Source organism: Acidovorax sp. Root219 (assembly GCF_001428665.1).
Lineage (GTDB): Bacteria > Pseudomonadota > Gammaproteobacteria > Burkholderiales > Burkholderiaceae_C > Acidovorax.
Window position 1 is genome coordinate 1 of record NZ_LMIJ01000001.1, and the last position, 57,554, is coordinate 57,554.

Genomic DNA, 57,554 nt, shown 5'->3' on the forward strand with positions numbered 1-57,554 from the left:
AGCAGGCCGGAGCCCATGATGGATTTGAGGTCTTGCGGGTTCATGGTGGTGGCGGGGCTGGTGGGTGTCAGGGCGTTTCAACAGGTCATACAAGTGCTTGCAGCGCCCTGTTTCACGGGATTCATGCAAGGCCAAACGAACTTGCAGACCGGCTTGGGCAGAGTGGAAGCCGAACAGAATCTCGCTTCAAATCACGCAAAAAGGCTGCAATGGATGAATGTTAACGTTAACATTTGCGCAGACCATAGGGAAAACCCTTTGTTATGCGATGACCTCCCTACTTTTTGCGGATTGGCATCCGAGCGATGCCTGCCTGCCCGCCAGGGAACACAAAGGCCAGACGCAGCGAAGCGCCCCCCCGCGCGGGTGCCCCCCGCCCTGCCCGCCTACGGCGCCGCAGGCGCAGCCGCAAACACCTCGATGGCTTCGAGCGCCGACACCGAGCGGCCGGCCTTGCCATCGCCGGCCACCACCAGCCGTGCCATGCCGCGCGCCATGGGCTGGTCGTCCAGGCGGTAGGCGATCAGCACGCGCTGGTTGCCCAGCTCGGGGCTCATCTCGGCCAGCGATACCAGGGCCTGGTAGCCATCGGCCCCGGTGGCCACCAGGTACATGCCCTGCACGTTGGCACCGCTGGCGCTGTCGGCCTCGATACCGGCCACGGCGCTCAGCAGCGCCCACAGGTCCACGCCGGTGTAGCGGCGCTCGCCCACCACCTGCGTGACCGCCGGCAGCGCGCGCAGGGCCGCTTCATCAAGGCGCAGCGTGTTCTTCACCGCGCCCAGCACCTGCACCGCCTGCGACTGCGCCGCACCGCTGCCCGCGCCCACCGAGCCGGACGAGCGCACCTCCAGCCGCGTGAGGCCGGCCACGTAGCGGCTGCCCCGCACATCGCCCGGCGCGGTGATGCGCAGCGATGGCGCTGCCCCCGCGGCATCGGCATCGCCTGCCCCAGCCTCTGCATAGGCCACGATGCTGGCCTTGTTGCCAAAATCCGGGTGCAGCTCGCCCACCGAGAACACGGCGCTGTAGCCCTCGGCCCCGCTGGCGAGGACATAACGGCGCAACGCCGCCGCGCGCTGCCCATGGAGGTCCGTGGCCGCATCCGACTGCAGCGCGCAGGCCTGCAGCAGCGGCCACAGCGCCGCGCCGGTATAGCTGCGCGCCTGCGGGCCGGTGTCGTCCCTGAAGCTCACCTGCTGCTGCACCACGCCCTGCAGGCGCAGGTCCACGACCGACTCGGCGGCCACCGCATCCACGGCGCACACGACCTGCACGCGGGGCGGGTCGCCGGCCTGGGTGGCGCAACCCTGGACCAGCCACAGCACCGCAGCGCAGAGCGCGGCCTTCAGGGTCGTCGGCTGGATGCGCAGGCTGGGCATGAGGGGCTCCCGTTCATATATTCTGGTGATAAGCCCATTCTGGCACCGCCTGCGCAGCAGAAGGTGCCAGTAGCACCTGTTTACGCAATACGGTACCCACCGGGTTGGTAGACTTCTTGCATGCAGACGGGGTTGTGGCCCCGAGCGGGGAACTGCACCCAGCGCGATGCAGTCGCAATGCAACCCTTGCCGCCCGGCCTGCACGCCGCCCCCGTTTTGCCAACGCCCCAGAGCCCTGCCGCTTCGCACACTGCCTGCCCCGCATGAACCATGAGCCCAATTTCTTCGACAACCTGCGCGAGGAGCTGAAGGACGGCCGGCGCTGGCTGGACCGCTCCATCGTGCTCGCCTACGCCTGTGCCGCAGGCCTGTGCGTGGTGGCCTTCACCCTGCTGGCCGACGCGGCGTTCGAGCTGTTCCAGCACATCTACCAATGGCAGGGTGGCTGGGCCGTGCTGCTGTGGATGCCGGCCGTCACGGCCGTGGTGGTGTGGGCCACGCGGCGCTGGGCGCCAGGGGCTGCAGGATCGGGCATACCGCAGGTCATCACCGCACTGGATCCGGCGCTGGAGACAGGCAAGCGCGGGCGCTTCGTCTCGCTGTGGCTTTCGTTCGCCAAGATCTTGCTGGCCAGCGCGGGCTTCCTCGCGGGGCTGTCCATCGGGCGCGAAGGCCCCTCGGTGCAGGTGGCGGCCGGTGTCATGCACCATGCGCGCCGCTGGTTCGACCCGCGCTCGGGCATCACCGCGCATGCGCTGCTGGTGGCGGGCGGAGCAGCGGGCATTGCGGCGGCGTTCAACGCACCGCTGGCCGGCGTGGTGTTCGCCATCGAAGAGCTGTCGCGCAAGATGGAATCGCGCAGCAGCGGCGTGATCATCACGGCCATCGTGCTGGCCGGGCTGATGGGGGTATCGGCGTTCGGCAACCTGAGCTACTTCGGCCGCATCCAGGTGCCCCGCCTGGACTGGGACGCCCTGCTGCCCGGCCTGTGCGTGGCGCTGGCCTGCGGCGTGCTGGGCGGCCTGTTCGCCAAGCTGCTGGCCGCCTCGCTCACCGGCACCTCCGAGCGCATGTGCCGGCTGCGCGCGCGCTTTCCGATCCGCTTCGCGGCGGTCGGCGCGCTGGTGGTGGCGGTGATCGGCCTGGCCACCGGCGGCGCGACCTTCGGCGCGGGCTCCGAAGCGGTCAAGCACATGCTGGCCGGCGAGGCCGACATGCCGGCGTTCTACGTCACGCTCAAGTTCGTCGCCACCTGGCTGTCGGCCTGGCTGGGCGTGCCGGGTGGCATCTTCGCCCCATCGCTGTCCATCGGCGCGGGCGTGGGCCACAACGTGTCGCTGCTGCTGGGCGGCGACATAGCGCCCGCCCTCATCGCCATGGGCATGGCGGCCTTCCTCGCCGCCGTCACACAGGCGCCGCTCACGGCCTTCATCATCGTCATGGAGATGGTCGACGGCCACGCCATGGTGCTCAGCCTGATGGCGGCGGCCATGCTCGCCAGCCTGGTTTCCCGCATGCTGGCGCGGCCGCTGTACGAAACGCTGTCCCTGGCCATGCTGCAGTCCATGGTGCCACCGCCTGCGCCTGCGCCTGCGCCTGCGCCATCGCCATCGCCATCGCCCGTGCCTGCACCTGCGCCCAGGGCCGTCTCACCTCCCGCACCGCCGCCGTGACCTCGGCCCGCAACTTCCCCTGAGAAGAATCGCCACTGCGCACCAGCATGCATGCGCGCATGGCCGCGACCATGGCAGATGTCGCACACAGGCTTTGCCCTATTGGAGCCGAGCAGGATCGCCGCCACAATCCAGGCGCCCTCCTTCGATGCCATGGACGCCATGACCGCAGACCCCCTCGACCTCTTCCTTGCCCAATCGCCCTGGGTGTCTAGCCTCACCGCCGAGGAGGCCGCGCGTGTGCGCAAGGCGATCACGGTGCGCAGCTACCCTGCGGGCGGTGCGGTGTTTGCGCGCGGCACGCCCACGGCGCACTGGGCCGGGGTGATGGAGGGCATGCTCAAGCTGGACAACATCACCGCCGAAGGCCGCACCAGCACCTTTGCGGGCGTGCCCTCGGGCGCCTGGTTCGGCGAGGGCTCGGTGCTCAAGGACGAGCCCCGGCCCTATGCGGTGACGGCGCTGACCGACAGCGTGGTGGCGCTGCTGCCGCGCAGCGAGTTCCTGCGGCTGCTGCACGAGAGCCATCCGTTTGCGCTGTGGCTGATCGGCCAGCTCAACGCGCGCCTCGCCCATTACGTAGCACAAGTACAGACTGATCGGTTGGGCGACACCACGGCGCAGGTGGCCTACAGCCTGTCGGGGCTGTTCAACGATGCGCTGTTCCCCAACACCGCGCGGCGCATCACGCTGTCGCAGGAGGAGCTGGGGCGTCTGTCGGGCGTGTCGCGCCAGGTGGCCAACCGGGCGCTGCAGGAGCTGCAGGACCGGGGCGCCATCCGCCTGGGCTATGGGTCCATCGAGGTGATCGACCTCAAGGTACTCCAGGCGATTGCCCGCGAAGGCTGAGCCCTCAGCCTGCGGGCTCGGTCTGAACCTGCGCCAGCCGCGTGATCGCCTCGCGGCTGCCCGCGATCTCGCGCAGGCGGAACTTCTGGATCTTGCCGGTGGCCGTCTTCGGCAGCGTCTCGAAGACGACCCGGCGCGGGCATTTGAAGCGCGCCAGATGGCTGCGGCAGAAGTCAATCAGCTCCTCGGCGCTCACGCTGCCCACGGCATCGGGCTTGAGCTCCACGAAGGCGCAAGGTACCTCGCCCCAGCGCTCGTCGGGCTTGGCCACCACGGCGGCCAGCAGCACGGCGGGGTGGCGGTGCAGCACGTCTTCCACCTCCACCGACGAGATGTTCTCGCCGCCCGAGATGATCACGTCCTTGGAGCGGTCGGTGATCTGCACATAGCCGTCGGGGTGCAGCACCGCGATGTCGCCGGTGTGGAACCAGCCGCCCGCAAAGGCCTTGGCCGTGGCACCGGGGTTCTTGAGGTAGCCCTTCATCACCGTGTTGCCACGCAGCATGATCTCGCCAGCGGTCACGCCATCGGCCGGTACCGGCTGCAGCGTGTCGGGGTCGAGCACGCGCAGATGCTCCAGCGCAGCGGCGCGCACGCCCTGGCGCGCCTGCAACTGCGCGCGCCCGGCCTCGGGCAGGGCTGCCCACCCGGGCTGGCGCACACAGCTCACGGGCGTGCCCGAGACCTCGGTGATGCCGTACACATGGTCCACGTCGAAGCCCATGGCGGCAATCGCCTGCAGGATGGCGGCGGGCGGCGGCGAGCCCGCCGTGAGCACGCGAACCGGGCGCGGCAGCGCGATGCGCTCGTGCGCCGGCGCATTCGCCAGCATGGCCAGCACCGTGGGTGCGGCGCAGAAATGGTCCACGCCGTGCTCGGCAATGGCTTCGAATATCGCCTTGGCCGTGACCTTGCGCAGGCACACATGCGTGCCCGCCGCCGCCGTGATGGCCCAGGTGAAGCACCAGCCGTTGGCGTGGAACATGGGCAGCGTCCACAGGTACACCGGGCGGCGCGGCATGGCCCAGTCGGTCAGCTGCAGCAGGCTCATGAGGTAGGCGCCCCGGTGGCTGGGCACCACGCCCTTGGGGTCGCCGGTGGTTCCCGAGGTGTAGTTCAGCGCAATGGGGTCCCACTCGTCCTCGGGCCACAGGCCTTCGAAGGCCGGGTCGCCATCGGCCAGCAGGGCTTCGTAGTCGATTGCACCGAAGGCCGGCTGCGCGGGCAGGCCCGCATCGTGGATGGCGACCACCAGGGGCGGCTGGCCCAGGCCAGCGACGGCCTTGGCGGCCAGCGCCGCGAACTCGCTGTCCACCAGCAGCACGCGCGCCTCGCCGTGCTGCAGGATGAAGGCGATGCCCTCGCCATCGAGCCGGCAGTTGATGGCGTTGATGACCGCGCCGCACAGGGGGATGCCCAGGTGCGCCTCCAGCATGGCCGGCGTGTTGGGCGCGAGGATGGCCACGGTGTCGCCGCGCTGCACGCCGCGACGTGCCAGGGCACTGGCCAGGCGGTAGGCGCGCTCGCGGGTCTGGGCCCAGGTCTGCGTGCTGCCGGCATGCACCACGGCAATACCTTCGGGATGCACCTGCGCGCTGCGGTCCAGAAAACCCAGTGGCGTGAGCGGCAGGTGGTTGGCGGGGGTGCGCTCAAGGCCCGTTTGGTAAGGGCTGCGGTGGGGGGCGTGGCTCATGCTTGTCTCCATTTTTTTGCTGCGGTCATGCGTGGTAGGTGGTGAACGAATCGACGCTCTCGCGCTCCGTCACCAGCGTGTTCTCGATGCCCGCCGGATCGGCGTGGCCCAGGCTCATGCCGCAGACCACCATCTCGGTATCGGGGATGCCGAGCTCGGCGGCAATGACCCGGTGGAACTTCGTGAACGCCACCTGCGGGCAGGTGTCGAGCCCGCGCGCGCGGGCCGCCACCATCACGCTCTGCAAGAACATGCCGTAGTCCATCAGGCTGCCGGCCTGCATCACCCGGTTCACCGTGAAGATCAGCCCCACGGGCGCATCGAAGAAGCGGTAGTTGCGGCCGTGCTGGGCGTGCATGCGCGCCTTGTCGCCTTTGGCAATGCCGAGCAGGCCATACAGGTCCCAGCCCACCTTGCGGCGCCGGTCCACGTAGGGCGAGACCCATTCGAGCGGGTAGTAGTGGTAGGGCTCGGCGAGGGCTGTCGAGGCCTCGCCGTCGTTGTCCACAGCGGCGATGGCGGCGCTCAGCCGCTCCTTGGTGGCGCCCATGAGCACGTGCACACGCCAGGGCTGGGTGTTCATACCCGATGCCGCATGGCGCGCCACGTCGAGGATGGCATGCACCTCGCCCTGCCCCACTGGTGTGGGCAGAAAGGCGCGGATGCTGCGCCGCGAGACGATGGCCCAGTCCACCGCCTGGCGCAGCGGCTGGGCCGCGATAGGGGCCGCGTGGGGCGACCGATCAGGGTGCGCAATGGAAGGGTCGGGTGCGGCCGTGGGCAGGGATGAACAGGTCATGCCGGCATGCTAGGCATGGCCGCCGTTCGTGACTGTCGATGCGATGACATTCCGGGAAATCCCGGCCCCCGGCTCAGGGAAGAAAAAGCACCAGCCCGAACACGGCAAACAGCGTGAGGTGCATCAGCCCCTGGATCGGCGAGCTGCGCTGCCCGTTGAAGCTGAGCATCGAGAGTACGACCGTCAGCACCAGCAGCACCACCTCCGAGCCCGACAGGCCCATGGCCATGCGCTGGCCCGTGGCCACGCCGATGAGCAGCACGGCCGGCACCGTGAGGCCCACGGTGGAGACAAAGGCGCCCAGGCACAGGTTGACGGCGCGCTGCATCTCGTTGCCCATGGCGGCGCGCACGGCGGTGATGGATTCGGGCGTGAAGACGATGATGGCGATGAGCACCCCGCCCACGGCGGCAGGCGCTCCGGCGGCGGCGATGCCGTAGTCCGTCACGATGGCCAGGTAGTGCGCCAGCAGCACGATAGGCAGGACCAGTGCCAGCAGCACCAACGAGCGCACAACCATGGCACGCCGGCCTGCAGGTCCAGTCGCTGCCTGGGTCTTGCGGCTCCCGAGCGGCTGCGCCAATGCCGGCACCGCCATGCTGCCGGCCGCCGGCTGGATGAAGTAGCGCCGGTGGCTGCGCATCTGCAGCCACAGAAACGCCGCGTACAGGCCCGCCGTGAGGGCCGCCATGCCCAGCGCCTGCGGCGTGGAAAACGCGCCCGCCCCGCCCAGGTGGTTGGGCAGCACCAGCGCCGTGCCGGTGAGCAGCGCGATCATGCCCAGGTAGGCCGTGGCGCCCTGGGCGTTGTACTCCTGGTCGCCATGGCGGGCCGACCCGGCCACCAGGCAGATGCCGATCACCAGGTTCATGATGATCATCATCACCGCGAAGATGGAGTCGCGGCCGATGGCCGACGAATCGCCCGGCCCGAGCAGCACCGACGCGATCAGGATCACCTCGACGGAGACGATGGACAGCGTGAGCACCAGCGTGCCATAGGGCTCCCCGAGTTGCTGCGCAAGGTGGTCCGCCTCGTGCACCACCCCGAAGGATGCCGCGAGGATGGTGGCGAACAGCAGCCCGAAGGCGCCGGCCGCGACGCCCGCGGTCAGCGGCGCCGCCAGCCAGGTGCTGCCAAAGGCGATGAAGAGACCGGCCACCAGCCATGCGCCGGCCAGCAGGGCCCAGGTGGCGGGCGCCACCAGGCGCGGTTGGCCAGGGCGCGCGGGATGCGCTGCCGCGTTGTGAGGAGTTTTGCTAAGGTTCGGCTTGGGCATGTCGTCCCACTGTAGGAAAACAAGGGCCGTCCCCCGCGTGTCGGTACACGGCCGAAGTCGTCCACGGCCCGGCTGGCGCAGAGCGCGCAAGCCCCACCATGCTACCACCGAGCAGCGCAGGATGCGGGCCGCAAGCCCTGGCGCATGCACCGCTGGCAGCCCGCGCCAAACACACCTTCGGGGGTTTATCCGGTATGGCGCAATCGCAACCCTGGGCGTAACATGTTGTCACAAGAACACGAGGGCAACCAAGACACGAGGGCGATGCAATGGCCCACATGGTGCGCGACCGGCATGCAACCACCTCTTTGGCACTGGGGGCGCTGGGAACCGCTTTTGCCTTCGGTCTGGTGCTGCGCTCGGCCTTCCCGCACCTGGCGCTGGGCAAGGGCCTCGCCGATGCGATGGAGCCCGGCATCCATGCCGCGCTGATCCTGCTGCTCCTGGGTGCCGCACTGTGCCTGCGCGCTTTTCCCGACACCCACCGGCCGGCCCAGGCGGCGGCGTCGCTGCTGGCGCTGGCGGCCGGCCTGTACAGCGTGCTGGCCCTGTGGCGCGCGCTGGCGGGTCACGATGCGGCGGCCGACCTGCCCGGCTTCATCACCGGCAGCAGCTTGCGGGCCCCGGGGGCCCACAGCCTCTCGCCCAATGGGGGCGCGGCCTTCATCGCGGGTGCAGCCGCCCTGTGGTTCGCGGCCCCCCTGCGCCGCACCCGGCAGCGGCGCGCCGGCCTGCTGGCGCTGGCAGTGCTGGCCGCCGTGGCCACGCTGGGCCTGGCTGGCCACCTGATGGGGCTGGAGCTGCTGTACCGCGTGGCCTCGCACAACCAGGTGCGGTTGACCACGGCGGTGGCGCTATTGGTGCTGGGGGCAGGCATCTGGCAGCTGCGCGACAGGGTTCTCATCGACAGGGCACGCGACCCGCAGTGGCTGGAGCGGCGCATCACCTACCGCGCCATCACCGCGCTCACGCTGGTCGCCGTGGGCGGGGGCATCGCCGGCTTTGTCGCCATGCGCGAGACCTTCGAGAAATCGGTGCTGCAGGCCATGGAGCAGTCGGCCCGCACCTATGCGCTGGCGCTGGACGATGCGCTGCGCAGCAGCCTTGCGCTGTCGGCCGCCGTGGGCGACCACCACGCCGTGGCCCAGGCCATGGAGCGCCTGAGCGGCTCGCCGCGCGACGTACAGGCCGGTGAGCAACTGGAGAAGCTGACGGCCGGCTTTCTCATGGGCGGTGTGGACGGCGTGCGCTTTCTCGATGCGCGTGGGCACCTGCTACACACGGCCGGCCTGTTTTTGGGCGACAGCGCGCGCTCCATCGAGTCGCTGGACCTGGACGGGCCGCAGCAGGCCGAGCTGCGCTGGAACGCCGGCTATGTGCTGCGCACGCTGGTGCCCATGCACCAGGGCGGCACGGTGGTGGGACAGGTGGTGATGGAGCAAAAGCTCAGGCTGTTCGACAGCCTGATGGACCAGATGCGCCGCTCTACCGAATCGGCCGACGCCTTGATCTGCCGCCGCCGCGCCGACGTGGCCGCCTGCGCCCCGAGCCGGCTGTACCCCACGCCCTTCACCGTGCCCCTGTGGGCGGCATCGGGCAAGCCCAACCTGCCCGTGAGCCTGGCGCTGCTGGGCCAGAGCGGTGTGAACTATGCCCGCGACCTGCGTGGCGTGCCGGTGGTGGCGGGCTACGGCCCCATTGGCGGCTACGGCCTGGGCCTGGTCCTCAAGACGGACGTCACCACGCTGTATGCCCCCCTGCGCGGGCAGTTGCACCTGATCGTGCTGTCGGTCCTGGCGCTGGTGGCCGCTGGCACCTGGGCGCTGCGCCGCCGCGTGCGGCCGCTGCTGGCCACACTGGTGCAGGAGCAGCAGCGCACCGCCGACATCCTGAACACGGCCGGCGACGCCTTCATCGCCGTGGGCGCCGATGGCCGCGTGACCGACTGGAACCCCGAGGCCGTGCGCATGTTCGGCTGGAGCACCGCTGAAGCCATCGGCCGGGACGTGGCGCAGCTGATGGTGCCGCGCATCCACCCGCATGCGCCGCTCACGGACTTCGCGCAGCTGGTGAACCTGGGCAGCAACCAGGCCGTGAGCCGCCACACCGAGCTGGTAGGCCACCACCGCGACGGCAGCGAGGTGCCGGTGGAGATGATGATGACGGTGCAGCCCACCGCCAACGGCCCGATTGCCAACGCCTTCCTGCGCGACATCCGCTCGCGCCGCGAAGCCGAGCAGCGCCTGGCCCGCAGCGAGCAGCGCCTGCGCGACGTGCTGTGCAGCCTGCCGGCCGTGGTCTGCCATTTCGACGCCCGCCAGCGCTGCCTGTTCGCCAACGACTACGCGCTGCAGTCGCGCGGGCTGATCGCCCACCCGCAGGTCGGCCTGTACGCCCAGGAGCTGCTGGGCGACGTGCAGTACGCCCTGCACCTGCCCTACCTGCTGGAGGCACTGGCCGGCCGGCGCGCCCAGTTCGAAGGCTGCGTGGACCACGAGGGCACGCCCCGGCACCTGCAGAGCCACCTGATCCCCGAGTTCGATGCCGGCGATGGCGAGGGCAGCACCGGGCCGGCGGTGGTGGGCTTTTACCTGATGTCGTTCGACGTCACCGCCGTGAAGGAGCTGCAGCTGCGCCACGAGCGCACCGAGCGGCGGCTGCGCGCCATTGCCGACAACCTGCCGGTGATGATCACCTACATTGACCGCGCGCACCGGCTGCAGTTTCTGAACCACACCTTCGAGGAGTGGACCGGCCTGCCCATTGCCAACGCCCTGGGCAAGCCCCTGCCCGAGGTGATCGGCCCGGCCCTGTACGCCCAGCGTGCAGACCCCCTGCGCCGGGCCCTGTCGGGCCAGCGCGTGCAGTTCGAGGTGGAATCCCAGGCGCTGGGCATACGGCGCATCCTGCAGACCGACTACATCCCCGACATGGTGGCAGTGGGCGAGGTGCTGGGCATCTACACGCTGACCACCGATGTGACCGCCATCCGCCAGTCCGAGCGCCGCATGAAGGAGCTGGCCATGACCGACACGCTGACTGGCCTGGCCAACCGGCGCCAGTTCGACATCCACCTGGCTGCGGCCCTGCAGGCCAGCCAGGTCTCGGGCACGGGCATGGCGCTGATGTTCCTGGACATCGACCACTTCAAGGCCATCAACGACACCTGGGGCCACGCCGCCGGGGATGCGGCCCTGATCGCCATGGCCGAGCGGCTGCAGGGCGCCGTGCGCAGCACGGACTTCCCGGCGCGCATCGCCGGCGACGAGTTCGCCGTGGTGCTGCCCCATCTGTCGTCGTGCGATGAAGCGCAGACCGTGGCCGACAAGGTGCTGCACGCCATCCGCGAACCCCTGCCACTGCAGCACCACATGCCCCGGCAGATGACCACCAGCGTGGGCGTGGCCTACCTCGCCCCGGGCGACCCGTCGGTGCGCCCCACCGACCTGCTGCTGGCCGCCGACCGCGCCCTCTACGCAGCCAAGCACGGCGGGCGCAATGCCTGCGCGGTGCATGTGGTGGATCTGCGGGAGGTGGGGTGAGGGGGATACATCGGAGCGCTCCGGCCTGGCCGAGGCAACCACCGCGCCGCGATAATCGGCGCAGCCTTGGTTTCACGCCCTGCCCCCTGTTGCCCCCCTTTTCAACGGAGACACCGCATGCCCCTGCCCCCCGACGTACTCACCGAGATCGACGCCTTCGTGCGCGGTGGTTTTGAAGACCGCGAGCGCACCATCGAGATCCTGACCGAGGAGATGTACGAGCCCGGCGAGCTCGATGCCGCCGAGGTGGAGCACGCCGTCGATGCGGCCATGCGGGCGCACGACCAGGCGAAAAAGGGCTGGCCGGCCACGACCGATTGCGACCGGCTGGATGCCGCCTTCGACGCGCTGGCCCGCCAGGGCTTGGTAGCCCTGCAGAACGCGGGCTACACGCAAAGCGATGGCTATGGGGACGTGACCGAGGCTTGGCACAACGCGCCGGACCGGGCCGACATCGTGGGCTACTGCTTCTACCATGGCCAGGACCTGGCGCGCGCGGTGCATGGCGGCGGCCTGTTCCTCGCTTTCGGCCCCATGGATGCCGACACCGAGGAGACCGAGGGCCCGCGCATCGGCGCCCTCATCGCCAGCGAACTGCAGCGCGCGGGGCTTGAGGTACGCTGGAACGGCACGTTCAACCAGCGCATCTGCATTCCGGGCATCGACTGGAAGCGGCGCTGACCCCTGCATACCGACAGACCATGCTCCAGCTCGACCACCTGTCCATCATCGCGCCCTCGCTCAAACAGGGAGTGGCCCATGTGCGCGACTGCCTGGGCATCGACATGCCATTTGGCCGCCAGCACCCCGACATGGGCACCCACAACCACCTGCTCAGGCTGGGCGACGATGTGTACCTGGAGGTCATCGCCATCGATCCCGCTGCCCCTGCCCCGGCGCAAGCGCGCTGGTTCGGGCTCGATGACAGGGATGCGGTGCGGGCGGCCTGGGACAGCGGCCGCCGCCTGCGCGGCTGGGTGGCACGCACGCAGCAGATGGACGCGGTGCTGGCGCAGCACGGCCACCTGCTGGGCCGCAAGACCCAGCTGTCCGCCGGGGCCGCACCGCCCTACTTCTTTGCGATCCCTGCGGGCGGCGCGCTGCCGCTCGCAGGCGTGGCGCCTTCGGTGATCGACCGGGGTCAGCGCCCACCGCCGATAGCGTCGATGCCGGACCTGGGGGCGCGGCTTGTCCGCTTCACCATCGAGCACCCCGAGCCTGACATGGTGCTGGCCCTGTATGCCAGCCTGGGTATAGAGAACGCACCCCATGTGGAAAAAAGCGACCGCTTGCACTACCGCGCCGAGATACGCACGCCCGCAGGCATCAAGGCGCTGTACTGATCCGTGCCCTGGGTACTGCGCAGGCCGCCTTGCCGTGGCGGTGCGCTACGATGCCACGCCAGTGCGGGCAGGTTGCCTACCCCGCAATACCCTTCCATCACCTCCCCTGGTCCCTGCGCCGGGCACAACGGAGCTGTTCTTCTGACACGACGCCTGGATTCCTACAGCCTCCGGCTTTTTATCGCTGTTGCCCGCACAGGCTCCATTGCACGGGCGGCAGAGCAGGAGCACATAGCGCCGTCCGCGCTGAGCCGCCGGCTGGCCGATCTGGAGCATGCCTTCGGGACGGCGCTGGTGGTGCGCTCGCCGCGCGGCGTGGCGCTGACCGATGCCGGTCGCATCGTTTTCGAGCGGGGTGTCCGTCTCGACGACGAACTGCAGGGACTGCTGCGCGAAGTGCAGCTGCACAGCGACGAAGTCCGGGGCACGGTGCGCCTGTACGCCAACATGTCGGCCGTGGTCGGCTTCTTGCCCGAGCGGCTCAAACACCTGAAGGCAAAGTACCCGGGCCTGGACATTTCGCTGCACGAAGCGGATACGCGGGAAGTCATCCGCGCGTGCCTGGACGACAGGGCGGATGTCGGCGTGGGCGTTGCCGGCACGGTTGCGCCAGGGCTCGATTCTTGGCATTTTGCGAATGACCCTTTGCAGGTGGTGGTTCCCACGGGACACGAGTTGGGCCACCTGAAGTCGGTCGAGTTTGCCAAGGTGCTGGAGTTTCCGCTGATCGGGGTGCACCAGGGCGGCGCCCTCGACCAGACCCTGCATGAGCGCGCGCAGGCGGTGCAGATGCGGTTTGCGCCCGAGGTGTCGGTCAGCAGCTTCGACGCCGTGGGCCGAATGGTTGAGGCCGGGATGGGGATTGCCGTGATCCCGCAGAGCGCTGCTTCGGCCTATGCGGGCAATGCGCGCTTCACGCGGCTGCCGCTGGCGGATGCATGGGCGGACCGGGAGCTGCGGCTCTACGCCCTGCGGCGCACACCCCAGCTGCGCTCGGTCCAGGCGCTCATCGATTGCCTTTGCGGGTAATCCCGGACGTCGAGTTCCGCGCTATCCCCCGTGCCGTCTTGGCACTTCCCAGAGGGCGCGTGGATTCCGATGATCGGGCATGTCCATCCAGTCGCCCCACGCCCTGCGCTTTGCCCCACGCATCCTGTACCTGAGCCAATCGCCCGAGCTGGTGAGCAGGGCCTTGGCAGGCCAACGTGTCGCGCTGCCCGAAGCCCTGCCGCTGCGCGATGACATCTCCACCGACGAAATCACACCGATCGCGATCCTCACCCACTTCGATGAGCAACTGGGGCGCTACCCCTACACCGGCTTCAAGGCCGGTGGCCAGGCGCCCATCGGGGTGGACGCCCTGCGCACCAGCGGCATACAGGTGGTGGTGGCGGGCAAGCGCTACGGCAAAGGCTCCTCGCGTGAGCACAGCCCGGCGGCCGAAAAGCTCGCCGGCGTGCGCCTGGTCATCGCCGAGAGCTTCGAGCGCATCTACCGGCAGAACGCCGACAACATCGGCCTGATCACCTCCACCGACTTCGGGCTGATTGCGCGGATCGAGGCCGGCGAGGAAATCACCTGGCGCGAGCTGCTGACCGGACGGGATACCCTGGATGCCGCCGTGCTCGCAGGCGGTGGCCTGCTGCGCTTTGGTCAGGCGCACCTGGGCCAGGTGTCCGAGCCGCTGCCGCCAAGGCAGCCCCAGGCTGGGGGGCGCACCCTGTTCGAGAAGATCGTCGCGCGGCACGCACTGGCCACCGGGGTCACGCCGGCCAACCCGGGCCGGGGCGATGGCGCCTTCGTGCGTGCAGACTGGCGCTTCATCCACGAGTACTACACCGGCATGGCGGCCCACATGCTGCATGCCACCTTCGGCAGGCCATTGGTGCTCAAGGACCCCGGTTCGGTCATCGTGTTCGAGGACCACACCTCCTATGTGCAGGAGAGCCCTGCGCACGTGCGCGGCGGCCTGGTCCCCAACGTCCATCGCATGGTGCAGGCACAGCGCGAGTTTGCGCAGGCTTACGCACTGCGCACCCACCGCACCCTGACCGAGCAGGAAGCCCGCGACGACGACGGCGGCAACGTGGCCGGCATTTCGCACGCGATGATGGCCGAGCACTATGCCCTGCCCGGGCAACTGGTGGTCGGCACCGACTCGCACACCCCGCACAGCGGTGCGCTGGGCTGCGTGGCCTTCGGGGTCGGCACCACCGACATGGCCAACGCCTTCGCCACGGGTGCGGTGCGGCTGACGCTGCCCGAGACCCTGCGCATCGTTCTGGACGGCGCACTGCCCCCGGGCGTGACGGCCAAGGACGTGGTGCTGCACCTGCTGGCGCAGCCCGGCATCCGCGGCGGTGCTGGCGTGGGCAAGGTGTTCGAGTTCACCGGGCCGGCCATCGCAGGCCTGGGCACGGACGAGCGCGCGACCTTCACCAACATGACAGCGGAGCTGGGTGGATTCACCGGCATCGTGGCGCCCGATGAGGAGACGGTGCGCTTTCTGCGCGAGCGTCGGGGCGTGGATTTTGTGGTCGAAGACTGGATGTGCAGTGACCCCGACGCCACCTATGCCGACACCATCCGCATCGATTGCGCGAGTGTGCCGGCGATGGTCGCCTCCCCGGGCGACCCTGGCAACGGCCTGCCCCTGTCCGCCCTGGCCCACCAAGTACGCATCGATATCGCCTACGGCGGCTCGTGCACCGCAGGAAAGCGCGAAGACTTCGACCACTACCACAAGGTGCTGCGCTGGGCCGCAGACCGCAACCTCAGGGTGGCACCCGGTGTCGAGCTGTTCCTGCAGTTCGGAACCACCGCCGTGCGAGACCACTGCATCGCGGCAGGCTACCTCGACGCCTTCGAGCGGGTCGGCGCGCGCATCCTGCAGCCCTCGTGCGGCGCCTGCGGCAACTGCGGGCCTGGAGGATCGAGCCGGGCGGACCAGGTCACGGTGAGCGCCATCAACCGCAACTTTCCGGGCCGTGGCGGCCCGGGCAACGTGTGGCTCGCCAGCCCGCCGACCGTGGCTGCCAGCGCGATTGCCGGGGAGCTGGTGTCATTCGACGAACTGCAACAACGATTTCCCACTTGAAAAGAAAATGAAGGAGACACCACCATGAAATCCCCACCCACCAGGCGCAGCGCCTTGTCGCGGCTCGGCCTTTGCCTGGCGCTGGCCTCGGCATCACCGTGGACCATGGCCCAGCCGGCCATAGCAGGCTGAAGAAATACTCCCCAGATTCCAAGCCCGTCCTGCCCCACGGCCGCAGGTTGGTTCGCCTTTTTCACATTCCGGGATTAGCGTGCCCAATTGAGCGTTTTATTGCACTTCAGAGGCCGCTTTGGCCTTCGCTTGCCCTCAATGCGCCCCCTGCGGACGCACCTGTCCCAATTGCTCCAAAGTGCGCATGCGCACCAGGTTGTAGCCCGCCATCGTCAGCACGAACATCTGGTCCACGCGTTTGATTCCTCGCACCATCACCTGCCTCATGCCGCCCACGGTCTTGGCCCAGCCAAAGCCTTGCTCGATGAGCTTTCTCTTTTGCTGCGATACCGCGTAGCCTTCGCTTTGCGCAATCGCATCGGGCACAGCCGAGTTTCTGCCTGACTTGTTCTGCGCCACATGGGGAATGACGTTCATGGCATGGCAGGCCTCAATGAATTCGCGTGCGTCATAGCCTTTGTCCGCCCCCAGCGTGATGGTTCGCGTGGGATCGGCCTGCGCCTGTCTGGCGTCGTTGACCATGGCTTTGGCCGCTTCGCGCTCTGCGTAGCCATCGGCCAGCGTGACCACTGCATTGGCCACCAGGCCGTGGCGGTTGTCGCTCAGGGTGTGGCCCATGTAGCGCAGCTCGCTGGCGGTTTTGCCTTTGCGGTACAGCCGGGCATCGCCGTCCGTTGTGGATTCATGGGTGTCGTTGCTGCGCCGCTGGCCCTTGAAGTTGCCGCCATCGCTGTGGGCTTTGGCATCTGCATCAGGGCCGCCATCTGCTCTGTCACCATTGCCATCACCACCCGCGTCATCGTCGCCTTTGCGCACAAAGCTCTTGTGGCCCGCCCAGGCCTGGATGAGCGTTCCGTCCACGCTGAAGTGCTCGCCCGAGAGCCAGTGCTTCTTGTCGGCGATCTTGAGCACTTCGTTGAAGAACTCGATCACGGCGTCGTGTTCGATCAGCCGCTCGCGGTTCTTGGTGAACACGCTGGGCACCCAGACCTCATCGTCCATGGACAGGCCGATGAACCAGCGAAACAAGAGGTTGTACTGCACCTGCTCCATCAGCTGGCGCTCCGAGCGCACGCTGTACAGCACCTGCAGCAGCATGGCGCGCAGCAGCTTCTCGGGGGCGATGCTGGGGCGTCCGCCCTTGATGTCTGCTTCGTACATGCGCGAGAACAGGGCATCCATCTTGGCCAAGGCGGTGTTGACCATCTTGCGAACGGGGCGCAGGGGGTGCGAGGCTGGAACGAAGTCGTCGAGCTTGCGGACAGAGAACAGGCTCTCGGTGAAGGTGTCGGCGCCGCGCATGGGGGTCAGGGTCAAGCTATGTGGGTGGAACCGGTGAGCTTACCGGGGTTGGACTGCTGGGCTGGCTGAGCGGGAAGTATTTCTTCAGCCTGATAGGCGACAAGCCGATCCGCATGGTCGTGCCGCTGGCCGCCGGCTCCACGGTCGACGCGGTTGCGCGCGCGCTCGGGCCCAGCTTCGGGCGCAGCACCGGACATCCGGTGGTCGTTGAAAACATCGTGGGCGCCGGCGGTATCCCGGGTACCTCGCAAATCGTCAAGGCGCCCAAGGACGGGCTGACGCTGGGCATGATCTCGTCCAACCACGTCATCAACCCCGGCATCTACAAGACCATCCCGTACGACAGCCTCAAGGACATCACACCCATCGCCGTCCTCGTCACGGTGCCCCTGGTGCTGGCGGTCAATGCCAGGCTGCCGGTGAAGAACGTCCAGGAGCTGCTGGCCTATGCCAAGGCCCACCCCGGCACATTGAACTACGGCTCTGCCGGCAACGGCAGCACCCTGCACCTCGCCGGCGAGCTGATGATCGCCGAGACCGGCATCGACATGAAGCACGTGCCCTATCGCGGCACGGCCCCCCTCATCACCGACCTGGTGGGCGGCCAGGTGCAGCTGGGCTTCGTCTCGGTCTCGCAGGTCGCGCCCCAGGTCAAGGCAGGCACGCTGCGCGCATTGGCCGTGTCCACACCCCTGCGGTCATCGGCCCTGCCGGAGGTGCCCACCATGGCGGAAGCGGGTGTGCCGAAGTACAGCTTTGACGCCTGGATCGCACTGGTAGGGCCCGCAGGGCTGGGCAAGGCGGTGGTGGACAGCTACGCCAGCGCCATCAAGGCCGCAATTGCATCGCCCGAAGCACAGGCCGCCATCCTGGGCCAGGGCCTGATGGTCATGGACAAGGGCCCAGGCGAAGCGCCTGCCTTCTTTCAGTCGGAGCTGGCCAAGCACCAGAAGCTGGTCAAACAATCCGGCGCCACGCTGGACTGATGACCATGGCGACCATCCACACGGCCGACCTGTGCGATGAACTGGGCCCGGCTGCGCGGGTATGCCTGGCGCCATGGCGCAGCCATGGCGGCCGCCACGCAGTGTCAGGCCACGTGCAGACCCTGCGCACCTTCGAGGACGCCGCCCTGATCCGCCACACCTTGGGCACACCGGGCAAGGCGCGCGTGCTGGTCATCGACGCGGGCGGCTCGCTCAAGGCCGCCGTGATCGGTGATCGCATGGCGCGCATCGGGATGGACAACGGGTGGGCGGGCGTGCTCGTCTACGGAGCCATCCGTGACGTCGCCATCCTGCAGGGCCTCGACTTCGGCGTGTTTGCCCTCGGCAGCGTTCCAGCGCGTGGAGGGAAGGCGGGGACCGGCGAAGTCGGGGACGACCTGACCATCGGGAGCGCCTCGATCCGGCCGGGTGATTTCATCGCCATGGACCACGATGGGGTGGTGGTGACAGCGGGGATATCCACCACCAGGCACCCAGCGGGTTGAAGGCACTGCGCTGACCAATGCCTGGGGTGGCCTGCCATCTGCAGGCACGCCTAAAGCATGAGACCGGCCATCCATTGGTACAGCGGAATTCCCACCAGCAGATTGAAAGGGAACGTGACGCCCAGCGACAGCCCGATGTAGACGGCTGGGCGGGCCTCCGGGACCGCATGCCTAAGCACGGCGGGCACGGCGATGTAGGAAGCGCTGGCCGCCAGCACTGCGAGCAGGGTGGCGTCCTCGACACCCACCCCTGCCATCCGTGCAAATGCCAGCGCCAGAGCCGCATGCACCACCGGGCCCAGCACCGCGTAGGCAAACAGAGAGGGCGCCAGCGAGCGCAAGCCCGCCATCTGGCGCGCAGTCAGCAGGCCCATGTCCAGCAGAAAAAAGGCCAGCAAGCCTTTGAACAGGTCGCCGGTGAAAGGCTGCATCGCCTTCGCCCCCGCGGGGCCCGATACCAGGCCCACGAGCAGGGCGCCCACCAGCAGCACCGTGCCGCCGTCCGTGAGGGCTTCGCGCAGCACGCCCGCCATGCGCGGCGGTGCATTGCCGATGGCCATTGCCGCAGCGCCTGAGCCCCCAGCCGCCATACGCTGGGTGCGGGCCCACTGCGCACCCACCAATGCCAGCACGATGGCCGGCGACTCCATCAAGGCCATGGCTGCAGCCATGTACCCGCCGCCGGGGTTGCCCTGGGATTCCAGGATGTGCGCGGCAGTCACAAAGGTCACCGCGCTCACGCTGCCGTAGGTTGCCGCCACGCTGATGGCGTCCAGTGGAGGCAGTGCGCGCTTGAGAAACTGCCAGTCCAGCAAAGGGATGAGGATGGCCAACAGCACAGCGCACCCAAGGGCCGCCACGACAGCCGATGTCACACCGGTCTGGCCCAGCGCGAAGCCGCCCTTCAGGCCCAGGGCCATCAACAGGTACAGCGATAGAAATCGGGACAGGGGTGGCGGCACTTCCAGGTTGGAGCGCAGCAGCCCGGCGGCAACGCCGAGCACGAAAAACAGGATGGCGGGGTCCAGAAGAATGTTCATGGCTGCGAATGGTAGGGACAAGCTCCAATCGAGGAAAATCAATAGTATCGATACGAACCATAGATAAAACCCTATGCATGCCACCTTTCGACAACTGCGCCTTCTGGTGGCCTTGGCCGACACCGGGTCCATCACCGGCGCGGCCCGCGCATGCCATGTGACCCAGCCCACCGTGTCCATGCAGATCAAGGAACTGGCCGATGCCGTGGGCATGCCATTGCATGAACAGATTGGCCGCGCCCTGTACCTGACACCTGCCGGCGAGGCAGTGGCGGAAAGCGCGCGCGCCATGGTGGCGGAGTGGGAGGCACTGGAGCAGCGCATCGCGGGCCTGAAGGGCCTGCGGCAGGGACGTTTGCGGGTTGCGCTGGCCAGCACGGCCAAGTACTTCATACCGCGCATGCTGGGCCCCTTTTGCGCCAGGCACCCTGAGGTGGACATCGAGCTGCAGGTGCTGAACCGCGATGGCGTGGTGCAGCGCATGCGCGCCAACCAGGACGATCTCTACATCCTGTCCCTGCCTCCAGACGACCTGCCGCATGAGCGGCTGGCATTGCTGGACAACCCGCTGGTCCCGATCGCCGCGCTGGGCCACCCCTTGGCGGGCGCCGCCCGCGTGCGTGCCGCGCGGCTGCAGCAAGAGCCCTTCATCCTGCGCGAGCGGGGGTCAGGCACGCGGCTGGCCGGCGATGCGCATTTCGCGCGCCTGGGGCTGCACCCTCGCGTGCGGCTGGAGCTCGGCAGCAACGAAGCCGTCAAGCAAGCGGTGGCGGCAGGCATGGGGCTGGGCCTGGTGTCCCGGCACGCCCTGGCCGGCCAGCCTTCGGCGGAAGGGCTTGCCGTGCTGAAGGCGAACCGCTTCCCAGTGCCCTCCTCCTGGTCGGTGCTCTGGCTCCAAGGCAAACGCCTGTCGCCGGTGGCCAGCGCATTTCTGGAACACCTGCAGGAGCTGGCAACCCAGTGGGAGGTGCATTCCTGAAAGGCCCTGCAACGCGCAAGGCGATACCTGGCATCACCCGGCACATGCTGGCGGCGGGTGGTGGCACGCACATCGCCAACGACCTGGTGGGCGGCCAGGGGGACAGCGCCATGCTGGTGCTCTCCACCGCCATGCCTTTTCTCAAGGACGGCAAGATCCGGGCGCTGTGGAACTCGGACACCTTGCGCGTTCTGCAGTTGCCGCACATCAAGCGCATCGGCATGGCCATGCCCCTTTGGCAGAGACTCTTCATGAAGGCCGGTCCGCCTGCCGCCAGGGTGACTGCGGTCGACAAGGCTTTGCAGGAGTCGCTGGCGAAGCCCGAGCTGCGCCAAAAGCTGCAGGACGCGGGCATCTCCGTGGCACCGATGCACGGCCCCGAGTTCAAGGCCTTCATCAAGCCTCATGCTGCGCTGTACCGCGACATCGTGACCAGCTCGAAGATCACGATGGAGTGACGACTGCGGAGCGGCGCGGCTGGGGACCGCTTTGCAGCGGTTGCGGTCATCCGCCTTTCGTCGTCGAGCGCGTAATATCGGCCAAAAGCTGCCGCCCAATCAAAGACGCCGCTTGAGGAAAAGCGGTCATTTCTGTAGCGCATCTGGTAGGTGCAACAACCCGACTAGTCGCGTTGGCCAGGTGCCAGATTCGCACGGATCCACGACGACACGTCGGTCACCGGAATGGCGTTGAGTTGATTGAATGTGCCGGTCTTGTCCCATGCCACACCGCGTCCTTGGGAAAATGCCGCGCGGTATTTCCGCATCATGTTCTGCGGGTCGCGCGCCAGTTCGTCCAGCAGATATTGCTCGGACCATTCCGACTTGCTGAAGGGACGGCCCAGGGCTGCTTGCAGCTTGTCCGCTACTTCGCTGTATGTCACGGTGTCGCCAGCCAGAAAAACGATGTCGTTGCGGATGCGCGGTTGGGCGAACACGACAGCGGCCGTCAGCGCTCCGATATCTTCCGGCGTCGTCAGCGTCACCGCGGTGTCGCGGCTACCCAGGGCGTGTACTGCACTGTTTTTCAGATCCACGACGCCGAATTCCGACTCGAACAAGTAGCTCATGAACATGCCGGTGGAGATGATCACCCACTCCGTTTGGTGCTGACTGCGCAGCAACTCACGCACGTCCAGTTGCGCGTCGAAAATGTCCTGCGGGCTGCCTCGACCAATCACGTCGAAATCCACCCCGAACTGCCAGGGGAAGTACCTTGGAATGCGTGCTTGCAATGCGGCTCGCGCAAGCTTCATCGGCGTATTGATCCCGGCGGCATAACCCGCGCAGCCGATCACCGTGTCAAAGCGCGCGAACACTACGGCAAGCTCGTCAATGGAGCTTTTCACCAGATCGCCCACGACGATCTCGATACCGAGGTTGCGAATCTCTGCAACATCTCGCTGCTTGCCTGGTTCGGTGGATTCGACGGCGCTGGCGCGCAGCAGCACACTGATCTTCGCCCCAGTGACGTCCTTCGCGCGGCGTGCCAAGTTGCTCAGCACTGGAAAACCAAGTTCGCCAGCACCGAGAACGAGAATATTTTGCGACGTAGCGTTAGGATCTGATAGGTTCATCTGTTAGCCCATTTGAGAGAAAGTTGGGCCAGTCTAGCCACGCATCGTCGGCAATGTAAGAAGGCACACGCGTGATACCGGGAGCAAAACCACAGTGAATCGAGACGAAATTCTTCAGTACGCGCAGACCGTGTGTGACGGCTTGCGGGACGATGACGACGGGGTGCGGCGGGAGGTGCTCGCGCATGCCGGGAGCCGTTGGTCGCTCGGTATCGTCCACACCCTTGGCGTGTATGGCAGGCTCCGCCACGCTGAGATTGGCAGACGTATGCACGGGGTGACCCAGCGCATGTTGACGCTGACCTTGCGGCAGTTGGAGCGCGATGGGCTGGTGCTCCGTCACGACTTCGAAGAGGTGCCTCCCAAGGTCGAGTATGAACTTTCAGAAACCGGCATGGAGTTGCTGGTTCGGATGGTTCCGCTTTGGACATGGATCGTCGAAAATGCGGACCGCTTCAGGGAAGCTCGGCAGAACTTCGACAGCCAACACCGCGAAGCCAACTCTTAGTCACCAAACCGCAACCACTTGGAAGGTGCATTCGACGGCGCTAGCGGATGTCGCGTCCGTCAACCAAACGGGTGCGGCATGCACAATACGGTCGGTGTTGAAAAGCGAAGCCGCTATCCGCGCATTTCCACTGAACGTCGGCATCCAGCCTAAAACGGCCTTTGACTTTCATTTGCCTCATGGTAGTGCCACTTGCCAGAGCGGGAGGCGCAGAATGAGTCAGCGAAACCGCCCCGGGGATCACCAACCAGTTCCCCACGCGCCCAACCTGCGCACTGCACAATCCCCCGAATGCCACCGCAGCCTTCCTTTCCCACGCCCCATCCATCTTCACGAACAAAACCCCTCTGGCTGATGCTCCTGGCCCTGCTGTCAGGCTTCGCGCTCAGCCAGGCCTACCGCACCACCGCCTCCATCGTGGCCCAGGGGCTGCAGGTGGACTTTGGTCTGGGGGCCTCGTCGCTGGGCGCGTTTGCCGGGCTGTTCGGCCTGTCGTTCGGCGTCGCGCAGCTGCTCATGGGCATTGCACTGGACCGCTACGGCCTGCGCCGCACGGTGCTGGCGGCCGCGCCGTTGGGGATCGCCGGGGCCGCCTTGTCGGCGCTGGCGCCCAGTTATGGCTGGCTGATGGCTGGGCAGGTGCTGATCGGGGTCGGCTACTCACCGGCGTTTGTGGCGTGCACCCTGTTCATTGCACGGTATTTCTCGGTCGAGCGTTTTGCCTTTTACTCGGGCGTGAGCATGGGCGTCGGCAGCCTGGGCCTGATTTTCACCGGCACCCCGCTGGCCTGGGTGGTGCAGCATTGGGGATGGCGCACGGGGTTCGGTCTGCTGGCCCTACTGAGCGCGCTGTCGTGGATGCTGATTTTTGCGCTGGTGCGCGAGCCCGTGGTCCCTGACGCACCGCCCACCCCGCAGGAAAGCTGGGGGCAGTCGCTGGCGCGCTTTGCCGAGCTGCTCACCGTGCCGCACACCTGGGGCATCGTGGTGCTGGGCATGTCGTGCTACGCCGCGTTCCTCACGCTGCGCGGCCTGTGGCTGGGGCCCCTGCTGACCGACCGGTTTGGCTTCTCGCTGCTGGACAGCGGCAATGTGGCGCTGGCGCTCTCGTTGATCGCGGTCTTCACCCCGGCCGCGTTTGGGCGCATGGACCCGGGCGTGCACCGGCGCCGCGCCTGGATTGGCAACGCCTCGCTGCTGATGGCCAGCCTGTTTGCGGTGCTTGCCTTCGTGCACCACGGTGCCGCCACCGTGGTGCTCATTTTTCTCATGGGGCTGTTGTCCGGCTATGGCGTGCTGCAGTACAGCGACGCACGCGCGTCCTATCCGGCCGAGATGACCGGGCGCGCACTGTCGCTGTACACCATGTCCATGTTCCTGGGCGTGGCCCTGATGCAATCGGTGACCGGCGTAGTGGCCGCCTGGGCCGGGCGATGGGGCATCGAGCCTTACCAGATGGTGTGCCTGGCCATCGCTGCCTGGTTGGCGCTGGCTTCGCTGGCGTTCCGGCTTCTGCCGGCGTCGCCGCTGATCCAGCGACGCTGAACTTGCCTGAGATGGCGAGGGCTCAGCCCCGCACCACGCCCGCCAGTTTTTCCACCAGCGGCTCCATGGCCTCCACCGGCACCTGCGCATAGCCCAGCAGAAAGCCGCGCCAGGGCTGGGCGCGCAGGCCCACAGCGTGCAGGCTGAGCGCTGGCGCCATGATGCCGTGCTGCGCCATGAGGCGCGTGCTCAGCGCCACGTCGTCGGCCGCGCCGTCGTGCAGGCGCAGCGCCAGGTGCATGCCGGCCGAGCCGCCGTGTACGGTGGCCACGTCGCCCAGTTGCTCGCCGAGCGCGGCCACCAGCGCATCACGGCGCTGGCGGTACAGGCGGCGCATGCGCCGCAGGTGCAGGCTGAACTGGCCGCTGGTGATGAACTCGGCCAGCGCCAGTTGCTCGGCCGTGCGCCCGCGCGGTGCGGCCCGGTCCAGCATTTCCGACAGGGCCGGCGCCAGCGCCGTGGGCACCACCATGAAGCCCATGCGCAGCGCGGGGAACAGCGTCTTGCTGAAGGTGCCCAGGTAGACCACGGGCGCATCCACCGCCAGGCCCTGCATGCACGACAGCGGCGGGCCGTCATGGCGGAACTCGCTGTCGTAGTCGTCCTCGATGATGAGGGCACCGGCCTTGCGCGCCCCGTCGATCAGCGCAAGCCGCCGCGCCAGGCTGAGCACACTGCCCACCGGGTACTGGTGCGAGGGCGTGGCGTAGATCAGCCGGGGCCGCTGGCGCAGCCAGTCGCCCGCCGTGGGGGCCATGCCCTCGGCATCCACCACAATGCCGATGGTCTTGAGCTGCGCTGCGCGAAACGCCGCCACCGCGCCCTGGTAGCCGGGGTTCTCTACCCACACCTTGTCGCCGGCATCGGCGAACGCGCGGGCGCACAGGTCCAGGCTGCTTTGCGTGCCGTCGGTGATGAACACCTGAGCGGCATCGACCAGCGCGCCGCGCGCCACGCGCAGGTGGCCTGCGATGGCCTCGCGCAGCGCGGGCTCGCCCGCCGGGTCGGCGTAGTTGAGCTGCGCGGGCCTGATCGAGGCCCAGGCCCGGTCGAGCATGCGCCGCCAGCGCAGGAGCGGAAAATCCCGGAGCGAGGGCACGCCAGGGGCAAACGCTACCGAAGCCTCCGAGCCCGGCAGCAGCGGCATGTTCTGCGCGCGCCGCGACAGGCTGGCACGCTGCACGCCGGGCACAGTGCGCAGGGCCGCTGGGGGTGCCAGCAGCCCTGCCAGCGGCGCCACCACGCTGCCGCGCCGGCTGGCGAGCAAAAAGCCCTCGGTGGCCAACTGCTCATAGGCATAGAGCACGCTGTTGCGCGCCAGCCCCAGATCGGCCGCCAGCGTGCGGCTGGCGGGCAGGCGCGTGCCGCTGGGCAGCAGGCCGCTGCGTATGCCGTGGCGCAGGCACTCGTGCAACTGGCGCTGCTGCGACCAGGCAGCATGCGGCGGCCTGGCCTGGAAGTCGGAGAACAGGAGCTGGTAGTCCATGGAGTGGCAGATTTCTGTGGCCCTAAAAAATAGCACGGGCTTGGGTCTTATTCTGGCACCACAGCAAGGCTACAGTGCGCTCCTTTCTTCACTCCCCCTTTCGGAAAAATCACCCGTGAACGACAACGCCCCTGCCGCCCTGCCCCCCACCGACCGCACCCGCGTGCGCCGCGTGGCCGAGAACGCCGCCTACGACCGCGCCACGCTGCACGCCATCATCGACGCCGCCTACCTGTGCCACGTGGCGTTTGCCGACGACAAGGGCACGCACTGCATCCCCACGGCCTGCTGGCGCGAGGGCGAGCACCTGTACATCCATGGCTCCAACGGCGGGCGCCTGATCAAGTGGCTGGGCAAGGGAATTCAGGCCTGCGTGACCATCACCCACCTCGACGGCCTGGTGCTGGCGCGCTCGGCCTTCAACCATTCGATGAACTACCGCTCGGCCATGGTGTATGGCCGCTTCGAGGCCGTGGCCGACAAGCATGCATCGCTGGCGGCCCTGATGGACCACCTGGCCGTGGGCCGCCAGGCCGAGGTGCGCGCCGGCAACGACAAGGAGTTTGCGGCCACCACCGTGATGCGCATCGCGCTCGATGAAGCCGCCTGCAAGGTGCGCAGCGGCCCGCCCGTGGACGATGAGGAAGACATGCAGCACCCGGTGTGGGTGGGTGTGCTGCCGCTGGTGCAGGTGCGCGGCACGCCCGTGGCAGACCGACTGAACACGGCTGCTACGCCAGGCTATGTGGCAGCCTGGGCTGCGGAAACTTAGGCCTTGTAGATCAGCGCAGCCGCCCGCGCCTCCATCGCCAGCCCCTGCCCCACGGGCCCCAGGCGCTCGGCCGTCTTGGCCTTCACGTTGACCTGATCGGGCTCCACCCCAAGGGCTTTGGCAATGCACTCGCACATGCCGGGGATGTGGGCCGCCAGGCGTGGGGCCTGGGCCACCACGGTGCTGTCCACGTTGCCGATGGTGTAGCCCGCAGCCCGCACGCGGCGCGCGGCTTCGGCCAGCAGCACGGCCGAGTCGGCACCGCGGAACTGGGCATCGGTGTCCGGGAAATGCCGGCCGATGTCGCCCAGGCCAGCCGCGCCCAGAATGGCGTCGGTGATGGCGTGCAGCAGCACGTCGGCATCGGAATGCCCGAGCAGTCCCATGGTGTGGGGAATCGTGACACCGCCGATCACCAAGGCACGGCCCGGCACCAGTGCGTGCGTGTCCCAACCTTCCCCAATTCTGAAATTCATGCGTTCCTTTCCACGCGCCCACACGGGACGCGAAGTCATACATCCGCTTGCGCGGTCTTAGAGCGGATAACAAAACTCAGCGAAGCGGTTCTGGCTAGGCGCTGCGTCGCAGGCAGTACGGGTAGTACGACAAGACGCAGCAACGACGCCAGAAGATTTTTGTTAGCCGCTCTTAAAAAATCGTCTTGCGTCCGGTCTCTGTGGCGCCTTGGCCTCGCTCGCCTCCAAAGCGCGCCAGCGTGGTGCCGTAGCCGCGCTGGGCCAGCACGGCCTCGGCGAGGGCGAAGTCGTCGGGGTAGGTCACCTTGAAGTTCTGTGCGCCGCCGGGCACCAGGCGCGGGTGCAGGCCCATGGCCTCCATGGCGCTGGCCTCGTCGGTCACGTTGGTGCCCACCCGGGCCAGCGCGTCCAGCAGCGGGCCGATGCGGAACATCTGCGGCGTCTGCGCCAGCCATTTGTTGCTGCGGTCCACGGTGGAGGCCACGCGCACGCCGCCGGGTCCGTCGATGGAGGTCTTGAGCGTGTCGGCCAGCTGGTGGGCCAGCAGGCCGCCCACGCTGTCCTGCGCGCACACGTCGATGAGGCGGTCGATCTGCTCGGCGGTGACCAGGCAGCGCGCCGCATCGTGCACCAGCACCCAGTCATCGCGCTGGGCGCCGCGCTCCTGCAGGGCCTTGATCCCGCCCTGCACCGTGGCCGCGCGTGTGGGGCCGCCGCATTCCACCACGAAGTACGAAGGGTGGTCGTGCGCGTCCAGGTAGCGGTCGCCCGGCGCCACGGCCACCAGCGTGCCCGCCAGGCGCCCCACCCCCGCGAACGCGGCCAGGGTGTGCATGACCATGGGGTGGCCCGCCACCAGGTGGTACTGCTTGGGCAACTGTGGCGGCGCGGGTGCCAGGGGCTCGCCTGCAGCCCCGGCCAGCGCGCCGAACGCCGAGATGGTGGAGCCCGCCGGTGCGACCGGGGGCGCCGCCACCGCGCGCGAACCCGTGCCCGCGCACGGCACCAGCGCCCAGAAGCGCCCCTGCACAGACGTGGGGGCGTGCGAGGCGGTGAGCGAGGGTTGCAGCAGCGGGTCGATGGTCATGAGAGGGCCATTTTAGGAGGCCGCACCCACCCCCGGTCTACAACGTCGACGAAATCCAACCTCTACCGTCACCCGCATTCGTCAAAACTGGCGTGGTTCAAGCCAGTGCCCCCGCGCAAGGGCCGCCCCGCCGCGCTGGGGGCGTCCCCCTCCCGACTCGCGCAGCGAGACGAGAGAGGGGTGAAGGCGCGCAGCGACTCAGGGGGTGCTTTATCTACGGCCTTTCGTGCAAGAACCAGGTGCCATGCCCCACCAGCCCCAGCGCATGGTGGCGCAAGGCGATGCCGGGCAGGGCCAGGGTGCAGGGCGCGGCCAGGTCGTGCTCGCGCGCCAGCGCCAGGGCGCTGTCGAAATCCTGCGGCGGCTGTCGCACCCTGAATTCGAGCATGGTGCCGTAGTGGGCCCACAGCTCGGCACCGTAGCGCTCGCGCCAGCGGCGCAGCAGTGCGATGAAGCCATCGGCACGGCCACGCTCCATGCCATACCAGTGCAGGTAGGCCAGCGCTTCTTCGCTGTGGGGCGTGGGCAGCAGCACCAGCCAGGCGTTGTCGGGATCGAAGCGCTCCTGGCGGCCGCGCTCGGGGTCAGCAGCACCCTGGGCCTCTTCGAGGGCAGCCAGCCAGCGCTCAAAGCGCAGCCGGTCCCCGGCGCATGCGGCCCAGGCGGCGTCGAAGCCGGCGCAGGCCTCCCCGGCCACGCCGGCCGCAGCGAGTTCGCCGCGCCAGACGTCCAGTTGGTCCTCTTCGTCCAGGGGGTAGAAGCTTTCTGCCAGCTCGGCCAGCACCTCGTCGGCGCCGATGCCGCGCGCAGTGGCGATGAAGGACCGTGGCGACACATCGTCGCGCGCGGCGCCCTGCTCGTAGGGGAAGCGCATGAACAGGTCATCCGCCAACGCCTCGGGCCCAGGTGCCTCGGCGGCGCCGGACCACAGGGTGGTCACCACGGGCCAGCGTCCACTGCCCTGCTCCACCAGCGCCCGCGCCACCTGCCACAGGGCCTCGCGTTCTGGCACCGGCACCTGGGCCGCCCAGGCGACTTCGCCACTGGCCGCGCCCGCATGGCCGGCCACCGGCAGCGCCAGCCAGTCCAGCGCCGCCAAGGGCGTGCCCTGCAGCCGGGCGAGCCAGGCTTCGCGCGACTCCGTGGGCGTAGCTGGCGGCACCGCCGCTGGCTGCTCAGGCGCAGGCGCAGATGCCGCCCGCGTGGCCAGAGCCGCCCGCCATGTGGACACGGCCTGTGCATCCACACCCACCGCCTGCTCCAGGTGCCCCGCGCGCAGCAGGTTCGCGGCGACAGGCACCACGGCCAGGTCGAGCAGCCCTGTGGCAGCGGCCGGCGCATCGTGGGCCAGCCAGGCGGCGGCGACCTCGGTGGCATCGCCGTCGCGGCCCTGCCCCGCCAGCAGCAGCCAGCTGGCCTGCCAGATGCTGTGTACCAGGTAGCCGCCGGCAAAGCCCGTGGCGCGCAGGTAGCCGGCCATGGCACGCGCAATCGCCAGGGTGTCCGTGGCCTCGGCCGTAGGCGCGACGTCGATATGGCCGGCCGACTGCAGCTGTGCCAGCATGGCGGCCACCTCGTCTTCGGGCAGGCCCAGCGCGGTCAAGTCATCGGCCGTGGGCACATCGGCGAGCAAGGCGTTCGACGCGCCGAAATGCTGCGCAATGCGGGCCTTGAGCACCAGCTCCGCATCCATGCAGAAGGCGCCAAAGGCCAGGTGCGGCCGCGGGTCGCCGGCCGCACCCTGGCGCTGCACCAGGGTGGCAAGGAAGTCGGCCGACCAATCCTGGCCCGCAGGCGCCAGCTGCAGGCGGCCCGGCAGGGCCAGCGACTGCAGCAGTTGCCCGGCCTGCTGCCCGGCCCAGTTGGCCAGTTGGTCGCAATCCATCGCTTCCTGCTCCCCCACGGCAGGGCAGCCCTGCCCGGCCAGCAGCGCCACGGCGGGCAACAGCCGCTGCACCTGCGCCACCAGCGCGCCGTGGGCCGGCAGCCGCCATGCGCCCTCGCGCTGCAGCAGCAGGCCCAGCGCGGCCAGTGCCTCGGGCGCATGGCCGGCCACTGCTGCGAGCCGGGCATTGGCGAGCAGTTCGTCCAGGGCGCTGTCAAGCCGCTGGTCGTTCAAATGTCGGGTGGTCAGCGGGATCAAGGCGATTCCTCCTTTTGGCGCGCGAGTGTAGGGACACAGGGCTGCGGGCGTGGGCATGGCCCGACGAATGGACGGAAATGGACGACGGTCAGCGCGGGCCACGCGGCGCCTGGGCACTTGTCACAGCCTGTACGCCCCAGCAAAGATGCGTTCCACCACCTAAAATGGTCTGTTGCCCCCCATCCAGCCCGTGCGCGTCTCGCGCCCCTGGGGATGCGGTGGCCCAGACGACCCCTACCGTCCGCATGGAACTGCCCAAACTCTCCCCCGGAAAACGTTTCACCCTGCCCCGCCCCGTGGGCAGCGCCGATTCCCTGCTGCTGGCCCGCCTGGCCGAACGTGACAAGGCGGGGGGCCGCACCACCGCCATCGTCACGGCCGACGCCACCGATGCGCAGCGCCTCATCGATGAAATGGCGTTCTTTGCGCCCACGCTGCGCTGCGCGCTGTTCCCGGACTGGGAGACGCTGCCCTACGACACCTTTTCGCCGCACCAGGATTTGATCAGCGAGCGGCTGGCCACGCTGTGGCGCATCAGCCAGGGTGAGGCCGACGTGGTGCTGGTCCCAGCCACCACGGCACTGTACCGGCTGGCGCCGCCCTCCTTCCTGGCGGGGTATACCTTCCACTTCCAGGTCAAGCAAAAGCTCGACGAGGCCAAGTTCAAGGCCCAGCTCACGCTGGCCGGCTACAGCCATGTGTCGCAGGTGGTGAGCCCCGGCGAATACGCGGTGCGCGGCGGGCTGATCGACCTGTTCCCCATGGGCTCGCTGGTGCCTTACCGGGTGGACCTGTTCGACAACGAGATCGACAGCATCCGCACCTTCGATCCCGACAGCCAGCGCAGCCTGTACCCCGTGCCCGAGGTGCGCCTGCTGCCCGGCCGCGAGTTCCCGATGGACGACGATGCGCGCGCCAAGTTCCGCAGCCGCTGGCGCGAGATGATCGAGGGCGACCCGACCAAGAGCCGCATCTACAAGGACATGGGCAACGGCGTGGCCACCGCCGGCATCGAGTACTACCTGCCGCTGTTCTTCGACGACACGGCCACCGTGTTCGACTACCTGGGCAGCGAGGCCACGGTGGTGCTGCATGGCGACCTGGAGCCGGCCTTCCAGCGCTTCTGGCAAGACACGAAAGACCGCTTTCGCCTGGTGCAGGGCGACCCGGAGCGCCCGGCGCTGCCGCCCGAATCGCTGTTCCTCTCGGTAGACCAGTTCTACACCCGCGCCAACCTGCATGCGCAGCTGTCCATCCGCCCCGGGGTGGAAGACATTGCCGACAACCCGCACTTCCAGAAGCTCGGCGACCTGTCGGTGGTGCGCGGGGCCGAGGACCCACTGGCCCGCCTGCACGCCCACATCCGCAACACGCAGCACCGCGTGCTGCTGCTGGCCGAGAGCGCGGGCCGGCGCGAGAGCCTGCTCGACTTTTTGCGCGCCAGCGGGGTCAGCCCGCCGGCCTTTGACTCGCTGGCCGAGTTCCAGGGCACGCCCGACGAAAAGGTGGGCATTGCCACCGCTGGCCTCACCGTGGGCTTCAGCTGGATCGAGGACGGCATCGACTTCGTGACCGAGACGGAGCTGTTTGCCGCCGGCCCCACCACGCGCCGGCGCAAGAAGCAGGAGCAGGTGAGCGATGTCGAGGCGCTGATCAAGGACCTGGCCGAACTCAACGTGGGCGACCCTGTGGTGCACAGCGCCCACGGCATCGGCCGCTACCGCGGCCTGGTCAACATGGACGTGGGCAACAAGAACGCCGACGGCACGCCCGCCATGCAGGAGTTCTTGCACCTGGAGTACGCCGACAAGGCCGTGCTCTACGTGCCCGTGAGCCAGCTGCAGCTGATCAGCCGCTACACCGGCGTGAGCGCCGACGAGGCGCCGCTGCACAAGCTGGGCAGCGGCCAGTGGGAAAAGGCCAAGCGCAAGGCCGCCGAGCAGGTGCGCGACAGCGCGGCCGAGCTGCTCAACATCTACGCCCGCCGTGCTGCGCGCGAGGGCCATGCCTTCCGCTACAGCCCGCAGGATTACGAGACCTTTGCCAACGACTTCGGCTTTGAAGAAACTGCCGACCAGAACGCCGCCATCCACGCGGTGATCCAGGACATGATCAGCCCGCGCCCCATGGACCGCCTGGTCTGCGGCGACGTGGGCTTCGGCAAGACCGAGGTGGCCCTGCGCGCCGCCTTCGTGGCCGTCACGGGCGGCAAGCAGGTGGCCTTTCTCGCGCCCACCACGCTGCTGGCCGAGCAGCACTACCAGACGCTGATGGACCGCTTCGGCAAGTGGCCGGTGAAGGTGGCCGAGGTCTCGCGCTTTCGCTCGGGCAAGGAGATCACCGCCGCCATCAAGGGCATTGGCGATGGCACGGTGGACATCGTGGTGGGCACGCACAAGCTGCTCAGCGAATCGACCAAGTTCCACAACCTGGGCCTGCTCATCATCGACGAGGAGCACCGCTTTGGCGTGCGCCACAAGGAGCAGATGAAGGCCCTGCGCGCCGAGGTGGACGTGCTCACCCTCACGGCCACGCCCATCCCGCGCACGCTGGGCATGGCGCTCGAAGGCCTGCGCGACCTGTCGGTCATCGCCACAGCACCGCAGCGGCGCCTGGCGATCAAGACCTTCGTGCGCAACGAGGGCACGGGCGTGATCCGCGAGGCGGTGCTGCGCGAATTGAAGCGCGGCGGGCAGGTGTACTTTCTGCACAACGAGGTGGAGACCATCGAGAACCGCCGCCAGAAGCTCGAAGAAATCTTGCCCGAGGCGCGCATCGCCGTGGCCCACGGCCAGATGCCCGAGCGTGAGCTCGAGCGCGTGATGCGCGACTTCGTGGCCCAGCGCTACAACATCCTGCTGTGCTCGACCATCATCGAGACCGGCATCGACGTGCCCACGGCCAACACCATCATCATGAGCCGCGCCGACAAGTTCGGCCTGGCGCAGCTGCACCAGCTGCGCGGCCGCGTGGGCCGCAGCCACCACCAAGCGTATGCCTACCTCATGGTGCCCGACACCGAGGGCCTGACCAAGAACGCCGCCCAGCGCCTGGATGCCATTCAGCAGATGGAAGAGCTGGGCAGCGGCTTCTACCTGGCCATGCACGACCTGGAGATCCGCGGCGCCGGCGAGGTGCTGGGCGAGAACCAGAGCGGCAACATGCTGGAGGTGGGCTTTCAGCTGTACAACGAGATGCTCAACGAGGCCGTCAAGGCGCTCAAGGCCGGCAAGGAGCCGGACCTGCTCAGCCCCCTGTCGGTCACGACCGACATCAACCTGCACGCCCCCGCCCTGCTGCCCGACGACTACTGCGGCGACGTGCACCTGCGCCTGTCGTTCTATAAGAAGCTGGCCACCGCCAAGAACCCCGACCAGATCGACGGCCTGCTCGAAGAGATCGTGGACCGCTTCGGCAAGCTGCCGCCGCAGGCCCAGACCCTCATCGATGTGCACCGCCTGCGCGTGCTGAGCCAGCCCTACGGCGTGGTGAAGGTCGATGCCGCCCCGGGCGTCATCCACATCACCTTCAAGCCCCAGCCGCCCATCGACCCGATGCGCATCATCGAGCTGATCCAGAAGAACAAGCACATCAAGCTGGCGGGCAACGAGAAGCTGCGCATCGAGCGCGAGCTCAAGGACCCCAAGGACCGCGCGCAGATGGTGCGGGACATACTGCGATCGCTGGGGCAGCCGCAGCCTGTCGCTGCCTGAGAGCGACGAACACAGCTCTTCTGGCGTTGTTGCTGCGTCTTGTCGTACTGACCGTACTGCCTGCGACGCAGCGCCTAGCCAGAACCGCTTCGCTGAGCTGTGTGCGCCGCTCCTGTCGGAAGGCCCGGATACGCATGGGGCTGCGCTCGACATCTTCCCTGGCATCTGGCATGGTGCGTGCATGCACTTTCAGTGACATGACCACCGCCCCCGCACTGCAACCCACCCTGTCGCCCAAGCTCCCCCAGCTGGCGGCCCAGGGCTTTGCGCTGCGCCACAGCCGCCAGGCGCACTACGAGTTCGACTGGCATGTGCACGATTGCGCCATGCTGCTATGGCCGCGCAAGGGGGCGCTGCAAAGCGCTTGGCAGAGTGAAGGCGCCCCTGGCCATGCCGGTTTCGCGCAGATGCGCCTGGCACGCAGCCAGGCCATCCTGCTGCCCGTGGCCACCGCCCACCGCACCCAGTCCGCCACGCAGCAGCAGGAGCATGGCGAGCTGTACCTGGCGCCCGAGATCGCGCGCGCCTGCGGCACCGGGCGGGGCGCCATCCGGCTCGACGCGGCGGCGCTGTCCATGCTCGATGCGCTGCTGGCCCCGGCGCTCGATGCGCGCGCGGCCGAGCCCCTGGTGCTGGCCGTGGTGCGCCAGATCGCCCGGGCGCGCCCGCTCGACGTGGCCCGGCCGCGCTCGCCTGCAAGGCAGATGCTGGCGCGCTTTGCCCAGGCGCTGGATTGGGACGAGCCCCTGCCCGGCATCGACGCCATCGCCTGCGAGCTGGGCACCTCCACCCGCCAGTTGCAGCGCGCTTGCCAGGACGAATTCGGCCAGAGCCCCGTGGCCCTGCGCCGGCAGATGCTGGCCGCGCATGCGCGCCGCCTGCTGGCCACCGGCCTGCCGCTGGCGCAGGTGAGCGGGCAACTGGGGTTTGCGACCAGCGGGCACTTGACGCGGCTGCTGAAGTCGGTGGCACACTGACCCTGCTGCGGCACCACCTGTCGCAATTGGGATCACGGCCTGTCGCATCCTGGTTTTCCAGATCGGGGCGCTGTTCCTAGCATGGGACCTCCTTCGTGATGGAGTTCCCCATGCCCGCCTTGCCCCCCGTTTCCCATCCCCGCAGACGCGCCCTGCTGGCCCTGGCCCTTGCCGGCATCTGCGCACCCTTGCTCGCGCAGACGACTGCATGGCCCACCAAGCCCATCACCCTGGTCGTGCCCTTCCCGGCCGGCGGCGGCACCGACCTGGTGGTGCGCGCGCTGCAGCCCCGGCTGCAAAAGGAGCTGGGCCAGCCCCTGGTCATCGACAACCGCGCAGGCGCCGGCGGCACCCTGGGCTCCGCGCTGGTGGCCCGCGCCACGCCCGACGGCTACACCGCGGGCGTGGCCACCACCAGCACCCACGCGGTCAGCGTGAGCGTGTACCCCAAGCTGCCGTTCGACCCGGCCAAGGATTTCGCGTATGCCGGCTTCATCGGTACATCGCCCTACGTGCTGGCCACCACGGGCGCCCTGGGCAAGCCCGACACCAAGGCCCTGCTGGCCGCGCTCAAGGCCAAACCCGAGGGCTTCAGCTTCGCGTCGGTGGGCGCAGGCACGGTGTCGCACCTGCTGGGCGAGCAGTTCAAGGGCGTCGCCAAGGTGCCGCTGGTGCACATCCCCTATCGCGGCGCGGCACCGGCCTACACCGACCTGATCTCGGGCCAGGTGCAGCTGATGTTCGACAACCCGGCCGGGCTGGTGCCCTACATCCGCGCGGGCCGCATCCACGCCGTGGCCACCACGGCGCCCAATGCGCTGCTGGCTGGCGTGCCCACCTTCCAGCAGCAGGGCATGGCCGGGTTCGACCAGTCGCTGTGGTACGGCATCGTCTTCCCCGCGCAGACACCCAAGGCCGTGGTGGAGCGCTTCAACCAGGCACTCAACAGCGTGTTGTCCGACCGCGCCGTGGCCGCCGAGCTGGCCGCGCTGGGCGTGAACGCCGCCCCCGGCACGCCCGATGCACTGCAGGCCGCAGTGGTGCGCGACACGGCCTACTGGGGCCGCATCGCCAAGGCAGTAGGAGCCCGCGTTGATTGAGCAAGACCGCCCCTTTCCCGCCTCGCTGCCTGCCGCCGGCCAGGTCGTTCTGATCCGCGTATTCGTCAACGGCCCGGCCGGCGGCAACCCCGTGCCGCTGGTGGCCGATGCGCGCGGCATGGATGCCGAGCAGATGCAGGACGTGGCGCGCACCCACGGGCACGAGTCGGCCTTCGTGCTGCCGGCCGATGTACCCGGTGCCGATTGGCGCCTGCGATTTTTCGTGCCGCACCACGAGATGGAGATGTGCGGCCACGCCACCGTGGGCAGCCTGTGGGCGCTGCGCCGCTGGGGCGTGTGGACCACGCCCACGGCCTGCGTGCAGACCCTGAGCGGCCTGGTGGACGTGGAGTGGGACGCGGCACGCCAGCGCGTGTGGATATCGCAGCCCGCCGTGCGCCAGGAGCTGCTGGAGCCCGATGCGGCTGCGCTCGTGGCGCGCACCCTGCGCCTGCCTGCCCCCCTCCCCACCACCAACGCCGCCACCAGCCGCGTGAAGACCCTGGTGCCCCTGCCCGATGCGGCCACGCTGAACGGCCTCGTGCCGGACTTCGCTGCCATGGAATCCACCTGCGACGCTATCGCCTCCACCGGCCTGTACCCCTATGCACTGGCCACCGGCGAGCAGGTGGCGGCAGAACCCACCGTGTTCGCCCGCCAGTTCCCGCGCAAATCCGGCTACCCGGAAGATGCAGCCACCGGCATTGCGGCGGCAGCGCTCTGGGGGCACCTGGCAGCCACCGGCACCATTGCCGTGGGCAGCGCGGCATCGCCCGTGGTGTGCACCGTGCGCCAGGGCGACGCCATGGGCAGCCCCTCGGCCATCGCGGTGCGGCCGCGGTTTGATGCGCAGGGTGCGGTCGCCGGCTGCTGGCTCAGCGGCGAGGTGATGGAGGGCGCGGCATGAACGACGACACCATGCACACCACGCCCGAAGAACGCCTGGCCGCCGCCGGCCTGGTGCTGCCACCCGCCCCCCAGCCGCGCGGCAGCTACGCGCCCTGCCATGTGCACGAGGTGGCGGGCCAGTGCTGGGTGGCGGTGAGCGGCCAGACCAGCCGCATCGCCGGCCAGGCCCTGGCCGGCATTTGCGAATCGGATGCCGACCTGCAGCCCGCGCGCCATGCAGCCACCGTGGCGATGCTCAACGCCCTGGCCGCATTGCGCACCGCCTGCGGCGGCGAGCTGGCCCGCGTGCAGCACGTGGTGCGCCTGCGCGGCTTCGTGCGCTCGGCACCCGGCTTTGGCGCACACCCTCGGGTGCTCGACGCCGCATCGGACGTGTTGGCCATCGCCTTCCCGCAGCACGCGCTGCCCGCACGCAGCGCCATCGGCGTGGCCAGCCTGCCCGATGGGGTGTGGGTGGAGCTGGAAATCGATGCGGTGATCGATCCCACCTGAACACGCCTGGGCACGGGAAGGCAACCCCCTCTGACCACCGGTACTCCAGTCACAGGTCGTCTTCCTTTGCTCGCATCTTAAATTTTGGGAAAATGTAATTTTCTCGCATAGAAGGAATTTTTAAACTACACTCCGTGCATACCAACCACCCATCACGCACAGGAGATAGACACCATGAGCCGCGAACAAGTCCTCAACGACTACCAGGAGTACGAAGCCCAGGGCCGCATCTGGGGCCAGGTGCCGCCCGAGCGCATCAGCAAGATCAAGTTCCCGCGCGCCGATGCGGCCACGGTGCAGCGCTACCTGGCGCTGCCGGACATGACGACCACGGTGTCCGACCTGCTGGACAGCTACGGCATCCGCGGCGTGGTGGCGGGCTCGTTCATCAAGCCGCTGATCGAAGGCAAGCGCATCGTGGGCACAGCGGTTACGCTGCGCTCCATGCCCGAGCGCAAGACGCCCACGCAGGGCACCATCGACAAGGACCCGATCAAGATGTCCACGCGCGAGATCTACTACCTCTCGGAGCCGGGCGACATCCTGGTGGCCGACTTCGGCGGCAACCTCGATGTGTCCAACATGGGTGGACAGTCGGCGCTGGTGGGCAAGACCTGCGGCTTTGCGGGCGCCATCGTCAACGGTGCGGTGCGCGACGTGCCAGCCATCCGCGAGATCGGCTTTCCCGTGTGGTCGGCCGGCGTCACGCCGATCACGGGTAAATTCCGCATGGAAGCGACCGAGATCAACGGCCCCGTGCGCCTGCACGACATCGTGGTCTACCCGGGCGACCTGATCGTGGCGGACGATTCGGGCATCTGCGTGGTGCCGGCCGAGCGCATCACCAGCCTGATCGACGAAGCCGAGAGCATCGGCGGCGCCGAGGACCGCATGCGCGAGCTGATCGTGAGCAAGGCCCCGATCTCCGAGCTGCGCCCGCTGTTCCGCAAGCGCTACGACTGACGGCACCCCACCAGAAGGCCGAGCCATGAACAACAAGAGACGAGACATGATTTCCCGCCGGGCATCGCTGGCGGCGCTGACTGCAGTGGCGGCCGTGGCCGCGGCTGGGGCGCTGGCGCCCATCGCCGCCACGGCGCAGCCGGCCTACCCCACCACCGCCGTGCGCCTGGTCGTGCCCTTCGCCGCCGCAGGCGGCACCGATTCGGTGGCCCGCGTGGTGGTGCAGGTGATGGGCACGCGCCTGGGCCAGCCTGTGGTGGTGGACAACCGCCCCGGTGCGGGCGGCAGCATCGGCACGCTGGCGGTGACCCAGGCCACACCCGACGGCCACACCCTGCTCCTGGGCAGCAACGGCACCATGGTGCTCAACCCCCTGCTGTACCCCCAGCTCAAGTACCAGGTGGACCGGGACCTGTTGCCCGTGGCCGGCATCGCGGCCGTGCCCTTCCTGGTGGCGGCCAACCCGCAGTTCGGCGCCACCGACCTCAAGGGCCTGCTGGCGGCGGCGAAACAGAAGGATGTGACCTTCGCCTCGCCCGGCAACGGCACCACCAACCACCTGGCGGGTGTGCTGCTGGGCAGCATGGCCGGCGTGAACCTGACCCACGTACCCTACCGCGGCACCTCGCCCGCAACCAACGACGTGGTGGGCGGCGTGGTCAACTTCCTGTCGGGCGACTTCGGCACGCTGCTGCCCATGGTCAACGCGGGCAAGCTGCGCGCGCTGGCCGTCACGGGCACGCAGCGTGTCTCCATCCTGCCCAACGTGCCCACCGTGGCCGAGACACTGCCGGGCTTCGACGCCACGGGCTGGTTCGGCGTGTTCGCCCCTAAGGGCACGCCGCAGGCGGTGGTGGACAAGCTCTCGGCCGAGTTCCTGCAGACCCTGAAGGACCCGCGCGTGGCGCAGCGCCTGCAGGAGTTGGGCGGCATGCCCATGCCGCTCAACGCCACGCAGCTCAAGGCCCTGATCGGCACCGAGACCGCCAAGTGGCAAAAGGTGATCAAGGACAACAAGGTCACGGCCGACGCGCTGCAGTGACGGCCGGCCCATCCTCCTGAGCCCCGGCACCGGCCGACCATGCGTCGGCCGGTGCCGCTGTGTTTTTTTGCTGCAAAATCGACGGGACACACCTATGCCGACGCCACCCTCGATCCAGCCGCGCACCGCTGCGGCACGCACCACCCCCGCCAAGCACGCCACCAAGGCCGCGCAGGCCACCCCCACCGAGCTGCCGCCAGCGGCCATGGGGGCCGCCCCGGAGGGCGAGGCCGGCGGCGCCAGCACCAGCGCGCTGGCACGCCTACTGCAGATCCTGGACCTGTTCTCGCTCACACGCACCACCATCCGCGTGGAAGAGGTGGTGCAGGCCTTCGACATCGTGCAGTCCACCGCCTACCGCTACCTGCGCGAGCTGTGCGATGCGGGGCTGCTGGCCCAGCAGGGCAAGGGCGTGTATTCGCTGGGCCGGCGCATCGTGGAGCTGGAGCGGCTGCTGCAGCTGTCCGACCCGTTGCTGCTGGCCGGCAAGGGCGTGATGGACAGCCTGGTCGAGGAATCGCCCAACCGCTCCTTCCTGCTATGCGCCTACTACCGCGACGGCGCCCTGTGCGTCTACAAGGTGGGGCCCGATGAGATACGCCACGCCGGCACGGCCATGAAGATCCAGCGCGGGCGCGGCACACGGCTGCCGCTGTTCGTGGGCGCGGGCTCGCACGTGATCCTGGCGCACCTGCCGCCGCACCAGCTCAAGTCACTGTATCTGCTGCAGGCTCGCGAGATCGCCGAGGCAGGCCTGGGCCAGTCGTGGATGGAGTTTCGCGACCAGCTCTCGCAGATCCGCAAGCGCGGCTTTGCAGAAACCTTCGGCAAGGTGAACCCCGGCATGCACAGCATCGCCGTGCCCGTGCTGCGCGACGATGGCAAGGTCATCGGCAGCGTACTCGCCCTGGGCTCGGCCGCACCTGCCAAGGCCGAGGAGGCGCGCCAGCTGGTGCCCCTGCTGCAGACCAAGGCCGAGGCCATCCAGCAGGCCCTGCCCGCCATCGACACCAACGGCAAGGACTGAGGCCGCGGCGCTTGCCGCCCCTCCCATCGCGCGGCAGCCCGCGCGCATTCATGCATTGACGCCCCCCGGGCCGACCCCTTTGCGCCCTGCGCCGGGGCGGCCTGCGCGCGCCGCTTTCCCTCCGAGGCCGCGGCCACCACGCCATGGCCGATCCGTATCCCGCGCCCCTTCCCCACCTCCATCGCGCCTGCCACCGCACGGCCTGGCGCGCCCCTCTTCGGGTATATACCTAGATCAAATAAATAATTAATTCTCGTATTTGGAGAAAACATGTTTTATTCTTTAGAGAGAATAATTTTGTTCTTTGTAGCGTGCGCTAGCGCCCCGGTCGGGGCCTGCGCGCTCCCCACCCAAGGCCATTCCCATGAAACGAGACACCCTCCTCCTGCTTGCCTGCGCAAGCCTTTGCGGCGCCGCGTCCGCGCAATCCTCGGTCACCATCTTCGGCATCGCGGACGTGATGCTCACGCGCGGCAACGGCTCGCTGGCGGGCAAGACGGCGCTGGCCTCGGGCGGGCTGCAGAGCTCGCGCGTGGGCTTTCGCGGGGTGGAGGATCTGGGCGGCGGCCTCAAGGCCAGCTTCCACCTGGAGGCGCAGTTCTTCCTCGACACGGGCGAGGGCCAGGCCACCAACACCAACAACCAGACCAGCGGCACCACCACTGCGCCAGCCGGCTCGCAGGGCCTGACCTTCGCGCGCCGCTCCACCGTGAGCCTGGAAGGGCCCTGGGGCGAGCTGCGCGCGGGGCGTGATTTTTCATCGCAGTACCGCAACCGGCTGGAGTTGGACCCGTACGCCAGCGCCGGTGTGGGCACCATCCAGCCCTTCATCGGCTCTCTCGGTGGGCCGGTGTCCACCCGGGCCTCGAACATGCTGGGCTACTACCTGCCGCGCGACCTGGGCGGCCTGTACGGCCAGTTCCAGGCCTACCTGGGCGAGAACGCCAGCAACCAGCCGGCCGACGACGGCACCGGCGTGAACATGCGCCTGGGCTACCAGTGGGGGCCACTCAACGTGTCGGCATCGGCCGCGCGCACCGAGTACGTGCAGGCCGCAGCCACCGGCGACATCCTCACCCAGAACCTGGGCGTCCACTACCAGCTCGGCCCCATGAAGCTGCTGACCGGCGTGTTCCGCGACGTGGTGTACCGCACCAACCAGCCCCTGCGCGGCAAGGGCTGGACGGCCGGCGGCATCTGGGCCGTGGGCGTGGGCGAGGTGAAGTTCGCGCTTTCGGAGTACGGCACCGACGCTCCGGGCCATCCCGAGGCACGCAAGCTCTCGCTGGGCTACGTGCATAACCTGTCCAAGCGCACAGCGCTGTACACCACCTGGGCGCGCGTCTCCAACTCGGGCGGTGCCAGCTTCTCGCTCAACGGCGCAGCCACCGGGCCGAATCGAAGCTCCACGGGGATGGACGTGGGCATCCGGCACCTGTTCTGAGCCACCGGCCGAGGCCCCTCCTCTGGTACAGGACTTGCATAACCTTTGCACTTGCGGCATACCTGCCGATGCCAGTCCATTCCAGTCCGGAGGAGTTCCCCATGCAACGCCGACACTTGATTGCCACCCTCGCCAGCGCCCTGGTTGCGCCAGCCGCCGCCCTCGCGCAAGGCGCTGCGCCCTACCCCGACCGCCCTGTCAAGGTCATCGTGGCCCTGCCCGCCGGCGGCAGTGCCGACATGATCGCCCGCGTGGTCACCCAGAAGATGGCGGCCGAGCTGGGCCAGCCTTTCGTGGTGGACAACAAGGCCGGCGCCTCCGGCCAGATTGGCACGCCGCTGGTCTCACGCGCCGCGCCAGACGGTTACACGCTGATGGTCTCGCCCGCCTCGTTCCTCACCACCAACAAGAGCATCTTCAAGACCCTGCCCTACGACCCCGAGGCCGACTTCGTGCCCATCACCAAGTTCGTGAACCAGCCCATGGTGCTGGTGGTCAAGGACAAGCAGAAATTCCCCACCGTGGCCGCCGTGCTGGCCGCCGCCAAGGCCGCGCCGGGCAAGCTGACCTACGCCTCCTCAGGCGATGGCAGCCCGCAGCACCTGGCGGGGCTGATGTTCACCACCCGCACCAAGACCGACCTGCTGCACGTGCCCTACAAGGGCGGGGCCCCGGCCATTAACGACGCCCTGGCCGGCACGGTGGACATGCTGTTTGCCGTGCTGCCCGAGGCCCTGCCGCACATCCAGTCCGGCAAGCTGCATGCCCTCGGCCTGATGGCTGCGCAGCGCACGGCCACCCTGCCGCAGACCCCCACCATGGCGGAAGCTGGCGCGCCCGAGATGAACCTCTCGGCCTGGGTCGGCCTGCTCGCCCCCGCCAAGACGCCCCAGCCCATCATCGACCGGCTGCAGCGCGCCGCGCACGCCGCGCTGGCCGATGCCGACATCAAGGCCAAGCTGGCCGCCAGCGGGATGGAAGTGGCACCCGGCACCAGCCAGCAGCTCAAGGACGCGATCACGCAGGAGATCAAGGTCCATGCGGAGCTGGTGAAGGCTGCGGGGCTGGTGCCGCAGTAGCGCCATCCCCGCCCAGGGCTGGCATTGCTGCTTCCTGAGGGTGGCCCCTGCCGGTATCCCGAATCAGGGTTTCACGCTGGCTTCAGCTCCCGCTCCACGGCGAAGCACAAGCACCACCACGGCGATCGAAGCCACATAGGTGCCACCCAGAAAGACGAGCGCGCCAAGGCTCTGGGGGCCCTTCCCCAGACCCTGGGCAATGCTCGAAAAATCCCACAGGGCGTGCAAAGCCATCGCCACCCACAGGCTGCCGGTGAGCCGGCGCACGAGGTACAGCCCCGTGCCCGCGCAAAAGGCCAGAACGACCTGCACCAGGGCCGCCGCGCCCAGGCCGAAGAAGGCGTTGGTGGCGTGCAGCAGGCCAAACAGCGCGCTCGACCAGAACCACACCCACGCCTCGGACCGCAGCGAGTGGCGCAGGCCCACCAGCAGAATGCCGCGGTGGACCATTTCTTCGCAGAACCCCACCAGCAGCATGGCGGCGGCCAGCACCAGCACGTGTTCCATGCCGATTGCCGCCCATGCCGTGCTGTACAGGTTCATGCCGATGAACCCGAGCATGGGCACCAGCACTGCGGCCAGGAATACCGGCTGGCGCAGCGGTGGTTCGCGGGTCGCCTGAGGCCACCACCCTGCCAGCCCATTGAAGGCGCACAGCACGATGGCCGCAATGCCCAGTGGCACGATGACGCCCCGCAGCAGGTTCGCCTGCGAACCCAGCGCTGCATAGTCGATGCCCAGGTAAGTCCATGCAGCGAAAACCCAGCCCATATAGGCAAAGTACACGCCCAGACCGATCCACCAACGGGGTTGAATGCGCATGCGCTCTCCTGCAGCCAGGCGGTCAAAAAATCGCAACCAACACTGCAGCGACAAGCACCCAGGCGCATGCCCACACCAACAGCCCAAGACCCATTCCCAGCGCGGCCAGGCGTCCAACGCCCAACTTGGCCCTGAACCACGCGGCCTGAATGCCTACCATCCATACGAATGCCATCGCGCACGCAACCCCTCCCGCCATGCCAAAGCCCCGCCCAGGCATTTGCGTCGCGATGAGGCCCAGCGAAACGACCAGCGCGAACGGCGATGTCAGGTAACACTGTGCGAAGAAGGGCGGCCGCAACGTCGTGCGGGATGCTGCCTGCCTTCGCCTTCGCAACAGCAGCACCGCGGCCGTCAGCGGGACAAGGCTGAAAAGCAGGCTGCGAAAAAGAAGCAGGTTCTGCGGCGAGTCCAGGAGTTCCTTGGCCAGAGGCGGAGCGTCCGACGCCTGTGCAACGTGCAAAGCCATCGCCACCCCGTTGGTAAGCAGCAGTGTGATCAACAGCAGCAAGGGCGGGCTCACCGCGTCATCGTAGGCCAGGGGCTTGTCCGAGGCCTCTTCATGCTCGGCGTACTCCATGGCCTGCAGGGGCTTGAAGACAATCCTCAGCAGCGTTCGGGGGTAGAAGAACAGCAGCGCGATCGCCTCGAAGACAAACTCCTCCAGGCTGCGCATCAACTTCATCAGATCCATAAACTCCTCCGAAAGCGCGCCACGCGCGCGCCGTGGATCAACACATGGGGGCATCCGACTGGACAGTTTGTCCAGCGATCCAGCGTGAACCCTGCCTAAGATCCGCAGCACACCAGCCATGTTGCATGATCAAAAAAACAAGGGAGAACGACTTGGGATATTTTGACGGCTTTGATGCGAGCCACTGGAAAACGACCGACAAGGCGTGGATGGCAGAACGCACTCTCCAATGGCTGGAGATAGAGCCGCTGCTGTACCTGCTGGACAAGAACAAGAAGGCCAGGGCCATCATCAAGAGGTACTTTCTCAAGGGCACGCTGCCTGAATGGGAGAAGCTGCACGACTGGAACCGGAGTTCCACGACACGGCATCTGGACCTGATGCTCTTTCTGTACCTGCACCCCTGCAAGGATGAAGCGGTGCTGCGCCCCTTGCGCGACATGTTCATGGACAACCCCCATGCGTTGCCAGCCGACCGGTTGATGGGTTTCACCGAACTGTGCTTGCACATAGGCCTCGTTCTGCCCGCTACGGGCGGCACCCACATGTTCCAGCAATCCGAACTGGAAAGGGAGATACCGCAATCGATGGTGCACCTTGCCCAGGCGCGGGAACCTTACGCGGACTGCAAGGTGATCGTTGCGCACACGGACGACAGCAACGAGCGCCTGTTCAATCTGATGTGGCCCGAGGACGCTACCCAGCGCCACGTGCGCTTGCCCGTGACACGCAACACCTATTCCTTCAAAGCGCCCCGCTACCCGGTGGATTTTGAGGAGTTTCCTCTGCTGCCCCTACCTCTCGATCTGGACCAATTGTGGACCATGAGCAAATGGCTGGCGTCGCCAAAAGCCCTGGCGCCCGGCGCCCGCGACATGCTGTTCCAGTACGAGCGGCCGCTGGAGGTCTGGTACCACTTCTGCGCACGGGAGGAAGTTTCTAGCAAAGCGGCATGGCGGGAACTGCTGCTGATCGCGGTGTACCGCATCTTCCATTTCGACCAGCAAGCGGAAGGCGAAGACAGCCCCCGCACGCGCTTCGTGGCGCGGATCAAGGCGATCTTCGAACAACGCGAATTCTCGCCATCGTTCCAGGCACTGCTGGCAGTCGTCAGGAACGGCGAAGCAGTGGTCGAAGACCCTTGGTCGAACGATGCGAAAGTGGTCTCGCCCGAACTCTATACCGGCATCCGCCACAGCAGCTGAGAAGCCAAGGGCTACAGACCAAAGGCGACAAGGCAGTGCTGTAGCACGGCAAGGCGGACCAACGAAGTTAGACGGTTGAAGACAAATCCGTAGGAGGGCTTCAATGCCCCCCGAACCGCCCCACCTGCGCGAGCCCGCCCGCCAGGCTCCACAGGGTGATGCACCACCCGTCGCAGCCCTCGCTGACCACCAGCCCTGGCAGTTGGGTGGCTTGGTCGATATCGGCAAAGCTGACGGGCTTGCCGGGTACCTCGCCAAGGTACGACACGCCACTGCCGTTTTTCGTGAACACATGGTGCCTGCGCGCATGGTAGAACGCGGCGCGATCCTCCACCACCCGCCCGGGCACGATGATGGCCACAGTTGGGCTGCCAGGCTGGCTCACCACCGATGCCGTGGCGAGCTTCAATTGCCGCTGCACCGCGCCAAACCGCTTGGTATCTGAGCCCAGCAGCGCCGCAATGGCCTCCACCTCCGGTGCAGAGATACGGCGCGTGGCCCACCGGGTGGCGCGCACTGGTGCCGTGGAAAAAAGCCCGAACTGCCGTGTGTCCGACTTGGGCACTTCGCCCTGCACCGAGGCTTCTGCCGAATCCCATTGCTCCTGCCCCGAAGCGTTCTTGGGCACTTCCATCTTGCACTGGTACTGCACGCCGGTCTGGGTGGAAAAGACACCACGGCCCGCATTGCAGTGGCGCGCCAGTGCCCGGACATGGGCGGGATCATCGAACTGCACTACCACCGATCCATCATCGGGCGACAGCCATGCGAAGAAAAGGCCGGGGCGCGCGCTGTGGCTTTCCTTGGCCTCACCGGCAACCGATGGCGCGACGACGGCCAGGCCAAGAATGAGTGCCGTGATTGCCCGCTGAAGCAGCCGCATGGTGTTTTCCCCCGCAATGGATCTCGCAAAGCCAGCAGGATAAGCGCAACACTGTGGCCACGGCCAGAACAAGCTGACGCAGCCGGTGCGTCCCACCCCTCCTTCGGCGAGAATCAGCAACCTAGTCTGCCCGCCCCTCTGTCCCCCTGTCTGCCTCCCCGTGCGCCATCGATCCAAATGAAGGGCTTCATCCTCACGCGCAACTGGCGGGACACACCGGCGGGCACCGAAATCGAATACTGGCTTGCGACCGACACCGGCCCGCTGAAGGTGCTGCTGACCGGCCAGACCTCGGTGGCCTTTGTCGAGGCGCGGCACAAGGGCACGGTGGATGCCCAGCTCATGGCCCTGCCGGACGTGGAGTTGCGTGCGCTGGACCTCAAGAGCTTTCAGCAGGAGCCTGTGATCGGGGTCTATGCCAAGCACTTTCGCCAGCTGGGGCGCCTGGCGCGCTCGCTGCAGCAGTTGGGCATATCGCTGCTCGAAGCCGATGTGCGCCCGCACGAGCGCTACCTGATGGAGCGCTTCATCACCGCCGGCGTGCTGGTGGAGGGCGGGCGCACTGAGAACGGCGCCCGCGTGGACTGCAGGCTGGCGCCTGCGCCCGACTACCGGCCGGCGCTGAAAGTCGTGTCGCTGGACATCGAGACCAGCCAGCACCAGGCGCTGTACTCCATTGCGCTCGACGGCATGGCCGAGCGCGTGGTGTACATGCTGGGCGAGCCGCCCTCCGAGCCTGCGGAGCCCGAGGGCTTTGCGCTCGTCTACTGCCCCACGCGCCAAGCCATGATCGAGCAGCTCAACGACTGGTTCGAGCGCAACGACCCGGACGTGCTCATCGGCTGGAACGTGATCCAGTTCGACCTGCACGTGCTGCAAAAGACCGCCGATGAATGCGCCACGCCGCTGCTGATGGGCCGCGAGCGCCGGCCCATCGCTTGGCGCACGCACCCGGGCAAGCAGGGCTACCTCTTCGCGCCCATGCCCGGCCGCGTGGTCATCGACGGCATCGAGGCGCTGCGCGCTGCGGTGTGGAGCTTTTCTTCGTTCAGCCTCGAGAACGTCTCGCAGCAACTGCTGGGCGAGGGCAAGGAGATCGGCGACGAGTACGACAAAATGGCCGAGATCGAGCGCCGCTACCAGCACGACAAGCCCGCGCTGGCCACTTACAACATCCGCGATTGCGAGCTGGTGCTGCGCATCTTCGAGAAAACGCGGCTGCTGCAGTTTGCGATGGAGCGCGCCCACACCACCGGCCTGCAGATGGACCACTTCGGTGGTTCCATCGCCGCGTTCAGCCACCACTACCTGCCGCGCATGCACCGCCTGGGCTATGTGGCGCCCAATGTGGGCGAGATAGAGGGCCAATCGTCGCCCGGCGGCTACGTGATGGATTCGAAGCCCGGCTTCTACGACTCTGTGGTGGTGCTCGACTACAAGAGCCTGTACCCCTCGATCATCCGCACCTTCCTGGTCGACCCGGTGGGGTACGTGGAAGGCATGCACGCCAGCGATGCGGCACCGCTCATCCAGGGCCCGCTGGGCACGCGCTTCTCGCGCGACAGGCACTGCCTGCCAGAGATCGTCACCACCCTCTGGCGCGCGCGCGACGAGGCCAAGCGCACCAAGAACGAGCCCCTGTCCCAGGCGCTCAAGCTGGTGATGAACTCCTTTGCCGGGGTGCTGGGGGCGTCGGAATGCCGCTTCTTCAACCCGCAGGTGATTTCAGCGATCACCCTGCGCGGCCATGAGATGGTGAAGCTCACCCGCGAGTTCGTCGAGAAGCGCGGGTACCAGGCGATCTACGGCGATACCGACTCGATCTTCATCTGGCTCGGGCGCACCCACACCAACGCCGAGGCGCACGCCGTGGCAGCGGAGCTGGTCAGGGACATCAACACGTGGTGGACACGCAGGCTGCGCGAAGAACAGAACCTCGACAACCACCTCGAAATCGAATTCGACACGCACTACAAGAAGTTCTTCATGCCCACCATCCGCGGTTCGGACGTGGGCAGCAAGAAGCGCTACGCCGGCCTGAGCTTGGACACCCAGGGCAAGGAGGAGATGGTCTACCGCGGCCTGGAGATGGCCCGCAGCGACTGGACGCCCCTGGCCCGGCAGTTCCAGGAAGGCCTGCTCTCGCGCGTCTTCCAGGGCGCACCCTACCGCGAGTTCGTGGCCGACTACGCGCAGGCCACGCTGGCGGGCGACAAGGACGACCTGCTCGTCTACCGCAAGCGCCTGCGCCACCGCCTGGACGCCTACGTCGCCAACGTGCCCCCGCAGGTGCGCGCAGCGCGCATGGCCGACGAGTACAACACCCGCATGAACCGCCCCCAGCAGTACCAGAGCGGCGGCTGGATCCGCTACGTCATGACCCGCAACGGGCCGGAACCACTGGAAGCGCGCCATTCGCCCATCGACTACGGGCACTACCTGGGCAAGCAGCTGCAGCCGATTGCGGATGCCATTTTGCAGCCGCTGGGGGAGAGCTTTGCCGCGTTGACTTCGGCACAGCAGGACCTTTTCTAGACGTGTTCAACCGCCAGCCACTGGCGCTAGTTGCGAACGCCTCCCCCAGTTGCGCATTTCGGTCACTGCAGGAAAGTCTGTGCGAATTCGATTGGTCAGCGTGAACTGGACACACAGACCGGCCCTCGTGGACACTCCCAGGTCGCGGACGACGAGCATCTGGTCAGCTTCGCTGAGTCGCCTTCTTGGGTGATGCAGGGCACGGGTGCGTACAGCTAGACTTCCGCTATCGGACGAGGCTGTGTGAAAACGTCGATGGCTGACTTTTGCGGGGGTACTTCAACCATTGCTCGCATCGAGATCGTGCGTTGTAGGCCGTTCTGAGCGGTCGATTTCTGAGAAGGCCAGCAACACCAGGGCGTATGGCGCGTTTTCACACAGCCTCGGCCAGAAGCGGTCGTTCGTAAGGGAAGCTAGGTTGCATGCAAACGCATAAAGTAACGTCGCGCGATGGAAGTTTAGCGACGCTGTATCAAGCAGCATCGGGGCTGTGGGCGTGTCCCATATGCGGAAGCAGTGAGCTTTCGACGGCCCCATATTTCGATAATGGTGCCGCGTCGTTCGAAATGTGTAGCTGCGGCTTTGAGTTCGGGTTTGACGACGATCCGAATGCGTCATCACACGCCGTCCAATGTGTGCAAGGCAACTGGCAGCTATGGCGCACAAATTTTCTCGCTCGTTTTGTTGGGCATCCGCAGGCAATGGCCGAGGTTTCGTTACGCTTGCGAGCCATCGGTGTAGAAACCAGTCAGTAGAACTGCGGCAATCGGCCAAAAGCGGCCGGTCACTGCAAATGAAGCGACGTTCAACGTCGGAGTTGACCGGCGCGCTGGGTGAGGCGCCGGGAGACTCACGCTTCCGCGTATGACTCATTGCGCCTTGCCGGTGCGTGTCCGCGTCGAATGACCTGTTATTCGCATTATCGTCTCCGCTCGCCGCGGTGGAACTGCGTTGGGTCGTCCCCTATGACACTGCGCCACGTCTTCGAGCGCACCCCAGCTCGCAAGATGCGAAAGCGGGTGTACCGACTGGGTATCCACTTGCCGTCGTCGCTCAGTCGCATGGATGGCACCGTTCGACCGTCCGGATTGAACTCCCAATGGTCCTTCAGGAAGGTGTAGACGTCCCGATTTCTGGGGGGATTGTCAAAGAGCTTCACGGGACTCCATTGATGTCCCTCGAACGTAAGGCCCCATTCGCTACGCGCGCCTTCTTCTGTTGGATTCCGGCCGAGTTTTAGGAGTATCCACTGCTCCCCCGTATCTTGGCGCTCAATATGAAGCCACATCAGGGCAGCGTCGAAGCGTATCGGCCGCCCGTCTTCCTGCGTATGCCACGCGAGAAGGCGCACGTCCTTCACCTCACCCGACGCCAATCCCTCGGTCGCGGCCTGTACTAACTCTGAATAGTTCCACGGCGGGAGTTGGTCCAAGGTGTCTTCGCTAGCCCTCGCCTGCAAAAGGACGAACGCCATACCCGCCGCGAGAAATTGCCGTCTGGTCATCGTGCCGTACAACGTAATGAATATCGCAAAACCTGCGGGATAAACTGGACCGAGCGGGATATTCGGGACACTGATTCCTCCTAGCAGGCTGAAGAAATACTGTTTTCGGATCGGAAATTTGTTCGATTCGAGGGTGTCTTACCCCTTGCCAGCATCAGAAAAGTCGCTTGTAGCGCGTTCTACGAGGTCGAAGATTTTTGGGAAACGCTGGCCGGGAGGTATTTCTTCAGCCTGCTAGAAGTGGTTTGCAGCTGGGGCTTGCGATCAGCGCACTGTTCACTTAGACAGCACGTTTTTGGACTGTCAGGCAGCGGGGTGGCGCTGAACGGTAGCTCAGCAGTATTGTTGCCCAGAGGCCGCTTCGGGCCCGAGTTGGACGGCTGTTTTAGGCAAGAGCGAAAGGCAGCTTTGGGCCCAAAGCCGACGCTGGGCTCTATTCCCCAAAGCGGTCATGGATCCAAAATCGGCTTGACCACAGTCTGAAACGTGCCGTCATAAAGCCCGTTCCCTGCCTGCTAGCAGGCTATAGTTTGCCTCGCTGAAAGTTGCAGGGTTTCGGGAATTTTGTACCGGCCCGTTTGAGTAGTCCTGCACCTGTAGCCACAGACTGCAAGCCACCTACAGGAGGAATAAGTGTCCAGAATCTCCCGCACGGTCCAGTACATCCAACGGGTTTTGCGGAATGCATGAAGTCAGATCGCATGTGGGGCATCGGCTTTCGCTCGTTGTTGCCTGGCTGGGTGCCGTGCTCGTTGGCGTGCTGCTTTTTTATCAGCAATGGTGGGGCGAGCTGTTTGGCCATTTGCTCTCAGGACTCACGCACGGGCAGCAGTCCGCCTTTGTCGGCATCGCCCAACTTGTAGTTTGCGCGGCTCTCATCGCGGTGACTGCGCGCCATCGAGTCCTTGGGTTTTCGCTGATCAGTTTTTTCTTTTCTGAGTGTTTTTTGGTGCTCGGTATCTGGCGCTACAACCAACAGTATTCTCCGGATCACATCGTCTACTCGATGTACTCATTCGCTGAGACAGCTTTAACGATGGTCTTCTTCGCAGGCATGTCGTGGTGTTGGTGGCGGTGCATATCTGACGGGAAGGTGAAAAATGCAACCTAACCTGAAGGCCAACGCCGACTGCTTACGTGCGCCGGCCCCGGAGGCTTGGGGAGCAAGTCGCGGGTTAACCGTGTGTTGAGCGTCCGCTCCTTTTGCCGCCACCGGCCGCTTCTGGCCGATGGCCCCCATCGTATCAGCGGCTGCCACGGGCCCCTTGCGGCCACCGCTTCAGGACGAGCGCGTCTTGCCGATAACCAGAAGGTTACGATGAAAAGCCTCCTCGCTCTGCTGCTGGTCAGCGCCTGCTTCCAGGCGCAGTCCGCCAACCTGCCTCCCTGCGACAAGGCGGTGCGTTTCAGTGCGGCTTGGTTCGCCGACCCGGAAGTGGACAACGCCAAACCGGCCGCCGAACTGACGAAGATCGGCGCGGGCGCCGGCCGCAGCGGTACGCAACTCGGCCACGTCGTTGTCGAGACCAAGCTGGCGGTGATGCCGCAGACCAGTTGCCAGGGCGTCGTCGTGCGGCTGGATTACATCAAACCGGTGCTGCGCGTGGCCAGCGAGATCCCGCCGGGCAGCTGTGCCTATGCGCATGTGATGAAACACGAGCAGACGCATGTGCGCATTCACCGCGACATCGCGCGCCAGTTCCGCGAGCTGGACTATCCCTGGGCCTCGGGCGGCAACAGCGTGGGCATCCTGGTCTACGCGAAACAAGAACTCGACCGCCTGATGCAAGCCCAGGTGATGTTCGACAACCCCGAGGAATACGCCAGCAACTTCAGCGCGTGCGGTGGTGAGATTGCGCGGCTGGTCAAGCCCGCGGCGTCTACCAAGTCGGGGCAGACACCGGGGTAAGGCAACCGCCTTCCGCGAAGGCTGATTGGTCGCGCCTTGGGCTGGACCAGACTGATGCCGACGGTCAGGCTTGCTGCCGCCGAGACCGGAGTGAGCCACCGCGCCGACCTTCGACTGCGCCACTTGTTCCGCCCCCACACCCAACAGGCGTGTGGGTAAAGAGCCACTCGCGTGGCTCACGGGTCGTCGGCACATGAGTCAAAAGCGGCTTACTTCTACACCGGCGCCAATACTCTGACCGATGGCAGCCATCGTACACGCGGCAGCCACGGGCCCGAAGCGGACGGTTATTCACTCCCAGTTATACGCCTTCAACTCAAGTCCGTTTGTCCACCCTTCAAGATCGAAACGGCGACGTTCAAGCTCCTCTAAAAAATCACCAAGTGAAGTAGCTATTAGAGCGTACTCAGGCGAGCGGCGCGATACAAAGAAGATCTGCTTGTCAGATGTTGAACAAGCATAGTGATTACCGCCGTCATCCTGAGCAAAGATGACATGCCCAGCCAACTCTCCACGATCAATAACGTGTATCCACTCTGCGCGAAAGCTCAGTACTTCGGCGATATCGCCGTAGCCGGTCGCGGTCAGGAACGCCTCGACGCTCTCGGGAACTGGCATTTCCCCGCCGGTACCTGCGCTTGGTCGGTGGTACGGCCCAAACCGTTTAAACAACGGATGCGTTCGCAACCACGTCTTTCGCTTGCCGGTCATCAAACGAGCGATAAAGTCATTGATCTGCGTTTCAGCCATGTCCCTCCAATGTCTGCTTGTGGCCGAGGCTGTGTGAAAACGCGCGTTGCGCCCTTGACCTGCCAGTCGACTCAGAAATCGACCGCTCAGATCGGCCTAAAACGCACGATCTCGATGCGAGCAAGGGTTGAAGTACCCCTGCAAAAGTCGTCTATCGACGTTTTCACACAGCCTCGGCCGATAGCGGAAATCTAGCCCAGCGCTTCAACATGCGCCCGACAACGATGTTTGCTCAGCCGCCAACAAATGTCCGGTGTGCGTGTTGTCGAATTCGATGCTAACAGTGCCGAACCGATGTCCAAGAGCGCCGCACGACGCACTATTGGCAGACCGCCAGCCAGCCCACCCAGGGCAGCGGCAGTGCAGTCGACCCACAGCAACTGGTTCTTCACCGCCCAACTCACCCCGGCATCCAGGCAGGCTTGAACGCCGCATGGAACCCGAACGGCACCACCTGCGGCAAATGCAGCGTGGCCAGGCACTGCATGCTGGCCGGGTCGATCACGCCGATCACCGTGCCCTCGTCGCCTTCGGCCAGCGTGGGCACCAGCAGCACGCCATCGTCCTCGGCGGGGGAGCCGGGGCGATCCACGAACAGGGGCTCCAGCTGCACGGCGGCCTCGCGCTGCCAGGTGCCGGCGATGCGGCCGCCGTCCAGGTCGAGTTTCACCGTGCGGTCGAACATGGGCGCCTTGCCATCGGGGTCGAAGCCGGCAAACCAGGCATGGCGCGATTGCTTCTTGCCCCAGTAGGCGCCATGCACGGCGGGCAGCTCCACGCTGGCGCCTTCGACCAGCGGCCGGGGCTGCGCATCGCTGCGGCCGGGCTCCAGCCGGTAGCGCTGCACGCGGTGCTGCACGCCGATGGGCTGGCCGGCGCGCAGCCGATCCAGGCGCAGCGCGCTGAAGATCTCGGGGCCATCGGTGGTGCACAGGTCCAGCACCAGGGTGGCGGGCGTGCGCCCGTCCTGGCTGGGCTCGTCCCAGGCCTGCACGGCATGAAAACTGGCCATGGCCGGCACCACCCAGCTGCGCACGCTGCCATCGGTGAGCGAGACGGCGTCGATGCGCGAACCCGTGGCCGCATTCCACTTGAAGTTGTCGATGAAGCCCTTGCCCGCCAACGCCAGCTTGATGGCATTGACCCGCATGGCCGGCTGCCACACCAGGGCGTGCGTGGGCGTCATGGCAAAGGCATGCAGGTAGCCCGCCTGCCGCACGGACCAGCGCCCCACCACCTCGCGCCGCCGGCTGCCCGCCACGATCTTGAACAGCTTGTAGGTGCACTTGGGGCCCATCTCCACGCCCACGTTCCAGTAGGTGCCCTGCGCGTCCGTGATGCCATGGGCCGACATGACGTGGACCACCTCGGCATCGTCGTACACGATGCGCCCCGTGGTGGCCAGCGTGTCGGGGTCGAAGCTGGTGAGCAGCGGCGTTTCGGTCTGCGCCACCCACTGCGAGCCGATGCGCGCCATCACCACCGCCCCGTTGTCCGTCACGATCGGGTGGCGCAGGTTGCGCAGGCGCGAAAACAGCCCTGCCGGGTCGGCCGTGCCAAAGGCACTGCGCGCCGGCTTGCGCGCCGCCAGGCTCTCGCGCAGGTCATCGGTCTGCAGGTAGCGGCTGCGGTAGGTGGCGCTGGCGCCCCCCACATCGCCCGGCGCCAGCCGCACCCGGTGCAGCATGGCCAGGCCATCGAACCAGTGTTCGTAACTGCCATGGGGCAAGTCCCACAGCGCCGGGCCATTGAGGAGCAGGCTGCCGCCGATGAGCCACGGGGGGATCTGGCCGCGGACTTCGACCGGGGTGTCGGGGAGCTCGCGGGCGGTGGATTGGAGGCCGCGCAGGCGGGTGGTGAAGTGTGAAAGCATAGCGCTGGCAGCCGTTGAAGCAAGGGGCATGGACTATGTTGGGTGAACCAAGTTGCAGCTTCCCATGATGAATCAAACGGAGCCGCTACGACAGTCTTTTATCGCAACAATGATCATTCTTTGCATTTCAGGCGACATCACTTATATTCATCGCCTAAGCCCCAATCCATTCCATAGAATTTACCAAAAATTTATATTATTAAAATAATATAGAAAAACAGAAATAAATAATCACATGATGGAGAATTTCATGGAAAACGAAATTTATGAAACAATTGCAACAGTAGACCCAATAACAAAATTTACAAAAAACACCATTTTACGCATAACATCAAAATGCTTCACTCTTCAATCAATGCAAGGCTCTCATGGCGAAACTTATTTAAATTCATTTGAGGGCACTGCTTTAGCAATCAGCTTTCGAGATGACAATGGCCACCATACCACAGGCTCTGCGACGATTGTTGGGCCAGGCGTCGCAATTTCTGCGAAACATGTGATTGAAGAATGGCTGGATGACATCACGCAGAGCGACACCGCCATAGTGGGCCAAGGAGTATCCAAAATTGGCCTGGAGCTGTGGAACATAGAGAAAGTAACGCTACTAGATTCGACCGATTTAGCGATACTTTCAATCAAACGATGCTCCGAACTCCCAGACAATTTAGAAATTTACACAACACACATAACAACAAGAACTCCCGCAATCGGAGATAAGGTGCTCTTAACAGGATTTTCCGCAGATCGACGTACTGCGACGGCACACGACCCTCTTGGCATCAATGTAACTTTACGCCTTTGCCACGGCGAAGTTGTAGAGGTTTGGCACAAAGGAAGAGATCGAATAATGCTGCCCGGCCCTTCCTTCGCAGTGAACTGTCCTGCCTTTGGCGGAATGAGCGGAGGCGCAGTTTTTGATCATCACGGCCATCTCACCGGAATAGTTTCATCTTCGATGGAAGGTGATGAGATTGCTTATGTATCTCATATATGGCCTGCGTTAGTGACAAAATTTGAACCCACCTGGCCCAGGATAAGCAATTCAACATACTTACTCAGCATGGGCGCAAAAAAATGCGTTCGCATTCATAGACCAGACGCCTTTACGCCAGACATAAAAGAAGGACAATTTGCAATTACCTATACGCCTTGGAGTTAGAACAAAGTCAGAGTTAATTTTTTTCGCGCCCCCGCACCTGCCCCCTGAACCCCCAGTTGTTCTCCAACCCTACATTCACCGCCTTCCCGCCGTCTTCGAACTTCAGCGTGACCACGGTGACCTCGCCGTCCGCCACCGAGCGTGAGATGAGCTGAAAGCTCTGCGCGTCGAGCCAGTGGCCCTTGATGGCGATGACGGCGTTGGGGCCCTGCGGAGCAGTGCGGTACTTGCCGTCCAGGCCCAGCGGTCCGGTGACCGGCTCGCGCGGCAGATCGGGGCGGCTGCTGTCGAAGGTGACTTCGTAGCGCGGGTTGGCGGGCGTGAGGTCGAGCAGCAGGCGCTGGATGCCCATGCCGTTGCGCTCCAGCAGCCAGGCCTTGCGCGAGATGGTGGCGGCCAGTTCGGGCGTGGTGATGGGGGTGGCGCTGGGCTTTTCGACCCCGGCGTCGCGGATGCGGGCGGCCAGTTGGTCCTGCGCGGTGGCGTCGGCAGGCAGGGGCTCGCGCGAGTGCGCGGCGGCGGTGATGTGGTCGATGAACGCCGGCAGCGGGTAGTTGCGCCGGCCCGTGACGGCGACGACCACGTCGATGTCGGGCAGCACCACGATGAGCTGGCGGTTGAAGCCGGCTGTGAAGTAGGCGCGCTTGGACGGGATGCTCCACCAGCCGTTGGCGTATTTGAAAACCGGTGCTGCACTGCCAAAGCCCATGTCCACCGTGGGATGGAAAACCTGCTCCACCCAGGCGGCGGGCAGCAGTTGGCGGCCGTTCCACTGGCCCCGACGCAGGTAGAGGTAGCCGATGCGCGCCATGTCGCGCGGGTGCAGGTACAGGCCCCAGCCGCCGACCTCGATGCCCTGCGGGTCCTTGCGCCAGCGCACGTCGGTGATGCCCAGGGGGCCGAACAGGCGCTTTTGCGCATAGGCCAGGGTGCTGCCGCCGGTCTTTTGCGCCACGATGGCCGAGAGCAGGTGGGTGTTGCCGCTGTTGTAGTTGAAGCCCGCACCGGGCGCCTGGGCCATGGGGCGGTCGAGCACGAAGCCCTGCCAGTCGCGCGCGCGGCCCAGCTGCAGCATGGTCTCGGGCACAGCGTCGCTGAGCGGCTCGATCCAACTCAAACCCGAGGTCATGTCGAGCAGGTGGCCCAGGGTCATGGCCTTCTTGGAGGCGTCGGCGTTGGCGACCTTGCGGCCTTCAAAGAAGTCGAGCACGGGCGCGTCGCGCGAGGCGATCAGCCCGTCCTGGATGGCCATGCCGGTGAGCGTGGCGACGATACCCTT

47 protein-coding genes (1 of these 47 running past the window's edge) are annotated in these 57,554 nt (G+C 66.7%); 29 read left to right on the plus strand and 18 right to left on the minus strand.

Annotated features, from left to right (window positions below):
* Positions 1-386 precede the first annotated feature (386 nt).
* Positions 387-1,382: a hypothetical protein gene (locus tag ASE28_RS00005; RefSeq protein ID WP_057263580.1), complete on the minus strand. Its 996-nt coding sequence runs from the start codon at positions 1,380-1,382 to the stop codon at positions 387-389.
* 263 nt (positions 1,383-1,645) lie between these two features.
* Here ASE28_RS00005 and ASE28_RS00010 point away from each other — a divergent pair, with 263 nt between their 5' ends.
* Complete coding sequence (locus tag ASE28_RS00010) at positions 1,646-3,055, plus strand: chloride channel protein (RefSeq protein WP_057263584.1); 1,410 nt, start codon at positions 1,646-1,648, stop codon at positions 3,053-3,055.
* Positions 3,056-3,217: 162 nt separating this feature from the next.
* Entirely contained in the window at positions 3,218-3,904 is a 687-nt protein-coding gene (locus ASE28_RS00015) for a Crp/Fnr family transcriptional regulator (RefSeq protein WP_235516000.1), read from the plus strand.
* 4 nt (positions 3,905-3,908) lie between these two features.
* Here the strand turns inward: ASE28_RS00015 and ASE28_RS00020 are convergent, their stop codons facing one another.
* From ASE28_RS00020 to ASE28_RS00030, 3 genes are all read right to left on the minus strand, one after another.
* On the minus strand, positions 3,909-5,597 hold the full coding sequence (locus ASE28_RS00020) for an acyl-CoA synthetase (RefSeq protein WP_157421781.1): 1,689 nt from the start codon (positions 5,595-5,597) through the stop codon (positions 3,909-3,911).
* Between the two features lie 25 nt (positions 5,598-5,622).
* Positions 5,623-6,396 (minus strand): nitroreductase, encoded by a 774-nt coding sequence (locus tag ASE28_RS00025; RefSeq protein WP_235516001.1) that lies wholly within the window; start codon positions 6,394-6,396, stop codon positions 5,623-5,625.
* Positions 6,397-6,469: 73 nt separating this feature from the next.
* Positions 6,470-7,675 (minus strand): calcium:proton antiporter, encoded by a 1,206-nt coding sequence (locus tag ASE28_RS00030; RefSeq protein WP_057263589.1) that lies wholly within the window; start codon positions 7,673-7,675, stop codon positions 6,470-6,472.
* A 269-nt stretch (positions 7,676-7,944) separates the two neighbouring features.
* Here ASE28_RS00030 and ASE28_RS00035 point away from each other — a divergent pair, with 269 nt between their 5' ends.
* The 5 genes from ASE28_RS00035 to ASE28_RS00055 all read left to right on the plus strand — a co-directional run bounded on the left by ASE28_RS00035 (position 7,945) and on the right by ASE28_RS00055 (position 15,657).
* Positions 7,945-11,217 (plus strand): bifunctional diguanylate cyclase/phosphodiesterase, encoded by a 3,273-nt coding sequence (locus ASE28_RS00035; RefSeq protein ID WP_157421782.1) that lies wholly within the window; start codon positions 7,945-7,947, stop codon positions 11,215-11,217.
* A gap of 117 nt (positions 11,218-11,334) precedes the next feature.
* Positions 11,335-11,898, plus strand: coding sequence for a hypothetical protein (locus ASE28_RS00040; protein WP_057263592.1), 564 nt, complete (start codon positions 11,335-11,337; stop codon positions 11,896-11,898).
* 20 nt (positions 11,899-11,918) lie between these two features.
* Positions 11,919-12,560, plus strand: coding sequence for a VOC family protein (locus ASE28_RS00045; protein ID WP_057263595.1), 642 nt, complete (start codon positions 11,919-11,921; stop codon positions 12,558-12,560).
* A gap of 96 nt (positions 12,561-12,656) precedes the next feature.
* The gene (locus ASE28_RS00050; RefSeq protein WP_369818107.1) at positions 12,657-13,589 is read left to right on the plus strand and encodes a LysR family transcriptional regulator; all 933 of its coding nucleotides are present in this window, start codon (positions 12,657-12,659) and stop codon (positions 13,587-13,589) included.
* A 79-nt stretch (positions 13,590-13,668) separates the two neighbouring features.
* A complete protein-coding gene (locus tag ASE28_RS00055; RefSeq protein WP_057263597.1) occupies positions 13,669-15,657 on the plus strand; it encodes an aconitase family protein in 1,989 nt (662 codons plus the stop codon).
* Between the two features lie 267 nt (positions 15,658-15,924).
* Here ASE28_RS00055 and ASE28_RS00060 read toward each other — a convergent pair whose 3' ends face one another.
* On the minus strand, positions 15,925-17,091 hold the full coding sequence (locus tag ASE28_RS00060; RefSeq protein WP_057263598.1) for an IS5 family transposase: 1,167 nt from the start codon (positions 17,089-17,091) through the stop codon (positions 15,925-15,927).
* Positions 17,092-17,204: 113 nt separating this feature from the next.
* Between ASE28_RS00060 and ASE28_RS00065 the strand changes: the two genes are divergently transcribed.
* Both ASE28_RS00065 and rraA read left to right on the plus strand, forming a co-directional pair.
* Positions 17,205-18,077: a tripartite tricarboxylate transporter substrate binding protein gene (locus ASE28_RS00065; RefSeq protein ID WP_082607781.1), complete on the plus strand. Its 873-nt coding sequence runs from the start codon at positions 17,205-17,207 to the stop codon at positions 18,075-18,077.
* A 5-nt stretch (positions 18,078-18,082) separates the two neighbouring features.
* On the plus strand, positions 18,083-18,583 hold the full coding sequence (rraA, locus tag ASE28_RS00070) for a ribonuclease E activity regulator RraA (RefSeq protein ID WP_057264298.1): 501 nt from the start codon (positions 18,083-18,085) through the stop codon (positions 18,581-18,583).
* Between the two features lie 50 nt (positions 18,584-18,633).
* Here rraA and ASE28_RS00075 read toward each other — a convergent pair whose 3' ends face one another.
* The gene (locus ASE28_RS00075; protein WP_057263601.1) at positions 18,634-19,623 is read right to left on the minus strand and encodes a sodium-dependent bicarbonate transport family permease; all 990 of its coding nucleotides are present in this window, start codon (positions 19,621-19,623) and stop codon (positions 18,634-18,636) included.
* Positions 19,624-19,696: 73 nt separating this feature from the next.
* Here ASE28_RS00075 and ASE28_RS00080 point away from each other — a divergent pair, with 73 nt between their 5' ends.
* Positions 19,697-20,602: a LysR family transcriptional regulator gene (locus tag ASE28_RS00080; protein ID WP_057263603.1), complete on the plus strand. Its 906-nt coding sequence runs from the start codon at positions 19,697-19,699 to the stop codon at positions 20,600-20,602.
* A gap of 44 nt (positions 20,603-20,646) precedes the next feature.
* Positions 20,647-21,060, plus strand: a complete 414-nt coding sequence (locus ASE28_RS00085) for a tripartite tricarboxylate transporter substrate-binding protein (protein WP_235516002.1) — start codon at positions 20,647-20,649, stop codon at positions 21,058-21,060.
* A 164-nt stretch (positions 21,061-21,224) separates the two neighbouring features.
* Here ASE28_RS00085 and ASE28_RS00090 read toward each other — a convergent pair whose 3' ends face one another.
* Entirely contained in the window at positions 21,225-22,178 is a 954-nt protein-coding gene (locus ASE28_RS00090) for an aromatic alcohol reductase (RefSeq protein WP_057263605.1), read from the minus strand.
* A gap of 94 nt (positions 22,179-22,272) precedes the next feature.
* Between ASE28_RS00090 and ASE28_RS00095 the strand changes: the two genes are divergently transcribed.
* Positions 22,273-22,686, plus strand: coding sequence for a helix-turn-helix domain-containing protein (locus tag ASE28_RS00095; RefSeq protein ID WP_057204745.1), 414 nt, complete (start codon positions 22,273-22,275; stop codon positions 22,684-22,686).
* A gap of 354 nt (positions 22,687-23,040) precedes the next feature.
* Positions 23,041-24,231 (plus strand): nitrate/nitrite transporter, encoded by a 1,191-nt coding sequence (locus ASE28_RS00100; protein WP_369818102.1) that lies wholly within the window; start codon positions 23,041-23,043, stop codon positions 24,229-24,231.
* A gap of 22 nt (positions 24,232-24,253) precedes the next feature.
* On the opposite strand, the gene ASE28_RS00105 is transcribed toward ASE28_RS00100, so the two are convergent.
* Positions 24,254-25,717 carry a PLP-dependent aminotransferase family protein gene (locus ASE28_RS00105; protein ID WP_057263609.1) on the minus strand — a complete coding sequence of 488 codons (1,464 nt, stop codon included), beginning with the start codon at positions 25,715-25,717 and terminating at the stop codon, positions 24,254-24,256.
* 115 nt (positions 25,718-25,832) lie between these two features.
* Between ASE28_RS00105 and ASE28_RS00110 the strand changes: the two genes are divergently transcribed.
* On the plus strand, positions 25,833-26,489 hold the full coding sequence (locus ASE28_RS00110; protein ID WP_057263611.1) for a pyridoxamine 5'-phosphate oxidase family protein: 657 nt from the start codon (positions 25,833-25,835) through the stop codon (positions 26,487-26,489).
* Here the strand turns inward: ASE28_RS00110 and ispF are convergent.
* The 3 genes from ispF to ASE28_RS00125 all read right to left on the minus strand — a co-directional run bounded on the left by ispF (position 26,486) and on the right by ASE28_RS00125 (position 30,195).
* Entirely contained in the window at positions 26,486-26,965 is a 480-nt protein-coding gene (gene ispF, locus ASE28_RS00115; protein WP_057204753.1) for a 2-C-methyl-D-erythritol 2,4-cyclodiphosphate synthase, read from the minus strand. The genes ASE28_RS00110 and ispF overlap by 4 nt on opposite strands.
* Positions 26,966-27,137: 172 nt before the next feature.
* The gene (locus tag ASE28_RS00120) at positions 27,138-28,052 is read right to left on the minus strand and encodes a 2-C-methyl-D-erythritol 4-phosphate cytidylyltransferase (protein WP_200963886.1); all 915 of its coding nucleotides are present in this window, start codon (positions 28,050-28,052) and stop codon (positions 27,138-27,140) included.
* 214 nt (positions 28,053-28,266) lie between these two features.
* The gene (locus ASE28_RS00125; protein WP_157421783.1) at positions 28,267-30,195 is read right to left on the minus strand and encodes a DUF4253 domain-containing protein; all 1,929 of its coding nucleotides are present in this window, start codon (positions 30,193-30,195) and stop codon (positions 28,267-28,269) included.
* 245 nt (positions 30,196-30,440) lie between these two features.
* Between ASE28_RS00125 and mfd the strand changes: the two genes are divergently transcribed.
* The 10 genes from mfd (at position 30,441) to ASE28_RS00175 (ending at position 42,941) form a co-directional block, all read left to right on the plus strand.
* Positions 30,441-33,908: a transcription-repair coupling factor gene (gene mfd / locus ASE28_RS00130; protein WP_057263615.1), complete on the plus strand. Its 3,468-nt coding sequence runs from the start codon at positions 30,441-30,443 to the stop codon at positions 33,906-33,908.
* A gap of 197 nt (positions 33,909-34,105) precedes the next feature.
* Positions 34,106-34,885 carry a helix-turn-helix domain-containing protein gene (locus ASE28_RS00135; protein ID WP_057264301.1) on the plus strand — a complete coding sequence of 260 codons (780 nt, stop codon included), beginning with the start codon at positions 34,106-34,108 and terminating at the stop codon, positions 34,883-34,885.
* A gap of 110 nt (positions 34,886-34,995) precedes the next feature.
* The gene (locus ASE28_RS00140; protein ID WP_057263617.1) at positions 34,996-35,985 is read left to right on the plus strand and encodes a tripartite tricarboxylate transporter substrate binding protein; all 990 of its coding nucleotides are present in this window, start codon (positions 34,996-34,998) and stop codon (positions 35,983-35,985) included.
* The gene (locus tag ASE28_RS00145; RefSeq protein ID WP_235516003.1) at positions 35,978-36,892 is read left to right on the plus strand and encodes a PhzF family phenazine biosynthesis protein; all 915 of its coding nucleotides are present in this window, start codon (positions 35,978-35,980) and stop codon (positions 36,890-36,892) included. Before ASE28_RS00140 ends, ASE28_RS00145 begins: the two co-directional genes overlap by 8 nt.
* Positions 36,889-37,386: a RidA family protein gene (locus ASE28_RS00150; protein WP_057263619.1), complete on the plus strand. Its 498-nt coding sequence runs from the start codon at positions 36,889-36,891 to the stop codon at positions 37,384-37,386. The genes ASE28_RS00145 and ASE28_RS00150 overlap by 4 nt, the downstream gene beginning before the upstream one ends.
* Before the next feature lie 174 nt (positions 37,387-37,560).
* Positions 37,561-38,349 (plus strand): RraA family protein, encoded by a 789-nt coding sequence (locus ASE28_RS00155; RefSeq protein ID WP_057263621.1) that lies wholly within the window; start codon positions 37,561-37,563, stop codon positions 38,347-38,349.
* A 46-nt stretch (positions 38,350-38,395) separates the two neighbouring features.
* Positions 38,396-39,391, plus strand: a complete 996-nt coding sequence (locus ASE28_RS00160) for a tripartite tricarboxylate transporter substrate binding protein (RefSeq protein WP_157421784.1) — start codon at positions 38,396-38,398, stop codon at positions 39,389-39,391.
* A gap of 94 nt (positions 39,392-39,485) precedes the next feature.
* Positions 39,486-40,418, plus strand: coding sequence for an IclR family transcriptional regulator (locus ASE28_RS00165; RefSeq protein ID WP_057263625.1), 933 nt, complete (start codon positions 39,486-39,488; stop codon positions 40,416-40,418).
* Positions 40,419-40,782: 364 nt separating this feature from the next.
* Entirely contained in the window at positions 40,783-41,862 is a 1,080-nt protein-coding gene (locus ASE28_RS00170; RefSeq protein ID WP_057263627.1) for a porin, read from the plus strand.
* A 101-nt stretch (positions 41,863-41,963) separates the two neighbouring features.
* On the plus strand, positions 41,964-42,941 hold the full coding sequence (locus ASE28_RS00175) for a tripartite tricarboxylate transporter substrate binding protein (protein WP_235516004.1): 978 nt from the start codon (positions 41,964-41,966) through the stop codon (positions 42,939-42,941).
* 63 nt (positions 42,942-43,004) lie between these two features.
* Here ASE28_RS00175 and ASE28_RS00180 read toward each other — a convergent pair whose 3' ends face one another.
* Both ASE28_RS00180 and ASE28_RS00185 read right to left on the minus strand, forming a co-directional pair.
* Positions 43,005-43,763: a CPBP family intramembrane glutamic endopeptidase gene (locus ASE28_RS00180; RefSeq protein WP_057204772.1), complete on the minus strand. Its 759-nt coding sequence runs from the start codon at positions 43,761-43,763 to the stop codon at positions 43,005-43,007.
* Positions 43,764-43,785: 22 nt separating this feature from the next.
* Positions 43,786-44,457, minus strand: coding sequence for a hypothetical protein (locus ASE28_RS00185; RefSeq protein ID WP_057263631.1), 672 nt, complete (start codon positions 44,455-44,457; stop codon positions 43,786-43,788).
* A gap of 125 nt (positions 44,458-44,582) precedes the next feature.
* On the opposite strand from ASE28_RS00185, the gene ASE28_RS00190 reads away from it, so the two are divergent.
* Positions 44,583-45,662 (plus strand): hypothetical protein, encoded by a 1,080-nt coding sequence (locus ASE28_RS00190; RefSeq protein ID WP_157421785.1) that lies wholly within the window; start codon positions 44,583-44,585, stop codon positions 45,660-45,662.
* Between the two features lie 100 nt (positions 45,663-45,762).
* Here the strand turns inward: ASE28_RS00190 and ASE28_RS00195 are convergent, their stop codons facing one another.
* Complete coding sequence (locus ASE28_RS00195; protein ID WP_057263635.1) at positions 45,763-46,545, minus strand: hypothetical protein; 783 nt, start codon at positions 46,543-46,545, stop codon at positions 45,763-45,765.
* A 177-nt stretch (positions 46,546-46,722) separates the two neighbouring features.
* Here ASE28_RS00195 and ASE28_RS00200 point away from each other — a divergent pair, with 177 nt between their 5' ends.
* Positions 46,723-49,080, plus strand: a complete 2,358-nt coding sequence (locus ASE28_RS00200) for a DNA polymerase II (RefSeq protein WP_082607782.1) — start codon at positions 46,723-46,725, stop codon at positions 49,078-49,080.
* A gap of 919 nt (positions 49,081-49,999) precedes the next feature.
* On the opposite strand, the gene ASE28_RS32415 is transcribed toward ASE28_RS00200, so the two are convergent.
* Positions 50,000-50,512, minus strand: coding sequence for a hypothetical protein (locus ASE28_RS32415; RefSeq protein ID WP_162262223.1), 513 nt, complete (start codon positions 50,510-50,512; stop codon positions 50,000-50,002).
* Between the two features lie 754 nt (positions 50,513-51,266).
* Between ASE28_RS32415 and ASE28_RS00210 the strand changes: the two genes are divergently transcribed.
* On the plus strand, positions 51,267-51,695 hold the full coding sequence (locus ASE28_RS00210; protein ID WP_157421786.1) for a hypothetical protein: 429 nt from the start codon (positions 51,267-51,269) through the stop codon (positions 51,693-51,695).
* 207 nt (positions 51,696-51,902) lie between these two features.
* Complete coding sequence (locus tag ASE28_RS00215) at positions 51,903-52,493, plus strand: hypothetical protein (protein ID WP_057263641.1); 591 nt, start codon at positions 51,903-51,905, stop codon at positions 52,491-52,493.
* 291 nt (positions 52,494-52,784) lie between these two features.
* Here the strand turns inward: ASE28_RS00215 and ASE28_RS31745 are convergent, their stop codons facing one another.
* Together ASE28_RS31745 and ASE28_RS00220 are read right to left on the minus strand one after the other, a co-directional pair.
* Positions 52,785-53,243, minus strand: coding sequence for an SMI1/KNR4 family protein (locus ASE28_RS31745; RefSeq protein WP_157421787.1), 459 nt, complete (start codon positions 53,241-53,243; stop codon positions 52,785-52,787).
* 400 nt (positions 53,244-53,643) lie between these two features.
* A complete protein-coding gene (locus ASE28_RS00220; protein WP_057263643.1) occupies positions 53,644-55,116 on the minus strand; it encodes a carotenoid oxygenase family protein in 1,473 nt (490 codons plus the stop codon).
* 250 nt (positions 55,117-55,366) lie between these two features.
* On the opposite strand from ASE28_RS00220, the gene ASE28_RS31080 reads away from it, so the two are divergent.
* Complete coding sequence (locus ASE28_RS31080; protein ID WP_162262224.1) at positions 55,367-56,275, plus strand: trypsin-like peptidase domain-containing protein; 909 nt, start codon at positions 55,367-55,369, stop codon at positions 56,273-56,275.
* A 13-nt stretch (positions 56,276-56,288) separates the two neighbouring features.
* Here ASE28_RS31080 and ASE28_RS00225 read toward each other — a convergent pair whose 3' ends face one another.
* Positions 56,289-57,554, minus strand: the 3' portion of a protein-coding gene (locus tag ASE28_RS00225) for a serine hydrolase (protein ID WP_057263646.1). 378 nt of this gene lie beyond the right edge of the window; 1,266 of the gene's 1,644 nt are visible here — the last part of the coding sequence; its start codon lies beyond the right edge, outside the window; the stop codon is at positions 56,289-56,291.

Excerpts from the sequence above, each read along its gene's own strand:
- ASE28_RS00005 (WP_057263580.1), bottom strand. The coding sequence starts at position 1,382 with ATGCCCAGCCTGCGCATCCAGCCGACGACCCTGAAGGCCGCGCTCTGC.
- ASE28_RS00010 (WP_057263584.1), top strand. The coding sequence starts at position 1,646 with ATGAACCATGAGCCCAATTTCTTCGACAACCTGCGCGAGGAGCTGAAG.
- ASE28_RS00015 (WP_235516000.1), top strand. The coding sequence starts at position 3,218 with ATGACCGCAGACCCCCTCGACCTCTTCCTTGCCCAATCGCCCTGGGTG.
- ASE28_RS00020 (WP_157421781.1), bottom strand. The coding sequence starts at position 5,597 with ATGAGCCACGCCCCCCACCGCAGCCCTTACCAAACGGGCCTTGAGCGC.
- ASE28_RS00025 (WP_235516001.1), bottom strand. The coding sequence starts at position 6,396 with ATGACCTGTTCATCCCTGCCCACGGCCGCACCCGACCCTTCCATTGCG.
- ASE28_RS00030 (WP_057263589.1), bottom strand. The coding sequence starts at position 7,675 with ATGCCCAAGCCGAACCTTAGCAAAACTCCTCACAACGCGGCAGCGCAT.
- ASE28_RS00035 (WP_157421782.1), top strand. The coding sequence starts at position 7,945 with ATGGCCCACATGGTGCGCGACCGGCATGCAACCACCTCTTTGGCACTG.
- ASE28_RS00040 (WP_057263592.1), top strand. The coding sequence starts at position 11,335 with ATGCCCCTGCCCCCCGACGTACTCACCGAGATCGACGCCTTCGTGCGC.
- ASE28_RS00045 (WP_057263595.1), top strand. The coding sequence starts at position 11,919 with ATGCTCCAGCTCGACCACCTGTCCATCATCGCGCCCTCGCTCAAACAG.
- ASE28_RS00055 (WP_057263597.1), top strand. The coding sequence starts at position 13,669 with ATGTCCATCCAGTCGCCCCACGCCCTGCGCTTTGCCCCACGCATCCTG.
- ASE28_RS00060 (WP_057263598.1), bottom strand. The coding sequence starts at position 17,091 with ATGCGCGGCGCCGACACCTTCACCGAGAGCCTGTTCTCTGTCCGCAAG.
- ASE28_RS00065 (WP_082607781.1), top strand. The coding sequence starts at position 17,205 with ATGGTCGTGCCGCTGGCCGCCGGCTCCACGGTCGACGCGGTTGCGCGC.
- rraA (WP_057264298.1), top strand. The coding sequence starts at position 18,083 with ATGGCGACCATCCACACGGCCGACCTGTGCGATGAACTGGGCCCGGCT.
- ASE28_RS00075 (WP_057263601.1), bottom strand. The coding sequence starts at position 19,623 with ATGAACATTCTTCTGGACCCCGCCATCCTGTTTTTCGTGCTCGGCGTT.
- ASE28_RS00080 (WP_057263603.1), top strand. The coding sequence starts at position 19,697 with ATGCATGCCACCTTTCGACAACTGCGCCTTCTGGTGGCCTTGGCCGAC.
- ASE28_RS00085 (WP_235516002.1), top strand. The coding sequence starts at position 20,647 with ATGCTGGCGGCGGGTGGTGGCACGCACATCGCCAACGACCTGGTGGGC.
- ASE28_RS00090 (WP_057263605.1), bottom strand. The coding sequence starts at position 22,178 with ATGAACCTATCAGATCCTAACGCTACGTCGCAAAATATTCTCGTTCTC.
- ASE28_RS00100 (WP_369818102.1), top strand. The coding sequence starts at position 23,041 with ATGCTCCTGGCCCTGCTGTCAGGCTTCGCGCTCAGCCAGGCCTACCGC.
- ASE28_RS00105 (WP_057263609.1), bottom strand. The coding sequence starts at position 25,717 with ATGGACTACCAGCTCCTGTTCTCCGACTTCCAGGCCAGGCCGCCGCAT.
- ispF (WP_057204753.1), bottom strand. The coding sequence starts at position 26,965 with ATGAATTTCAGAATTGGGGAAGGTTGGGACACGCACGCACTGGTGCCG.
- ASE28_RS00120 (WP_200963886.1), bottom strand. The coding sequence starts at position 28,052 with ATGACCATCGACCCGCTGCTGCAACCCTCGCTCACCGCCTCGCACGCC.
- mfd (WP_057263615.1), top strand. The coding sequence starts at position 30,441 with ATGGAACTGCCCAAACTCTCCCCCGGAAAACGTTTCACCCTGCCCCGC.
- ASE28_RS00135 (WP_057264301.1), top strand. The coding sequence starts at position 34,106 with ATGACCACCGCCCCCGCACTGCAACCCACCCTGTCGCCCAAGCTCCCC.
- ASE28_RS00140 (WP_057263617.1), top strand. The coding sequence starts at position 34,996 with ATGCCCGCCTTGCCCCCCGTTTCCCATCCCCGCAGACGCGCCCTGCTG.
- ASE28_RS00150 (WP_057263619.1), top strand. The coding sequence starts at position 36,889 with ATGAACGACGACACCATGCACACCACGCCCGAAGAACGCCTGGCCGCC.
- ASE28_RS00155 (WP_057263621.1), top strand. The coding sequence starts at position 37,561 with ATGAGCCGCGAACAAGTCCTCAACGACTACCAGGAGTACGAAGCCCAG.
- ASE28_RS00160 (WP_157421784.1), top strand. The coding sequence starts at position 38,396 with ATGATTTCCCGCCGGGCATCGCTGGCGGCGCTGACTGCAGTGGCGGCC.
- ASE28_RS00165 (WP_057263625.1), top strand. The coding sequence starts at position 39,486 with ATGCCGACGCCACCCTCGATCCAGCCGCGCACCGCTGCGGCACGCACC.
- ASE28_RS00170 (WP_057263627.1), top strand. The coding sequence starts at position 40,783 with ATGAAACGAGACACCCTCCTCCTGCTTGCCTGCGCAAGCCTTTGCGGC.
- ASE28_RS00175 (WP_235516004.1), top strand. The coding sequence starts at position 41,964 with ATGCAACGCCGACACTTGATTGCCACCCTCGCCAGCGCCCTGGTTGCG.
- ASE28_RS00180 (WP_057204772.1), bottom strand. The coding sequence starts at position 43,763 with ATGCGCATTCAACCCCGTTGGTGGATCGGTCTGGGCGTGTACTTTGCC.
- ASE28_RS00185 (WP_057263631.1), bottom strand. The coding sequence starts at position 44,457 with ATGGATCTGATGAAGTTGATGCGCAGCCTGGAGGAGTTTGTCTTCGAG.
- ASE28_RS00190 (WP_157421785.1), top strand. The coding sequence starts at position 44,583 with ATGATCAAAAAAACAAGGGAGAACGACTTGGGATATTTTGACGGCTTT.
- ASE28_RS00195 (WP_057263635.1), bottom strand. The coding sequence starts at position 46,545 with ATGCGGCTGCTTCAGCGGGCAATCACGGCACTCATTCTTGGCCTGGCC.
- ASE28_RS00200 (WP_082607782.1), top strand. The coding sequence starts at position 46,723 with ATGAAGGGCTTCATCCTCACGCGCAACTGGCGGGACACACCGGCGGGC.
- ASE28_RS00210 (WP_157421786.1), top strand. The coding sequence starts at position 51,267 with ATGCATGAAGTCAGATCGCATGTGGGGCATCGGCTTTCGCTCGTTGTT.
- ASE28_RS00215 (WP_057263641.1), top strand. The coding sequence starts at position 51,903 with ATGAAAAGCCTCCTCGCTCTGCTGCTGGTCAGCGCCTGCTTCCAGGCG.
- ASE28_RS31745 (WP_157421787.1), bottom strand. The coding sequence starts at position 53,243 with ATGGCTGAAACGCAGATCAATGACTTTATCGCTCGTTTGATGACCGGC.
- ASE28_RS00220 (WP_057263643.1), bottom strand. The coding sequence starts at position 55,116 with ATGCTTTCACACTTCACCACCCGCCTGCGCGGCCTCCAATCCACCGCC.
- ASE28_RS31080 (WP_162262224.1), top strand. The coding sequence starts at position 55,367 with ATGGAAAACGAAATTTATGAAACAATTGCAACAGTAGACCCAATAACA.